At 59.2% G+C, this 57,671-nt stretch carries 54 protein-coding genes and 2 pseudogenes (1 of these 56 running past the window's edge); 23 read left to right on the top strand and 33 right to left on the bottom strand.

What is annotated here, in order from left to right:
- From JQK15_RS23245 to JQK15_RS23215, 8 genes and pseudogenes are all read right to left on the bottom strand, one after another.
- Window positions 1-1,653 carry the 5' portion of a mechanosensitive ion channel domain-containing protein gene (locus JQK15_RS23245; RefSeq protein WP_251007997.1) on the bottom strand. The gene continues 30 nt to the left of window position 1, outside the view, so 1,653 of the gene's 1,683 nt are visible here — the first part of the coding sequence; its start codon is at window positions 1,651-1,653; its stop codon lies beyond the left edge, outside the window.
- Window positions 1,654-1,842: 189 nt separating this feature from the next.
- Window positions 1,843-2,064, bottom strand: a pseudogene (locus tag JQK15_RS27090) (DUF3772 domain-containing protein); the annotation flags it as partial.
- Between the two features lie 1,864 nt (window positions 2,065-3,928).
- The gene (locus JQK15_RS23240; protein ID WP_214868451.1) at window positions 3,929-4,852 is read right to left on the bottom strand and encodes an NAD(P)/FAD-dependent oxidoreductase; all 924 of its coding nucleotides are present in this window, start codon (window positions 4,850-4,852) and stop codon (window positions 3,929-3,931) included.
- A 3-nt stretch (window positions 4,853-4,855) separates the two neighbouring features.
- The gene (locus JQK15_RS23235; RefSeq protein ID WP_251007996.1) at window positions 4,856-7,942 is read right to left on the bottom strand and encodes a DEAD/DEAH box helicase; all 3,087 of its coding nucleotides are present in this window, start codon (window positions 7,940-7,942) and stop codon (window positions 4,856-4,858) included.
- A gap of 32 nt (window positions 7,943-7,974) precedes the next feature.
- The gene (locus JQK15_RS23230) at window positions 7,975-8,571 is read right to left on the bottom strand and encodes a PRC-barrel domain-containing protein (RefSeq protein ID WP_502956870.1); all 597 of its coding nucleotides are present in this window, start codon (window positions 8,569-8,571) and stop codon (window positions 7,975-7,977) included.
- Between the two features lie 1,254 nt (window positions 8,572-9,825).
- Window positions 9,826-10,272, bottom strand: a complete 447-nt coding sequence (locus tag JQK15_RS23225; RefSeq protein ID WP_214868447.1) for a ferritin-like domain-containing protein — start codon at window positions 10,270-10,272, stop codon at window positions 9,826-9,828.
- 141 nt (window positions 10,273-10,413) lie between these two features.
- Window positions 10,414-10,896, bottom strand: coding sequence for a pyridoxamine 5'-phosphate oxidase family protein (locus JQK15_RS23220; protein WP_214868445.1), 483 nt, complete (start codon window positions 10,894-10,896; stop codon window positions 10,414-10,416).
- 542 nt (window positions 10,897-11,438) lie between these two features.
- Entirely contained in the window at window positions 11,439-11,609 is a 171-nt protein-coding gene (locus tag JQK15_RS23215) for a hypothetical protein (RefSeq protein ID WP_214868443.1), read from the bottom strand.
- Window positions 11,610-11,793: 184 nt separating this feature from the next.
- Between JQK15_RS23215 and JQK15_RS23210 the strand changes: the two genes are divergently transcribed.
- Both JQK15_RS23210 and JQK15_RS23205 read left to right on the top strand, forming a co-directional pair.
- Complete coding sequence (locus tag JQK15_RS23210) at window positions 11,794-12,231, top strand: BLUF domain-containing protein (RefSeq protein ID WP_214868441.1); 438 nt, start codon at window positions 11,794-11,796, stop codon at window positions 12,229-12,231.
- Between the two features lie 181 nt (window positions 12,232-12,412).
- A complete protein-coding gene (locus JQK15_RS23205; RefSeq protein ID WP_214868439.1) occupies window positions 12,413-12,778 on the top strand; it encodes a hypothetical protein in 366 nt (121 codons plus the stop codon).
- Between the two features lie 420 nt (window positions 12,779-13,198).
- Here JQK15_RS23205 and JQK15_RS23200 read toward each other — a convergent pair whose 3' ends face one another.
- Together JQK15_RS23200 and JQK15_RS23195 are read right to left on the bottom strand one after the other, a co-directional pair.
- Window positions 13,199-13,552 carry a PilZ domain-containing protein gene (locus JQK15_RS23200; RefSeq protein WP_214868437.1) on the bottom strand — a complete coding sequence of 118 codons (354 nt, stop codon included), beginning with the start codon at window positions 13,550-13,552 and terminating at the stop codon, window positions 13,199-13,201.
- A 275-nt stretch (window positions 13,553-13,827) separates the two neighbouring features.
- A pseudogene (locus JQK15_RS23195) lies at window positions 13,828-14,710 on the bottom strand (IS5 family transposase).
- Window positions 14,711-14,918: 208 nt separating this feature from the next.
- Between JQK15_RS23195 and JQK15_RS23190 the strand changes: the two are divergent.
- From JQK15_RS23190 to htpG, 8 genes are all read left to right on the top strand, one after another.
- Window positions 14,919-15,197, top strand: coding sequence for a hypothetical protein (locus JQK15_RS23190; protein ID WP_214868435.1), 279 nt, complete (start codon window positions 14,919-14,921; stop codon window positions 15,195-15,197).
- A 400-nt stretch (window positions 15,198-15,597) separates the two neighbouring features.
- Window positions 15,598-16,152 carry a gluconate 2-dehydrogenase subunit 3 family protein gene (locus JQK15_RS23185; RefSeq protein ID WP_214868433.1) on the top strand — a complete coding sequence of 185 codons (555 nt, stop codon included), beginning with the start codon at window positions 15,598-15,600 and terminating at the stop codon, window positions 16,150-16,152.
- A gap of 65 nt (window positions 16,153-16,217) precedes the next feature.
- Window positions 16,218-17,894: a GMC oxidoreductase gene (locus tag JQK15_RS23180; RefSeq protein WP_214868431.1), complete on the top strand. Its 1,677-nt coding sequence runs from the start codon at window positions 16,218-16,220 to the stop codon at window positions 17,892-17,894.
- Between the two features lie 43 nt (window positions 17,895-17,937).
- Window positions 17,938-18,738: a ThuA domain-containing protein gene (locus JQK15_RS23175; protein WP_214868429.1), complete on the top strand. Its 801-nt coding sequence runs from the start codon at window positions 17,938-17,940 to the stop codon at window positions 18,736-18,738.
- Window positions 18,739-19,041: 303 nt separating this feature from the next.
- Window positions 19,042-19,590, top strand: a complete 549-nt coding sequence (locus JQK15_RS23170; protein WP_214868427.1) for an opacity protein — start codon at window positions 19,042-19,044, stop codon at window positions 19,588-19,590.
- Between the two features lie 166 nt (window positions 19,591-19,756).
- On the top strand, window positions 19,757-19,885 hold the full coding sequence (locus JQK15_RS23165) for an entericidin A/B family lipoprotein (protein WP_214868425.1): 129 nt from the start codon (window positions 19,757-19,759) through the stop codon (window positions 19,883-19,885).
- Window positions 19,886-20,265: 380 nt separating this feature from the next.
- Window positions 20,266-20,448, top strand: coding sequence for a TraR/DksA C4-type zinc finger protein (locus JQK15_RS27570; protein WP_353047263.1), 183 nt, complete (start codon window positions 20,266-20,268; stop codon window positions 20,446-20,448).
- Between the two features lie 766 nt (window positions 20,449-21,214).
- A complete protein-coding gene (gene htpG / locus JQK15_RS23155) occupies window positions 21,215-23,101 on the top strand; it encodes a molecular chaperone HtpG (RefSeq protein ID WP_214868424.1) in 1,887 nt (628 codons plus the stop codon).
- 693 nt (window positions 23,102-23,794) lie between these two features.
- Here htpG and JQK15_RS23150 read toward each other — a convergent pair.
- The gene (locus JQK15_RS23150) at window positions 23,795-24,529 is read right to left on the bottom strand and encodes an SDR family NAD(P)-dependent oxidoreductase (protein ID WP_214868459.1); all 735 of its coding nucleotides are present in this window, start codon (window positions 24,527-24,529) and stop codon (window positions 23,795-23,797) included.
- 83 nt (window positions 24,530-24,612) lie between these two features.
- Here JQK15_RS23150 and JQK15_RS23145 point away from each other — a divergent pair, with 83 nt between their 5' ends.
- Window positions 24,613-25,032 carry a winged helix-turn-helix transcriptional regulator gene (locus tag JQK15_RS23145; protein WP_214868422.1) on the top strand — a complete coding sequence of 140 codons (420 nt, stop codon included), beginning with the start codon at window positions 24,613-24,615 and terminating at the stop codon, window positions 25,030-25,032.
- Window positions 25,001-25,693, top strand: coding sequence for an SDR family NAD(P)-dependent oxidoreductase (locus JQK15_RS23140; RefSeq protein ID WP_214868420.1), 693 nt, complete (start codon window positions 25,001-25,003; stop codon window positions 25,691-25,693). Before JQK15_RS23145 ends, JQK15_RS23140 begins: the two co-directional genes overlap by 32 nt.
- 212 nt (window positions 25,694-25,905) lie before the next feature.
- Here the strand turns inward: JQK15_RS23140 and JQK15_RS23135 are convergent, their stop codons facing one another.
- Entirely contained in the window at window positions 25,906-26,547 is a 642-nt protein-coding gene (locus tag JQK15_RS23135) for a LuxR C-terminal-related transcriptional regulator (protein ID WP_214868418.1), read from the bottom strand.
- Between the two features lie 365 nt (window positions 26,548-26,912).
- On the opposite strand from JQK15_RS23135, the gene JQK15_RS23130 reads away from it, so the two are divergent.
- Window positions 26,913-27,251, top strand: coding sequence for an HIRAN domain-containing protein (locus JQK15_RS23130; protein WP_214868416.1), 339 nt, complete (start codon window positions 26,913-26,915; stop codon window positions 27,249-27,251).
- Between the two features lie 537 nt (window positions 27,252-27,788).
- Here the strand turns inward: JQK15_RS23130 and JQK15_RS27565 are convergent.
- From JQK15_RS27565 to JQK15_RS23080, 11 genes are all read right to left on the bottom strand, one after another.
- Complete coding sequence (locus JQK15_RS27565; RefSeq protein WP_353047262.1) at window positions 27,789-28,088, bottom strand: RES domain-containing protein; 300 nt, start codon at window positions 28,086-28,088, stop codon at window positions 27,789-27,791.
- Window positions 28,048-28,776: a lytic transglycosylase domain-containing protein gene (locus JQK15_RS27080; RefSeq protein ID WP_251007991.1), complete on the bottom strand. Its 729-nt coding sequence runs from the start codon at window positions 28,774-28,776 to the stop codon at window positions 28,048-28,050. The genes JQK15_RS27565 and JQK15_RS27080 overlap by 41 nt, the downstream gene beginning before the upstream one ends.
- Entirely contained in the window at window positions 28,760-31,693 is a 2,934-nt protein-coding gene (gene mobF, locus JQK15_RS23120) for a MobF family relaxase (protein WP_214868414.1), read from the bottom strand. The genes JQK15_RS27080 and mobF overlap by 17 nt, the downstream gene beginning before the upstream one ends.
- Complete coding sequence (locus JQK15_RS23115) at window positions 31,690-33,693, bottom strand: type IV secretion system DNA-binding domain-containing protein (protein ID WP_214868412.1); 2,004 nt, start codon at window positions 33,691-33,693, stop codon at window positions 31,690-31,692. The genes mobF and JQK15_RS23115 overlap by 4 nt, the downstream gene beginning before the upstream one ends.
- A complete protein-coding gene (locus tag JQK15_RS23110; protein ID WP_251007990.1) occupies window positions 33,690-33,971 on the bottom strand; it encodes a hypothetical protein in 282 nt (93 codons plus the stop codon). The genes JQK15_RS23115 and JQK15_RS23110 overlap by 4 nt, the downstream gene beginning before the upstream one ends.
- A 442-nt stretch (window positions 33,972-34,413) precedes the next feature.
- The gene (locus JQK15_RS23105) at window positions 34,414-34,641 is read right to left on the bottom strand and encodes a hypothetical protein (protein WP_214868410.1); all 228 of its coding nucleotides are present in this window, start codon (window positions 34,639-34,641) and stop codon (window positions 34,414-34,416) included.
- A 343-nt stretch (window positions 34,642-34,984) separates the two neighbouring features.
- Window positions 34,985-35,125 (bottom strand): hypothetical protein, encoded by a 141-nt coding sequence (locus JQK15_RS23100; RefSeq protein ID WP_214868408.1) that lies wholly within the window; start codon window positions 35,123-35,125, stop codon window positions 34,985-34,987.
- A 303-nt stretch (window positions 35,126-35,428) separates the two neighbouring features.
- Window positions 35,429-36,370, bottom strand: a complete 942-nt coding sequence (locus tag JQK15_RS23095; protein ID WP_353047261.1) for a DUF2493 domain-containing protein — start codon at window positions 36,368-36,370, stop codon at window positions 35,429-35,431.
- A 392-nt stretch (window positions 36,371-36,762) separates the two neighbouring features.
- Window positions 36,763-36,999, bottom strand: coding sequence for a DUF6117 family protein (locus JQK15_RS23090; RefSeq protein WP_214868404.1), 237 nt, complete (start codon window positions 36,997-36,999; stop codon window positions 36,763-36,765).
- 11 nt (window positions 37,000-37,010) lie between these two features.
- Complete coding sequence (locus tag JQK15_RS23085; RefSeq protein WP_214868402.1) at window positions 37,011-38,021, bottom strand: DUF2493 domain-containing protein; 1,011 nt, start codon at window positions 38,019-38,021, stop codon at window positions 37,011-37,013.
- A gap of 83 nt (window positions 38,022-38,104) precedes the next feature.
- On the bottom strand, window positions 38,105-38,563 hold the full coding sequence (locus JQK15_RS23080) for a DUF736 domain-containing protein (protein ID WP_099232352.1): 459 nt from the start codon (window positions 38,561-38,563) through the stop codon (window positions 38,105-38,107).
- 209 nt (window positions 38,564-38,772) lie between these two features.
- Between JQK15_RS23080 and JQK15_RS23075 the strand changes: the two genes are divergently transcribed.
- Both JQK15_RS23075 and JQK15_RS23070 read left to right on the top strand, forming a co-directional pair.
- On the top strand, window positions 38,773-39,075 hold the full coding sequence (locus JQK15_RS23075) for a hypothetical protein (protein WP_214868401.1): 303 nt from the start codon (window positions 38,773-38,775) through the stop codon (window positions 39,073-39,075).
- A 141-nt stretch (window positions 39,076-39,216) separates the two neighbouring features.
- The gene (locus JQK15_RS23070) at window positions 39,217-39,492 is read left to right on the top strand and encodes an HU family DNA-binding protein (protein ID WP_214868399.1); all 276 of its coding nucleotides are present in this window, start codon (window positions 39,217-39,219) and stop codon (window positions 39,490-39,492) included.
- 765 nt (window positions 39,493-40,257) lie between these two features.
- Here the strand turns inward: JQK15_RS23070 and JQK15_RS23065 are convergent.
- From JQK15_RS23065 to JQK15_RS27705, 7 genes are all read right to left on the bottom strand, one after another.
- Complete coding sequence (locus JQK15_RS23065) at window positions 40,258-41,502, bottom strand: type II toxin-antitoxin system HipA family toxin (protein ID WP_214868397.1); 1,245 nt, start codon at window positions 41,500-41,502, stop codon at window positions 40,258-40,260.
- A complete protein-coding gene (locus tag JQK15_RS23060; RefSeq protein WP_251007989.1) occupies window positions 41,495-41,785 on the bottom strand; it encodes a hypothetical protein in 291 nt (96 codons plus the stop codon). The genes JQK15_RS23065 and JQK15_RS23060 overlap by 8 nt, the downstream gene beginning before the upstream one ends.
- Before the next feature lie 935 nt (window positions 41,786-42,720).
- Entirely contained in the window at window positions 42,721-43,029 is a 309-nt protein-coding gene (locus JQK15_RS23055; RefSeq protein WP_214868393.1) for a hypothetical protein, read from the bottom strand.
- A 42-nt stretch (window positions 43,030-43,071) separates the two neighbouring features.
- Window positions 43,072-44,262 (bottom strand): DUF932 domain-containing protein, encoded by a 1,191-nt coding sequence (locus tag JQK15_RS23050; protein ID WP_214868391.1) that lies wholly within the window; start codon window positions 44,260-44,262, stop codon window positions 43,072-43,074.
- Window positions 44,263-44,372: 110 nt separating this feature from the next.
- On the bottom strand, window positions 44,373-44,663 hold the full coding sequence (locus JQK15_RS23045) for a hypothetical protein (RefSeq protein WP_214868389.1): 291 nt from the start codon (window positions 44,661-44,663) through the stop codon (window positions 44,373-44,375).
- A 364-nt stretch (window positions 44,664-45,027) separates the two neighbouring features.
- Entirely contained in the window at window positions 45,028-47,034 is a 2,007-nt protein-coding gene (locus JQK15_RS23040) for a ParB/RepB/Spo0J family partition protein (protein WP_214868387.1), read from the bottom strand.
- A 32-nt stretch (window positions 47,035-47,066) separates the two neighbouring features.
- Complete coding sequence (locus tag JQK15_RS27705) at window positions 47,067-47,690, bottom strand: DUF7146 domain-containing protein (RefSeq protein ID WP_502956871.1); 624 nt, start codon at window positions 47,688-47,690, stop codon at window positions 47,067-47,069.
- A 627-nt stretch (window positions 47,691-48,317) separates the two neighbouring features.
- Here JQK15_RS27705 and JQK15_RS23030 point away from each other — a divergent pair.
- The 6 genes from JQK15_RS23030 (at window position 48,318) to JQK15_RS23005 (ending at window position 51,370) form a co-directional block, all read left to right on the top strand.
- Window positions 48,318-48,935 (top strand): helix-turn-helix transcriptional regulator, encoded by a 618-nt coding sequence (locus tag JQK15_RS23030; RefSeq protein WP_214868383.1) that lies wholly within the window; start codon window positions 48,318-48,320, stop codon window positions 48,933-48,935.
- Window positions 48,936-48,998: 63 nt separating this feature from the next.
- Window positions 48,999-49,349, top strand: coding sequence for a hypothetical protein (locus JQK15_RS23025; protein ID WP_214868381.1), 351 nt, complete (start codon window positions 48,999-49,001; stop codon window positions 49,347-49,349).
- A 65-nt stretch (window positions 49,350-49,414) separates the two neighbouring features.
- Window positions 49,415-49,843 carry a hypothetical protein gene (locus JQK15_RS23020; protein WP_251007988.1) on the top strand — a complete coding sequence of 143 codons (429 nt, stop codon included), beginning with the start codon at window positions 49,415-49,417 and terminating at the stop codon, window positions 49,841-49,843.
- Between the two features lie 197 nt (window positions 49,844-50,040).
- Complete coding sequence (locus JQK15_RS23015; RefSeq protein WP_214868377.1) at window positions 50,041-50,412, top strand: JAB domain-containing protein; 372 nt, start codon at window positions 50,041-50,043, stop codon at window positions 50,410-50,412.
- Window positions 50,413-50,477: 65 nt separating this feature from the next.
- Entirely contained in the window at window positions 50,478-50,900 is a 423-nt protein-coding gene (locus JQK15_RS23010) for a helix-turn-helix domain-containing protein (RefSeq protein ID WP_214868375.1), read from the top strand.
- Window positions 50,901-50,998: 98 nt separating this feature from the next.
- Complete coding sequence (locus JQK15_RS23005; RefSeq protein WP_214868373.1) at window positions 50,999-51,370, top strand: alpha-ketoglutarate-dependent dioxygenase AlkB family protein; 372 nt, start codon at window positions 50,999-51,001, stop codon at window positions 51,368-51,370.
- A 546-nt stretch (window positions 51,371-51,916) separates the two neighbouring features.
- On the opposite strand, the gene JQK15_RS23000 is transcribed toward JQK15_RS23005, so the two are convergent.
- Both JQK15_RS23000 and JQK15_RS22995 read right to left on the bottom strand, forming a co-directional pair.
- Window positions 51,917-52,414, bottom strand: coding sequence for a hypothetical protein (locus JQK15_RS23000; protein WP_214868371.1), 498 nt, complete (start codon window positions 52,412-52,414; stop codon window positions 51,917-51,919).
- A gap of 34 nt (window positions 52,415-52,448) precedes the next feature.
- Complete coding sequence (locus JQK15_RS22995; protein WP_214868369.1) at window positions 52,449-53,090, bottom strand: DUF4142 domain-containing protein; 642 nt, start codon at window positions 53,088-53,090, stop codon at window positions 52,449-52,451.
- A gap of 664 nt (window positions 53,091-53,754) precedes the next feature.
- Between JQK15_RS22995 and JQK15_RS22990 the strand changes: the two genes are divergently transcribed.
- On the top strand, window positions 53,755-54,237 hold the full coding sequence (locus JQK15_RS22990) for a DUF4142 domain-containing protein (RefSeq protein ID WP_214868367.1): 483 nt from the start codon (window positions 53,755-53,757) through the stop codon (window positions 54,235-54,237).
- A complete protein-coding gene (locus JQK15_RS22985; RefSeq protein WP_214868365.1) occupies window positions 54,224-55,003 on the top strand; it encodes a DUF2243 domain-containing protein in 780 nt (259 codons plus the stop codon). The genes JQK15_RS22990 and JQK15_RS22985 overlap by 14 nt, the downstream gene beginning before the upstream one ends.
- Window positions 55,004-55,512: 509 nt before the next feature.
- Here JQK15_RS22985 and JQK15_RS22980 read toward each other — a convergent pair.
- A complete protein-coding gene (locus JQK15_RS22980; protein ID WP_214868363.1) occupies window positions 55,513-56,817 on the bottom strand; it encodes an NAD(P)/FAD-dependent oxidoreductase in 1,305 nt (434 codons plus the stop codon).
- Window positions 56,818-57,671 lie beyond the last annotated feature (854 nt).

The raw sequence follows: 57,671 nt of genomic DNA, 5'->3' as shown, positions 1-57,671 counted from the left end.
CATGCGCTGGGGCACCGTGCCGATCTCGATTCCTTCCTCACGGAACCGGCGCAGCAGGACGGTGAAGACATTGCTGCGGGCGCCATAGGCCGCCCGCGGACTGACGACATGGGCGAAGCTGTTGAAGAAGATGCGGCCGTCCGCGATCGAATCGATGAATAGGGAATAGGCAGGCTCGGTCAGCACCGCCGGCTCGTCGGCATATGTAGCCAGCACGATTTCCCTCACCTTGTCCGCATCCGTTTCGATCGGAACCGAAAACTGAATCTGCATCCGGCCGAGTGGGCTTGCCAGCGTCTTGTTGAGTACCGTCTTGGTGATGAGTTCTGAATTGGGTACGATCAGGGTCGAATGGTCGGGTAGCTCGATTTCGGTCGATCGCACGCTAATCCGCTTCACATCGCCCTCATCCTGGCCAACCCGAACCAGATCGCCGATCTTGATCGGCCGTTCGGCAAGCAGGATCAGCCCGGACACGAAATTCTGCGTGATCGCCTGAAGACCAAAGCCGATGCCAACGGACAAGGCCGACAGCAGGATTGCGATGCGTTCTATCCCGATCCCGAGTGAGGCCAGCCCCCAGATCACCGCCAATGCAATGCCGACATAGCGCGCGACCAGACTGACGGAATTGCGACCACTGCCATCAAGGTCGGTGACCGGCAGATAGCGTCGCTCCAGCCAGCGCATGAAGCCCCGCACCAGGGCCAGGCCGATCAGCAGCACTAATATGCCGCGCAGGATGGCGCCGGGCGAGACCGCGACGCCGCCGACCTCGAAGCCCTCCGCTAGCGCGCCGAGCCGGCTGAACAGGCTGGCGACGTTGCCGGCGCCAAATGGCGACAATAGCAACGAGAAGCCCATTAACAGCACAGCTAGCCGCAACAGCCCCGACAACAGGACGCCGAACTGCTCGACCGCGCTCCCGCGCAGGCCAAGGCTGCGGACCAACGCTATGCCAAAGCGGCTGGACCGGTCGAATATCGTCGTCGCCAGATCGTCGATCGCCGCCATCAGTAGATAAACCGCCGATCCCAGCACTGTCGCCCAACTCACCATCTGCAAGAGGAAGAGGCTAAGGCTGAAATAGCCGAGCAGCAGGGCAATCGCGGCCACCGCGACGACGATCCACGCGATCAGGCTCATAAGGCCGCTGACGCTCTCGTTGCGATCGGGGTCGTCGGCCTCCATCTTGGCTGCCCGCAGACGCGCCACGGTGACGAGGACCGCGCTCACCAGCAGGATGTGGAGCAGGGCGAAGACCGCCTGCGTTGCTTCCTGCGCCGCCTTGCTCACGCCGACGGACGCATTGAATTGCGCATAGATCACGCCGAGGAAGGCGAGCAGCGCCAGCAGAAAAGTATAGGGTCGCAGTCTGGTCGCGCCATTGTCGCTGATTGACGCGATCCGCCAGGATGGCCGGCTACGCATCAACAGCGCACCGAGCACAGAGAAGGTGAAGCCGCTAAAGGCGCATCCGCCCACGAACGCGCTGAGCAAAGACTCCCACCGATCCGCAACCAGTCGGGACCAGCGCAATCCCTGCGCGATCGAAAGCGCCGCCAGCAACGGCGCAAAAGTACCGACCGCCACCCGCCACAGCGCATAGGTGGAGCGCCGCACCCGCCGCCCCGGCACGCCCTCGGTCAGCATGCGCTGCCCCATATGCCGCGCGACGACCTGACCTGGCCCAATGATCAGCAGACCCAGCAGCAGGCCCGCCAGCGCATGCCATGGCCGCTGACCGCGCAGCGCTTCTGCGGCCTGTACCTGGCCTATCTCCAGAAAAGCGGTAACGCGCCGCAAGTCGCGGGAAAAGGCATGACCAAGCCCGGTCCAGAAGCCGGGCGATACAGGCGATGGCGAGCGCGTCGTGATTTTCTCGCTAAACTGCTCTGCTTCGCTTCGTTCGATCTCGTCAGCGAGTTGCTGCGCCTCGACACCGATCAGATTACCGCGCTTGATCGCGGAATCGATCACGGACCGCTGCCGCCCCAGCGCCGCACGCTGCCGCTTGATATCGGGCGCTTCGCTGCTGCTGGCCGCGACAGTTCCCAACCCCATTAGCTTAGCATCAATCAGAGCCAATTGATCCTGCAAGTCGCCTGCCGCGTCTGCTGCAGCAGTTTTTGCCGCCAGCACTTTTGTCAAAAGCAGCTTGCGATCATCTGCGTCCATGCGCGTGTCGAGACTCTGGTCAACCAACCGCACATCCTTTTCGGCCTGTGCTAGTCGTGCCGCCGGATTAGTCGCCGGCTCCGCCTGTGCTTGCAAAGGCCCGGCCAGGCAAAGGCTCAACACCAGCAGCATTGCCATTATCATCGCGTGCTTGTGACAGCTCGGATCAATTTTCTGAGCGTATCGGAACAAGGAACACCTATTTTCTATGCGACGTTGCCGCCCTCTCTATGGTCAGCTGCGATTGAGGTCCACATCGGGCAAACGGAAATCTGGTCGAGCGCGACGTCCCGCAAAGCCGGCTCCGTCGGGGTATGACGCCGTCAATTGAGAGCAGTCGGTCATTATCTCCGCCAGCGTTCATGACATCCGCCTGGCTTTATGGTTCTTTCTATCATCAATCACGACTTCCTTTGACCTGACGACCAGGCCTGCAGAGAAGATTGCCTGCGCGCTTAATGTTTTGCGCAATGCGGCGACGTCGAGGAAACAGAGCCGAACGCGCACGTTTGTGCTGACTCTATGGGTGTTGCGCGGCCGTCGCCGAACGAGTGGCTTGTCGCCTTCTAGGATGCAGCAGGATCGGGTTATGAAATCGGCCCAAGCCAGAAGACCTTGTGGGATTGTTCGTCAAGGAGGAATCCGAGACAGTTTGTAGCAAAAAATGGTTCCCGCTCTGTAATCGGTCACCATCGATCCCATGTGTCGATAAGGGTCATGTAACCGATCGCCCCCCCCCCACAGCCAAGCGATGGCGTGAATGAACATGAGGTCCGATCTGTTCGACATTCCCGTCACTGCCCGGCTTGCCTTACGTGACGATATACTGATCAAAGCGGATGAAATGGCGCCTATAAGGAATATTGACCGAAGCGCCTCGCCCCTGTCTGCGTCCAAAGGACGGCGAGCGCCTGACCCGTTGCTACGGCTAGAGCTATGACCTCAAGCATCTCCGCTCTGCACCGGCCGAGCCAATGCCGGACCGGCTCCTCCACGTGCGAAGCCGCGCGGCCCCTTTTGCCGGGCTGGCCGTAGACGATCTCCTTCAGGCGCTGCTGGTCCACTACGATCCGGTACCGGCCTCCAGTCGAGAATCAAGACAATCCGGGACGCTTGGACCTCATTGAAGCCATTTCCGGCAAGGTGCTTGGCGCGGGAGTACTGATCGGCACCTATTTGCGCGAAAAGGTGGCTTCATCGATAGCGAGTGCGCACGTGTTGGTTTGCAAATAACGCAGGCTCAGTCGTCCTGAATGAACGGCGAGGTGCCGCTCGACAGCCTGATCTTGGGATATGGGTTGATGCTATCCTTCGCAGCTACTGTGGTTGCAGCATGGTTGATGCCGCCGCCCCGGTCGGACATCGTGCAAGACATGGTCATTTTCTGGCGGGCGCTCATACCCGCGTATGTAGGGTGGGTCCGGCGCGGCTTTGGGCTTGGCGCACCAGGAGCAGTCAGGCTTTGGCAATCGCAACAATGCCGCTAGATGTGGTGCCAGCGGTCATTGCGTCGCTACTGCCATCGGCGGACCGACCTGGTGGGGCATCACCATCCTGATTACCGGCCGTGTCTGGTCGCTATTTCGATCCTCGCACTGTTAAGCGCGATACGGCGCCGGTCCGTTTTTCGCCGATGACGCCAATCCAGATGACGAGCGCTATCGTCATTCAGGCTGCGATTCTCGCGCGTTCGCTCACTTAGGGTATGTCCACCTTCCATTCCACCGCCTCGCTGCGACAAGTGGGAACATTAGCGCAACAGTAGCCTTTTGCCGGAAAGATCGTTGCGTATCGTGCTGGCAGCAACACTCGCTTCCCCCATCGCATGGCTAATCTGATCGAGGCCCCTCACCACATCGCCCGCAGCGTAAAGACCAGCCACACTTGTGCGTTGATGAGTGTCCACTATGATGCAGCCGTCGTCGGTCGTTTGCGCGCCGAGCATGACGGCGAGCTCAGAGCGAATGACCGATCCAAGCGCGGGGTAAAGGGTGTCAAAGCGCAATATGTCTCCTTTCAAAGGAACGATTATGCTATCTCCGTCGATTTTTAAAGATCCGCATGGGCCGTCCTGCACGATAATGCCTGCTTTCACGAGGCGGGCCTTCTCCTTTCTGCTCAGGGCATGACCGCCATCGGGTGCGATGAGGGTGACGTCCCTGGAATACATGCGCAGGAACAGGGCCTCATTGTGGCCATGAGTGCGCGAGCCGATAATTCCGATTCGCTTGTCGGTAACTTCGTAACCGTCGCAAATCGGGCAATAGCGAAGCAATCCACGCGCGAGCGCTTCGTCGTGAACCTCGGGTGTGACATCGGGCGGATTGTTCAGAACGCCAGTGGCAAGAAGGACGCTATGCGTCCGCACCATCTTGTCTCCAATGCGGGCCACAAAAAGGTCCCCGTCCCGCTCAATAGTCTCGACTAGCCCGGGACGTACCGTTACCCCAAATTCGGCTGCCTGTTGGCTCATGAGGCGCAACAATTCTTTACCGCAAATACCTCCAGGATAGCCGGCATGATTACGCGTAAGAGGGATCAGCGAGGCCCGGCTTTTACCAGCGTCAACAATTTCTACGATTAAATGGAAGCGCGCGAGATAGAGCGCCGCGGTGAGGCCAGCGGGTCCCGCACCAATAACCAGACAATCGAGGTTTTTGGCTTGATTGGGCATGATTCAATCCCCGGTTGTGACCAGCGCTTCCAGAACCGCCATGACGCGTTGCAGCCGATCCCCGGTCTCGTTCGGCTCTTTCAGCAGCCAGCGCCCCTTCTTTTGTATAAGTTGAAGGCCCTCTGGTACCTTGAGCGCGCCGCCATAGGGTGTAAGAGCAATAGCAGCCGGGCCCGCATCGACGCGCGCGATCCCAGCGGATCGGGCAAGGATGCCGATGCGGGCTGCCGCCAGCAATCGCTCAACGGGGACCGGATGGGGCCCGAATCGGTCCGTCAATTCCGCCTCGAAAAGGTCAAGGTCTCGTTCTTCGAGAACACGCGCGAGCCGGACATAGAGTCCGATCCGGATATCAGGATCAGGGATCCATTCTGCGGGCAGTGCGCCTGCCTCACCCAAGTTGAGCTCGGGTTGCCACCGGCTGGCGCCTTCTTCCTCCGCTTCCCTCAATGCGCCTTCAAACAGATGCTGATAAAGGTCGACGCCGATTAGCTTCATGTGGCCTGCCTGCGTGTCGGCTAGGGGATCGCCCGCGCCACGTTGGTCAAGGTCGGCCGCGCTAATCTCAAAGCCTGCACCAAGCTGATCATATGTTGCCAGGGCTCGAAGTCGCTTCATCGTACGTTCCGCAACTCGCTTGCCTTCCGTCAGTAGGATGACTTGGCCTCTGCGGTTCCCGCGCCCGACTCGTCCGCGCAATTGGTGAAGCTGAGCAAGCCCAAAGCGATCTGCACGCCAGATAATCATGCTATTGGCGCGCGGTAGGTCGAGACCCGCCTCGATGATGTTCGTCGCCAGAAGAACATCGCCGTCGCCATCTGCAAAGCGCATCATGGCCTCGTCTATCCCTGAAGCCGGCATCTTGCCATGCGCTTGGATGAACGTGAAATCCGGCGCAATCTGCGAGAGACGTTCCGCGAGCGGCCCCATGTCGTTGATCCGTGGAACGACAACGGAGCTCTGACCGCCTCGAGAGCGCTCGCGAAGCAATGTCGTCCTTACCAAAGCATCGTCAAAGGTGGCAAGGCTGGTTCGGATCGGCTGGCGGCGCGCTGGAGGCGTACCAATGACCGAGACCTGCTGAAGACCAATCATTGCGCGATGCAAGGTGCGAGGTATCGGCGTAGCACTCATTGCGAGCAGATGAATGTCCGGCCTGCCGCGCAGCCTGGCCTTGTCGGCAGCGCCAAAGCGCTGCTCTTCGTCGATGATAACAAGGCCGAGCTTTGCGTAGCTTACATTCTCGGCCACAACCCCAGCCGTCCCGATGACGATGTCGATCGAGCCGTCGGCAAGACCGGCCTTGACGGCTTTTTTCTCGCCTGCGCTCGAGAGACGCGAGAGACCTGTGACAGTCACAGCTGTTCCGGCAAATCGCCGCGCAAAGGTTTCTATATGCTGTCGCACCAGCACCGTGGTGGGCGCTGCCAGGACGACCTGATAGCCCGCGAGAGCCGCAAGAGCCGCGGCGCGAAGCGCGATCTCGGTTTTTCCATAACCTACATCACCGATGATAAGCCGATCCATCGGCCGCCCGGCAGCCAGGTCATCCCGCATAGCCTGTATGGCGCTGGCCTGGTCCGGGGTTTCGTTGAAAGGAAAAGTGGCGACGAACTGCTCGTAACTGGCGGGGATTGGGTCGATTATCGGAGCCGTAAGCCCCTTGCGCTCCTGAGCCAAGCGCAACAATTCGCGTGCACTCTGCGCGACCGCTTCGTCGATAGATCCCTTACGCTTCCGCCAGCTAGATCCGTCAAGCTTATCAAGCTTAACAGCATCGCCGTCCCCGCCGTAACGCCAGATGCGGCCCGCATCATGAACAGTGACCAGCCTGTCTCCGCCCGAATATGCAAGCGAAAGGACCTCCTCACCGCTACCGCCAGGAGAAGGGGCCAGCCCGACGACCCGCCCAATGCCATGCTCTTCATGGACCACCAGGTCGCCGACACGAATGTCACCGCACGCCATCGAGCGACCTGCAAGGTTCGCCGGCACAACGTCAATAGTAGCGCGGCTTCCTAGAATATCTGCAGCAGCCACCATGACAATTTTGCCGTCCATAGCGCCGCGGTCGATTGGCGCCACGAGCACCGCCACTCCCGCTGGTGGGATCTTCGCCATGTCACTCAGGGACTGAACGGTTTCAACCTCGGCGACGAAGATCTTGGCCAATCTTGGCCGCAAAAAGCGGATATCGCGCTCGCTACCGACAAGGAGCAGCTTAAGGCCGTCCTGCAGCATGGGCGCAACGAAGCGTTTGAGAGCGGATAGGGGAGACTTTTTTTCGATGAATCGCGGGATCGACGATAAGCTCGGCTCAGCCTTCCCTTCTGTCCAGAGCGTAAGATCCTTCTTCCATAGCTCTTGGGAAACAGCGTCGACTGCACCGCGTTGGTTGGCCGAGTCGCGGGCGAGACGAATAAAACGCCGCCGACGCTCATCGGCATTGGGCGCCAGATAGATGTGTCCGGGCGCAAGATGGGCAAGGATGGATACATGGGCTGAAGCATCAGGCTCTGCCGCGCGCCCAATCTCGACTACGTCGCATGATTTTTGTGTCAGTTGGGTTGCAGGGTCATAGCGACGAATGCCGACAATTTGCCCATTTGAGACGTGGATCCGCGCGGGAAGTCCGGCGTCGGCCGGAAAAATGTCGATGACGTCGCCACGCACCGCGACTTCGCCCGGTTCGTCGACGCGGTCGTCAGAGATGTAGCCAATAGACTCCATGTGCGCTGCGAATCCCTCGAGGTCAATTGCATCGCCATTGCGCAAAACAGGAGGGGCGGGATCAAAAGCTGCTGGGTCCGCATAGAATCTTGCCGCCGCTTCGCCAGTCATAATAGTAGCATGCCGCGGTCGCTTGGCGGTAATGGCAAGCTGGCGGAGCGCACGTAGGGCTGCGACACGCCGCCCGATATTAGCAGGCGAAGCCGGAGCACGGTCGCCTGGCAGGGTGTCACTCGAAGGGACGTGCACGACGTGGTCGCTGGGGAGAAGGGCGGCAAGTCCACCCGCAATTACTTCGGCATCCTGCTCATTGTCAGCCAGGTATAAGACGTCGCCTGCGCACAGACCTTCGGAGAGCATCAGCACGATCTCTCCAGTTCCCCGAGTAAGGCTCATGACGCATGGTTCCCGCCACGTTCTTCCGGTGCCGCCGGCCAGTGTCCATCGACAAGCAGCGGCAGACTTTCGAACCAGACTCGCGGTCGCAGCAGCGTCAGTCGATCACAGGCAAAAGCAATGTGCTCGCGGTCCACAGCGCGGAGCTCTTCATCGACGCCCGCCAGACCGCCAGAGGCGACCACCACGTACATAACGCTTCCGCTCTCGCAAGCCACGAGGGCTTCGACAGCTTTACCCAAAGTTGCACCCTCCAGGTCAATGACTGGCATGTTGGCGATGCCAGTTGCAGTGAAGAGCGTCGGGAACATGGACATCTGGCTAGCGCGGGTGGCCGACTTACCGCCATCCTCGTAAGCGCGCTGCCTTCCCAGCCATCGCCAGACTCCGATGAGATTTACCAGGGTCAGGAACCCGTTGGTCGCAAGCAGGTTGCTCTGCCCCGACGAGAAGCCGACGGCCGACCAGGCGATCGAACCCACAGTAAAGATCACAAAACCCCAGCCTGTGACGCGCGCTCCCAGATTAGCAGCGGTCATGATGGCCGCGATCATTGTGGCGGCAGGGGCAATCCAGCCAGCAACCGTTTCCAAAAAGGGGCTCCATCATCAAAGGGGGGCAAGGTTGAACGCGACACAAGCCTGTTGGTGCCGAGCGAGGACAGAATTTACCAGTTTTCGCACATCCTGCCGCAGAGGCACTATCGCTGGAAGCGCTGCACTGCTGCAATTCCTCCATAACGCGCCGTAGCGACCTTCTGCCCAGGTCGAGGCAGCTTCCTGGTCACAATCAACTTTTCAACACCTTCTCTCGGGCAGCGCGCGTTATGAGGAATGGCTCGAGGGCTTATCATTGTCGGTAGACACGGTTACGAGGCCGCCCATAAAACAGATGTTCGCCTCTATCAGAGTCAAGCAAGCAGAACGCCATTCCCAGATTGGATCTAGCTTTGGTGGGTGCCGCGCAGAACTTTGGCGGGGCCCTGAAAGAGCATCGGCGCTACTCAGTTGACAGCGGATGCGAGGGCCCACTCTGCAGAGATCTTCGGTCGACATCCCCATGATAGTTGGTCCGAGTTTGCCTATATAGCTGCTGGCTTACGGCTAAGGCCTACATTGTTAGCGAGCTCGCTACACTGGGCGGCATAATGCTGCACAATCATCGGGACATCTACAAAGCTAGCTCCTCTTTGCGCGGTAACTTCCAAGCCAACTTATAATGGTTATCGGGTTATGCGTGCGCGTCTTGGGACTTGTCTTTGAAGCAGGCTAAATAGTCCAAACCGGCCGACGCGCACAACGAGAAATCCTCGCACATCCTTGGGGCTGTTGCGATCAAAGCTACCGGTCGATTCTCTACAGCCTCTCACCGGCCTGTCCAACATGGCCAAACTGGGATTATAGTAAGGCGCAAGTCGCAGGGCGGCGCCGATCGAACGCGTCAACGGAAAGAGGTGACATGATGGGCAGCGAACTTTCTGGCATCGCCTGCGCACTTTGCCCGTCCCTGAACGGCTGGAGGGCGCCCTCCCGGCTCGCGATTGAACTGCTTGAACAAGTAACTGGAGAAAGAATTGGGGTCATTTCGATACCGATTTGTTTAAGCATTACGCCCCGAAACCACCAGTTCGGCTAGAACCTCTCGCAAAACCTGCTAGGACCCTTTACCCATATGCTCTGCCATAAGCACTTGAAGCGATAGCCACCAAAAGTTTCAAACTTGGAACGATATACAGCTTACTCCTCGTCGGCATGTTCGTCTCTAGCCCATAGTATTAGGAAACATGATGGCCCAACGCCGTCCACTGTATGTGGGGCCGATCACTAAGAACGGCCCCTCGCTACCAATCAAGTGATGCTGTGCTTGAGTTGGCTCATCTTGTCATGACCTTCCCGCACGGAATGGAAAGCGCGTTCGACGACCTGCCGCGAAGCAGGGTCAAGGTCGGCACTTCCCAGCACCTCTTCATATTTGGCTTTGATGTGATCTTCGCCCCGTTCAACCTCCTGGATGATCGCCTTGTCATCCTTGCCAGTTAAGGCCTGTTTGAGATCCATGAAGGTGCGATGGGCGGCGGCCAAAAAGCTGCTATCGGTCTCCGGTTCGCCTCCAAGGCGACGCACCTCAGCCTGCAGTTCTGTCGCAGATGCACTGCGATCGCGGGCGAATTCGGCGAACATGGTAGCGAATTGCGCATTATCCGCGTCCTTCGCAGCATCCTGATAACCCTTCATACTGTCGAGGGTTACCTGGATAAGACTGTTAAGTGTCGCAACGCCGCTTTCTGTGCTCATGATATTCTCCTTATTGGGTACCTCTCAACCTTCAGGCAGACAACCCGATCCTTTATCAATCAGGCCTGTTCCGATCAGTTGCCGTTAGATTGTGACGAATGGAATTTGCAATGACGGACTGCGGTGCTTTGGCAGATGAGGCTAGACAATGGTGTTCTGGACGACGGCGTGGCTGCCCTCCTCACCGCTCTCGATCTTGCCGCCGATCAGCATCTTAAGCTTACCTGTGAATGACATATCCGCTTCCCACAATTCGGCATCGTCGATATCGAAGCGAAGCAGCGCGAGATTGGGGTCACTTTTTCCTTCTGGAAACCACGCCTCGACGGGTTTGCACCAGAGCTTGTCTATCATGGTCGGATCATTGTCGATGGCGACATTGCCAGACAAGCAGGCAAAGAAATCCTGTCCCTTGGATACGAAGTGCGCCATCGCCGGACCGCCAGTCGCCAACCGATTATCCTTGCCGATAAAGAACCAGATCGTGTCGACCTGATCCTTATCGAGTTGCGCGGTCAAGGGTTCCGAATGGCTTTGGCCGTCCGCCAGACCGACCATGAGAAATGGTCCTTTCTCGAGTTTGTCCCACATATGCTGTTTCAACTTGTGCGTGTCGGCCGCCATGTCACTCTCCTTGTGTCGGGCCTCCTACAACGCGAGCAAGGTCGCTAAGTTTCGCAAGGAACATTGCAGAGATATGGTGGGAAACTGCTAACGACGACGCGCGGCGTCTGCTTTCCGCATTTAAAAAAAACAGACGTGTAGAGCATCATGCCGCGCTTTTCTGCAGCCCCCACTCTCCGCGTGCTCTGATCATTGCAGCACCTAACGCTGAAATTTGGGGGTCACCTTGCGCAGATTTTCGTCCGCTTATTGACCCAGCAGCCTTCTTCGAAAGTCACGGCTCCCAGCGTGTCCATAGCTTTGCTATCGTCCGGGTCAGCGTTCCAGCTCGCTTCTCCTTTTCCCTCAGACCGAACTATGACGACGGCAAAAAGAGAATTCTCCGGCTTGCCCGAACTCCAAGCGTTCAAAGTATACCCACCGTCGCCCATCGGGAAGACCTCGCACTTCTTATTCATTTGCACTTCACCATCGACTTCGAGCCGACATTGTCGGGTTTGGGAACGAGGAACATTGATTGCTCAACCGTTGCCAGCTTCTGCCTATTGATTAGATGAGGCATCCGCACCCATCGGCAGCGCATTGTTCAGGCCGCCCTTGCTGACATTTGCTGTCACGTCGCCAAGTTCGTTCTTCTGGGCAGTGGAAGCGTCGCATCCGCTCAAAAGGCTCATGCCCCATATGGTGAAAAAAACCGATAACTGCTTTTCCATCTATCCAGCCTCCATCTCGCTTTTATCGTGACATAACCAGCGCAGCGATCGGCATAATCCATTGATGAAAACCGTATTGGCACCCACAAAGCGAGAAATTCCGCCGAAACAAACATAGGTTAAACGACCCGTTAATCTTCTCTTTGGTCCTTTTACCTAGAACCAAGCCAAAATTGGAGCCACAATGAAACGCCTTCTCTACATCAGCACGGCCCGGGCAATTTTGCCGGCGACCGAACTCGACGAACTTTTGCTCAAATCGCGGGAAGCAAATTCCCGCGCTGGGATTACGGGGCTGCTGATTGTCGGAGGCCGGCGCTTCCTTCAAGTTCTCGAAGGTGCCGACGAAGCAGTCTTCGCGACATACGAGCGCATAATGCGCGATCCTCGGCATTTTGCGCTCGTTAAGCTGCATGATAAGCAGGTCGAGTCCAGATCCTTCGGAACGTGGGATATGGGATTTGAACAGTTGGGAATTGCGCCGGAATCTACTGGCGGTTCGCTCGAGGATCAGGTCAGCGCGATGGTTGCCCCTATCTCGGATCCGACATTACGCGCATATTTTACGGGCTTTGCAAAAACGCATGTCCGAACATGTCGCACGAAAGCCCCTGAAAAATAGGGCTTCATTATTGCCAATGGGGAACGATGAACGCGTTCACGCTCATCGCTACAGTCGAGTATGATCGCTAGCCATTTCGTCTCGCTCAATTCCCCATCATGGCATGTAAGCATGCACAGTGCCTTTCGAAGCTATTGATCGTGTCTCTGGAACGACCTGCGCTACCGAAGGTTGTTGCCGCATGAAAATGACAACATCGATAATGATAACCGCTTCTTTACTGTGCATGGTCACTGCATGTGATGGGCCTAAAGAGAAAGCCGGTGCGGCCAGAGACGAAGCGGCGGCAAACGCTACGGGCATCCCATATGACGGTAATGGCCCTGCTGAGCGCGCTGGGCGGGCGGCAGACAGGGTCGATCGCGCGAACGCCAGGGCACGCGATTCGCAGGCTGATGCGCTTGAAGATCAGGGGCGTGCTATCGAAGCCCAAGCGGATGCTCAAGCCGACAGGCTTGAACAGCAGGCAAAAGGGCTGAGGGAGGCAGCGAAAAGCAAAGCCGAAAGGCTAGAGGAGCAAGCAATGGCTGTCAGGGAACAAAAGTGACTGACCTTGCTGGGCGTATCGCCTGGCCGGAGCCTGCGGCGCTCCATCCCGGAATGAAGCCAAGCGAGGATTATTGAAATGAGCCACTCAGGAGTTGCACCGAATTCGACCCGCGTTTTTTTCCTAGATCAAGCTCAACTACATCAAGACAGCGCAAATAATACTGACCATTCCAATGTGCAGACAGTTAAAGTGGCGGCCACTCGCCGTTCGCGCAAAGAGGCCGACAAGGTGGAACAGTCGATAACGCAGAGGGATCGCCAAGGCGCAGCCGCAACGCTGCTTTACTGAAGGAGGGTTATCGGCCGCCGGGCAGCTACTCTTCCTCGCGGGCACCTGTCCAGTTGAAGAAATTCGTTCGTAACTAAGACCGTGAACGACTAATCGCCCTTCAGCCGTAAGAAATGTCGCGCCGCGCGCTCAGACTGCATTCACCTGAACGATTGCACCGGGAGCCGGCGCTTGGTGGCCTAAGGGTCGAATCGAATGCTTCCGAATGAAGTCTACGGGATCGACATCATGCTCCAGCAGCACGCCGCACTTCTCGCCGTTCACCCAGATGATCGAGGCGCAAATTTCCACACTGCCTACGACGATCGTTACAGATGTCCCGGCCGGAGGAAACTCGAACCCCTCAAGCTGGGCTCCGTAAATCGACATGTTCTTGATGGTCGCAAATTCGTATAGGCCAGACCAATTGACCACACATCGAACGACAGAAGGCTGGCGTGGGCTGCGGCGACGTTCAGGAGGGTAGGCAAAGGCGTTCAGCATCACATCGTCCTGTCATTCTCAAGGTGGAGACCGACAGCTGGATCGAAAGTTCCCTTAAATATGGCGCCCCCACTTGCCTCGAGGCGGCGGCGGCCAGACAAATGCTTCATGTCCCAAGCCGAAGCGCTTCAGCTCGAGCAATGGCAGCCATGCCAACATGCAGCTCGAAATCGCACATGAAATGAAGGATCGCCAATTCAATAGGGCATCGATCACATTTGTGATCGAACATTGGCCGAAACAAAAGCAAAGCGCCGTTCCAGAAGCTACAAGCTTTAGGTGTCCCATCCAAAATTATCTGTCATGATTTGGTGATCTTGCGTCGTGGCGGCGAGGAGCTGGATCGAGGCGATGAAGGACCATGCGGCTCTCGATTTGATGATCTGTTCAAACTTCCTGGCAAGCCGCCGGCTTTGGGTCCAGCTATGCCAGCGTTCGCCCGACGCCCCAGGGGCAACATCTCGGGTCCATTTGCTCTGTCGGACCTCTTCACGATCTCGATGGTCCATTTGCCAAGGCGGTGCGGAGCGTGCTTGAGTTCGGCTCGGGCGTAGCCGCCATCGGTGAAGGCATGGCGCAGCGAAGGGAAGCGCCGGATGATTTCAGCCAGCACCAGCGGCGCGCCGTTATGATATTTTATGTCGGCCGTGTGGATTTTGGCATGGACGAAATGCCCCTCGGTATCGGTAAGGATGTGACGCCTGCGCCCCTTGGCCTTCGTGACCGCGTCATAGCCGCAAGGCCCGCCACTTTGCCAGGTTTTTACGCTCTGGCCGTTGATCACGCCAGCGCTGGATGAAGGCTCTTAGCTTTGCGCCTCGCGTATGACCATCAGCGGGGTTTGTTTGATCGTCAGCTACAGTCCATTGTCGCGCCATAGGTTGAGCCAGAGGCGCACGGTCTAAACGGCTGGAAGCAAGGTAGCGGCATCCGCCAAGGCAAGCCGCCGCGCAGCAGGTAAAGGATCGCTCCGACAATGCTCTGCGGCGGCCATTTGAAAGGTCGCCGACCGGCCGAACCTGGTGGCAGCAGTGATTCCATAACCGCTCACCTGGCATCGGTGACATCCCTTGGCAAAGCCGGCCCGCTGTCCGCATGAACGGCGCGAGTGGTATAGGTCTCATCGTGGAAACCACGGTAGCTTTTGGCAAAACCCATGAATTAGCGACAGGCCACGCCATCAGACTAAACTGCTGTTACCACTCGGCTCAATTGCCAATCCGACGTTATGGGTTCGCCTTCCCAATATCATTGCCTGCCATCTCAGTCTCAAAAAAATGGGCATCCTTGGTTGAGAATGATTTTCAAAACGGAACAGATTATTTCTCGCCTCGTTCCCAATGCTACTAGCACATAGGAGGACGGGATGGTTGACCATAGATATGAAGATCGAGTGGTAGTCGAACGCAAGGGTCCAGGCCGTACGATCGCTATAGTAGCTTTAGTTGCTTTGGCGATCGTAGCGGTGCTGTTCGCTACCGGTTTCTGGTCTGCAGACGTCAAGGAAGGCGATATGCCTGAAGTTAGCGTGAAGGGGGGCGCACTTCCAAAGGTCGACGTGGATTCGAAAGAAGTTGTGGTAGGCACGAAGAAAGAAGAGATCGAGGTTCCCACGGTCGGCGTGAAAGATAACGGAGAAAAATAAAACTCGCGTGAGTGCTACCTTGAGGCCCGAGGCGACCAGCACTTATCGGGTTTGAATATGGATTTCTGGCGGGCGAACAATCGCTAGCCAGGCAAGCCCTGCCAGCGATGGCAGGGCTTTTTATTGCATAAAATAGCTCCGTGCGCTGCAAAAAATGTGTTTTCTGATAGCGCTAACCATTTCCTGCGCCCATTCGGTTGGTAGCATTGACTGACATGTCATTCCATGCTTATTTACAGGATAGATAATATGAATAGGTGAGGAAAATGACCAAGGGATATTCTTCCGCCACTGTAAATTGCGTTAAAATGGTAGCGCTACCTCTTTTTACATCTGCAGTTTCAATATCCCACCTTGAGAGATCCCGCCCGGCCGGCCACCTTCATGATGGTGGGCATTAATGGACCGCAGAGCGGCGCTCGCGTCCATCGTCGGCGTGCTGGGCGCGAACATCTTCGCCCCGCTTGCACGGGCCATCGCCTACCAGCCGAACCCGGTCATCAATACCGGCGCGCCCGAGATCATATTCACGCCCGCACAACGAGCGCTGGTCACGGCGCTGAGCGAACGCATCCTGCCGACATCCGATACGCCCGGCGCCATTGCTGCAGGCGTGCCCGAATATATCGAACATATGCTGGGCGACTGGGCGATCACCGATGAACGGGCAACGATCTTCGACGGCCTAGTCGCGATCGATGCCCGCAGCATGGCCGATTATAAAAAGCCGGCCGTACAAGCCTCGGCCGGGCAGCAGGACGCATTGCTGACCCTTGCGATGAACGGCGAACTGCCAGGTGGAACTCCCTTTTTCGAGGCGTTCCGCCAGCTTGTCATCACCGGCTATTACACGTCCGAAATCGGCATCACGCAGGAACGCGAATATCTGCCCGTCCCCGGCGAATATGACGGGGCCTACCCCTATGCCAAGGTCAAGCGGATCTTCTCCTCATAGGGCGGGCAATCGCCTTCGATCCTGGATCCATTCATTTCCGACACGCTTATCGGAAGGGCAAAATCATGGCAGCAACAGATCGTTTCGACGCTATCGTCATTGGTTCGGGCGTCAGCGGCGGCTGGGCCGCAAAGGAGCTTACGGAAAAGGGGCTGCGCGTCCTTATGGTCGATCGCGGTCGCATGGTCGAACATGGGGAAGATTATCCCTTCGACGGCAAGTCGGCCTATGACATTCCAGCACGTGGCAGGATGCCGGCTGCCCTTGCCAAGAGCGATTATTTTGCGCTCAACGGCTGGGTCTCGCCCGCCACCCAGCCCTTCTTCATCAACGACCGGCTCAACCCCTACGACTATGACGCGCCCAACAAGTTCAACTGGGTTCGCCCGTCAGTGGTCGGTGGCAAGTCGCTGACCTGGGGGCGCTGGAGCTTCCGCTGGAGCCAGGCCGATTTCGAGGCCAACAAGAAGGAGGGCGTGGGGACCGACTGGCCCATCCGCTATGACGATGTCGCGCCCTGGTACAGCTATGTCGAAAATTATATCGGCGTTTCGGGTGCTCGGGAAAATCTGCCTTATCTTCCCGACAGTGAATTCATGCCGCCCTTTCCGATGAACGTCGCCGAAAAATGGCTGAAGGAACGGCTGGAAAACGAATTTCCCGGACGCAAGCTGATCAACGCCCGCCTCAGCAACATCACAGAAGATAAGCCCGAGCAGAATCGCACCCGCTGTCAGAAGCGGGCACAATGCGACCGCGGCTGCAGTTTCGGCGCCTATTTCTCGACACAGGCCGTCACACTACCCGCCGCCCGCGCCACGGGTCGGCTGACGCTGCGTTCGGACAATTGGGTCACGAACCTGGAATATGACCCGACCCGAAAGCGCGTCACCGGCGTCCGGATGGTCGACGCCAATACTGGCCAGGTGGAAGTCGTTCAGGCCCGCATGGTCTTTCTGTGCGCATCGGCGATGAGTTCGCTCCACATCCTGCTCAACTCCCGTCCGGCAGGCAGCGAACGCAGCTATTTCCATTCCAACGGTGCGCTCGGCAGCGCGGTGATGGATCATATCTTCCGTGTCGGCGTGTCGGGCGACATTCCGGGCATGAGCGAATTTGTCGAATATGGCCGACGGCCCGGCGGCGTCTATGTGCCGCGCTTCCGCAATCTGGAAGCGGAGGATCTGCCCTTCAAGCGCGGCTACGGCTTCCAGGGTGGCGCCGGCCGTCAGGCGTCCGCGCCTGAAGGCTTTGGCCTGTCCATGAAGCACGGGATGCGTGAATATGGGCCGTGGCGCTTTACCATGGGCGCCTTTGGGGAATGCCTGCCCTATGAGGATAATCGCGTCATGCTGAACCACAGCAAGACCGATCGCTTCGGCACGCCGCTTTTGCGCTTCGACGTCCGCTTCCGCGACAATGAAATCAGGATGATGGACGATGCGCTGGAACAGGGCATGCTGATGCTGCGCAAGGCGGGGCTTAGGAACGTGACCGGCGGTCGCGGCAAGCATGTGCCAGGTGAGGCGATCCATGAAATGGGCGGCGCCCGAATGGGGCATGATCCCGCCACGTCGGTGCTCAACAAATGGAATCAGGCGCATGATGCCGCCAATTTGTTCATCACCGATGGGGCGCAAATGGCCTCTGTGTCCTGCGTCAATCCATCGCTGACTTTCATGGCGATGACCGCCCGAGCCGCCGATCAGGCGGTCAAGCAGATGCAGGCTGGGGTAATCTGACCCGATAAGCAGCGTCATGGGCCAGCGCGCCAAAGGAGAGACGATGTACAGAATGTTCGCGACCATCGCGCTATTGACCATGGCACAGGCGGCGCCCAACCCTCATCTGCCTGCGCCCACCTATGACACTGCCGCCCCGACTCTTCCGAAAAACCTGAAGCATGCGGTGCTCATCCTGTCCAAGACCAATGGCTGGCGGCATATTGAGCATATACCTCATTCCAACATGGTCCTGGCTGATATTGCCGCCAATCTCGGACATGCCAGCTACACCACCGAAAATGCGGCAATCTTCAACGACGAACAACTGCGGCATTTTTCCGTCATCATTCTCAACAGTGCGAGCGGTGATTTCCTGACCGAGGCGCAGCGATCAGCCTTTGCGCGCTTCGTCGCGCGCGGCGGTGGCGTGGTGGCGCTGCACGCCGCAGGAGACAATAGCCACAAGGCGCCCTGGTATACCGAGACGATCATCGGCACCAAATTCATCGGGCATCCCGGAGGCACGGATCAGTTTCAATCCGCGCAAGTCATCGTCGACCAACCACGGCATCCCGTCATGGCTGGCGTGACCATGCCTTGGGCGCCCGTCGATGAATGGTATTCCTTCGATGCGAACCCGAAAATGCAGGGCATGACGATACTCGCCCGGATCGACGAGGCGAGCTATCACCCCGGCGCCAAGCTGACGATGGGATCGCATCCGGTGATTTGGACCAATCCAGCCACCAAGGGGCGTGTCGTCTACTCGGCGCTCGGACATTTGCCGGAAAGCTACGACGATCCAAATTATCGCCGCATCCTGACGAACGCGATCCATTGGGCTGGAAAATTCGGTCGGTAAAACGAGAATATTGAGGGGACGTGCATTCATATACCGCTGCAAGGTCCATCGCTTGAATAGGGCGGGGAGGGAAAAGCGTATATTTTGACCCTAACGCGTTTGCCTATAGCATCATCCACAACCGATGCATCCGCGCGCCAGGGGTTGAGGGCGTCGCCACCCTTTTCACTGTCGCTCTCGCCGCCTAGTGTGCTGTTTAGGCAACATTTTCAAAATTTACCTTCGACGGTGCAACTAGCTTGCTGAACATCCGTTTGATCCGCCGTCGTAAGAAAGCGGCAATAAAGATTTCAAGGAATTGATATGAAAAGATTTATGCTGGCGGCAGCAGCACTGTGCGCGTTCCCCGCAATCGCGTCGGCCCAAGATGTCGCTCCCGACGGCACGGATGCATTTGGAGTGGAGCCTTATGTTGGTATTCTGGGCGGCTACCATTCTTTTGACAAGGACAGCGAATTCGGATCGCCCCGTGGTGGTCGTATGAACGGCGCCCTCATCAGCGGAATTGCCGGCGTTAATATTCCTCTGGGACCGGTATTCGTTGGCGCCGAAGGCAACGCAACCAAGGGTTTTAGCGATATTGATTGGGAATATGGCGTTCGCGGCCGCGTAGGCGCGCGCGCCGGTGAAAGCGGCATGGTTTTTGCTTCTGCCGGATATCAGTGGGTCAATGGGAAGCGCGGATATAGCGACCAGAAGGACTGGATCTATGGCGTGGGCGTTGAAGTCGGGCCCAAAGATATCGGCCTGGGGGGAGTCACCGGCAAGAGCGGTGTTCGCATCCGCCTGCAGATGGAAACCTACGATTTCGACAGCCTACGTCCAATGGGGGGCGTGGTCTTCCATTTCTGACAGTCTTGGGCCTGTTGAGGCAACAGTGGGGGACCTTAGCATTTTCCAGGCCGGGATATGGAAGAACGATCGAATTTTAGCCGCTTGAGTGGCTAGGAAATCAGCCGCGGCCAATAGCGCGCTTAAATAATATTTGCCCATTTCGAAAATTGAGAAGGAAATATCTATGGCTAAAAAGGTGATCGCAGCTCTGTTGTTGACGGGATCGCTGCTGGTGAGCGCGTGCAATACCGTTGAAGGGGCTGGTCGAGATGTTCAGAGCGCAGGTGAAGCGGTAGAAAAATCTGCAAATTAAGTTTGCGCGGATATCGATTGGGTGAGTAATGGCCCGTCCAGCAATGGACGGGCCATTTTGGCATTCCCGCGAAAAACAGCACCGTAGATCAGATTTTGGTGTTTTCGGATCGCAAGCCGCTAGGGCGACTGGAGCTCTTGCGAACGGCTCACGTTGGACCGGTGAAATTTATACATGAGCTATGGCAGCCATCGTCTTCGATCACATAAAAGTACGAGCGATTTGTAAATTTGTGCGCACGCACGATTAGTCAGTCATGAGTAGGCCAAAGACAGCAATAGCGCCACCACTCGACCAGTCCATGCAGTGCCAACCTGATGGAAATGACGACAGTCGCGCCTATATTATGACATAGTGGTCCTGTTCCGCGAGGTAGTTATATGGCAAATAGATGGACGCCTGACTGCGGTGTACAGGAACAGATCGAAGACAGCGTGAAGGGCGCGCTGGTGAGCGCGCGTTCGCAAATGCTCTCCGGCCCGAGGCTCGCGGAGTGCGGCGATCCGATACCTCAGGCCCGTCGGAAAGCGCTTCGTGGCGTGCGGACTTGTGTTGCCTGTTAGTCTATATTGAACAAGCGCCCGTCCTTTTTGGGTCTCAATCAGCGCGGCGGCAAGCATAGGCAACTCCGCTGAACGAAAGCTTTTGAAACTTCGCTCGACGCCTCCTGTTTCCGTAGTTCTCCCACTGACATAATCGCAGCGCTTGCGTAGCGCTCGGTGGCACAAAAGCGACCCATCGTGGCGCCGGCCCTGGCCTTAACGCAATAGTTGATATTCTCGGACAGGGACCGCGGGCGCTGGCAGCGCGCGGTCGATTATGCCGATCGACGAAGCGTCTTTTTCCACTCTTGCGTGCCGGGAAAACCATTGCGCATGACAGGTCGATCAACGCTCCCAGATCAACATGAGAGCCCCCTTCCCTATCCACATTTAGCCGTCAATCGCCAGCTTGCGAATTAGCCACCACCTTGGCTCAAATACAGCGATCAGCGCAAGCAGTTATAAACTGTCTATTTTGCTATCTTCTATACTCAAGGGTCACGTTAGTATGAATAACCTCCGGCCGATCGTCTTCATCGTTCCTGAGGTTCTGCTTGGACCTACCGATCATTTGGACTGATCGACGGCCTTGGTGTCGATGCGGTCATATTCGCTATGCGCCCCAATCAGCTTAAAAAGACGATCCCCAGCCGAAAGCGGAACGCGACAATCGCTGCGTGATACCCATCCGTCTCGCTAGCCAAATAGGCAGCTGCCGCCTCTTGAACGGCAAAAGCTTTCGATCCATCTGTCGCGCTCAGATTTAGGCATACGAGTCAGAAAGACGATGACAATGGCCACTGTTACCGTACCCGAAACACGGGCCTTCGAGGCAGATGTTTCCAAGCTTCTGCACATGATGGTCCATTCGGTCTATTCAGACCGTGACGTTTTCCTGCGCGAACTTATATCCAATGCAGCCGACGCTTGCGAAAAGCTGCGTTATGAGGCGATCTCCAAACCGGCTCTGTTGGGCGACGATCCCCAATTGCGCATCAGTCTCACACTGGACAAGGAAGCAGGCACACTTGCAATCGAGGATAACGGGATCGGCATGACCGCCGTCGATATGGGTGAAACACTCGGCACCATTGCGCGATCGGGCACAAAGGCGTTCATGGACAAGCTTGCGGCGGACAAGAATGGCGAAGGGCAGCAGCTTATTGGCCAGTTCGGCGTCGGCTTCTATTCCGCATTCATGGCGGCCGGTAAAGTGGAGGTTGCTTCTCGCCGTGCCGGAGAGTGTGATGCAGCCATTTGGTCCTCCGATGGACTGGGAACTTACACCATTGCAACGGCCGATTCTGCCGCAGCACCTGCACGCGGTACGCGCGTCACGTTACACCTGCTCAACGATGCCAAAATCTATGCCGAGCGCTTAACCGTGGAGCGGATTGTCAAAGCACAATCTGGCCATGTCCCGGTGCCCATATTTCTTCAGGAAGTCGGCAGCGAGGATGAGCCAAAGCAGGTCGCTGACGGCATGGCACTGTGGACCAAGGCGAAGTCCGACATAAGCGAGCAAGATTATGCCGATTTCTATCGAAGTGTTGCAGGGCAGTTCGACAGACCAGCGCTCACGTTACATTATCGTGCGGAAGGCCGGCACGAATATTCCGTCCTGATCTTCATCCCCGAAACCAAGCCATTTGACCTGTTCGACCCGGACCGCAAGGGGCGCATCAAACTTTATGTGCGCCGCGTATTCATAACGGACGAGGCGGAAATCCTGCCGCGCTATCTGCGCTTCGTGCGCGGCCTGGTCGATTCCGCCGACCTACCGCTCAACATGTCGCGCGAGATGATCCAGGCCAGCCCGGTCCTTTCTGCCATTCAAAAGGGCGTAAGCAACCGCATTCTCTCCGAGTTGGACAAGCTTTCAACCAGCGAACCTGAGCGATATGCCGCGGTCTGGGAAAATTTCGGATCGGTGTTAAAGGAAGGCCTTTACGAAGATTTCGAGCGCCGCGAAGCGTTATTGGGCCTCGCACGGTTCAAAAGCACGATGTCCGATGGCACATGGCGTTCGCTCAAGGACTATGTCAGCGCGCTGAAAGAAAATCAGACAGCGATCTACTATGCAACCGGCCACGACCTGGATCGGCTCGTACAGTCCCCGCAGATCGAAGGCTTCAAGGCGCGTGGCATCGAAGTTCTGCTCCTCCCCGATCAGGTCGATAGTTTCTGGACGACGATAGGCGTCGATTATGAGGGCAAACCCTTCAAATCTGTCACGCAGGGTGCTGCTGATCTGAGTCTCATCCCCTTGGCCGACGGAAACAGCAACGCCGCAGCGCCGAGCGAGCACGCCAATAGCTTTATCGCTTTTGCAAAAGAGGCTCTGGCAGATCAGGTCTCAGATGTTCGCATCTCGGACCGATTGACTAGAAGCGCGGTCTGCATCGTTGCGGCAGACAATGCCATGGATCTTCAACTGGAAAAGATGCTGGCCTCCGCCGGCCGTGCGCCGGAGCGAGCGAAGCCCATTCTGGAGGTGAATGCTGGCCATGCTCTCATCGAGAAGCTGGGGCAGGCAGGCGATAATGAGGAAGACCGACGGGATTTGGCGTTTCTTTTGCTAGATGAGGCCCGAATTGCTGAAGGCGAAGCACCGTCAGATCCGCGTGCGTTCGCCGAAAGACTGGAGCGTTTGATGGCAAAAGCCATAGGGTAATTTTCATGGGGAGCCCCAGGGCTCCCCTTTTTTACGGATCAACCCGGCAGATTGTCGAACTGATCTTTTACACGGCGGCCAAGGATCTTGCATCCTCATATGCAGGGAATTCGCACTGCTTTCCTTCATGCTCAGCGTCACAAGATATGGCGATTCGCGCGAAGCTTACCGTGTAAGGCTTGAAAGGCTCCATCAGCGCCTGATAAATTTCAAAAACTAAATCACCGGTTTTTGGTACGTCTTTAACAACCTCTGGCGGCCGGTTAAGATCGGCGTTTGTAGGCCAGGGAAATACCAGAGGCGACAAGTTCGGTTCAGTCAAAATTTCGCGCTCGGTTATAGCTTGCCAGATATCAGCCTAATCTACCATCTGCACTTTCAGGGAAAGGACGGCGCCACGCTGGACACTCCTCTGGTAAGCTGATCTCTTTGCTTTAAAGGTGGTCGCGCAACAATCCCGATGCGCTCGATCAGCTTGGTATCCCACCAACCAGCAGACCAGACTGACATCCTCAGATGGGATTTGCCGAGGCGAGGCCGAGAAAAATATCTTAATGCAGCAGATCGGCTCTTTAGCGTGAGTTCCCTCTTATATCTCCAGGTTCCAAAGCCAGCTATGCAATATGAACAGCCAAATGGACCAGCTCGCCAGCTTGCCCTATAGCAAGCCGGCGGGAAAAGAACGGTGTTGGCTTAGATTTGCGCCAGCCCGCCATCGGTGAACAGTTCGCTTCCGGTCATGAAGCTGCTGTCGGATGAGGCTAGGAAGGCAGCAGCGGCTGCCACTTCAGACGGATCACCGACATGACCGATCGGTGTGGTCGCTCCCATCTCGATCATTGCCTCCTTGCCGACGACCTCGGCCGCCAGTTCGGTCAGCGTTGGTCCGGGTGAAAGCACATTCACCCGGATTCCCGTGCCACGCAGATCCTGCGCCCAACTGCGAGCAAGATTGCGTACGGCGGCCTTGGATGCGCTGTAGATGCTGAAGGCCGGTGTTCCCATCACGCCAGTGGTTGACCCGGTCAGAATGATCGAACCGCCGCTACCCATAAGCTTCACCCCCTTCTGCACGGTGAGGATTGTGCCCTTCACATTCACGTCGAAGGTTTCGGCATAATGGTCGGCGGTGATGTCCGTCAGCGGCACCAGCGCGCCGGTTCCTGCATTGGCAAAGAGGATGTCTATTGATCCGCGCTCTGCCTTCACTGTCTCGAACAAGCGGTCGAGATTGGCAGGATCGGCAACCGAACCCGCCACTGCGCGGGCGTTTGCCCCAAGTTCGCTTAAGGCAGCATCGAGTTTTTCCTGTCGACGCCCGAAAATATAGACGAACGCGCCCTCCGCGATGAAGCGCTTAGCCGATGCCAGGCCAATGCCCGTACCGCCGCCTGTTATGATCGCGGTCTTGCCTTCCAATCTGTTCATAAGTGCCTCCAAATCTATGGTTGCACGTAGCTGGAGGCACACCTACCTAACGACAAGTATGCACCTTTTGGTAAGTATGAAAAATGTCCGAAGAGCCTAAATCCCTGCCTGTCTCTTCAAAGCCCGGAGACGACTGTTCGCCCGGAACCGTCGCTCCCAATTTCACTTGCGGCCTGGACGCAACGCTCAAGGTCATTGCCGGCAAATGGAAGCCATTAATCCTCTATTTCCTGCTCCAGGGCCCTAATCGCTACGGCGCGCTCAAACGCGCGATTCGCGACGTGAGCGACAAAGTGCTAATTCAGCAGTTAAAGGAACTGGAGGCAGATGGGATTCTGCTGCGCACTGATTACAAGGAAGTGCCGCCGCGCGTCGACTATACGCTGACGCCCCTCGGCCAGAGCCTCGCTCAGGCGCTCGAACCTTTGTGCAGCTGGGGCACCGAGAATATGTTGGAAATGCAGAGGATCTTTGCCGAACGCGACATTTGGCAGCGCAAATAGAGCTGGTGCGTTTCGGCCCTTCGGCCGCTGGCACTGTGTCGAGCAAGGAGTCGATATGGCGAGAGTTTTTATCACCGGCAGTTCTACCGGTCTCGGCCTGGCCGCCGCGCAGTCGTTGCTTGCCGCCGGACATGATGTCGTTCTCCATGCCCGAAATGTCGAACGCACTGCGGCGCTGGCAGCGCAAGTGCCGCAAGCTTTGGCAATAGTGACCGGCGATCTCAGCCTGCTGTCGGAAACACGAGATCTGGCCGATGCGGTGAATGCAATCGGTCGCATGGACGCAGTGATCCACAATGCCGGGCTATATGGCGCGAGCGGCCGCGGTCGGACAGCGGAAGGCCACAGCGTCATGACCGCGGTCAATCTGCTGGCGCCCTATGTCCTGACCGCTTGCATCGAACGGCCCGGTCGCCTTGTCTACATGAGTAGCAGGCTGCATCGGGGCGGCACTTCCGCGCCAGTCGACATCGCCACCGGCCAGGCGACACAGAGCTGGCTCGCCGCGAGCGATGACGAGGCGGCGCAGACCAGCGGCGGCTATTGGCATGCGATGCGGCGCGAAGAGCCCGCATTTCCCGCGGCCAGTGCCGATTACGGAGATCGCCTGCTTACGGCATTGCAGGCAATTACGGGCGCGTCGATCGGCATTGGAAGCTGACGCATCTGTGCAGAGGCAGAAGCCATTCTGCATAGCGCCGATGATCTATTCTTCAAGCACTTCGGTGTACGGACTGGCAGCACCTTACCTCCCTCCAGAAAGGCGGTTTGGTCGAACGGATAAGAGAGCGGCTCATCGTTCAACTCCGGTGTCTGCAGGCTTGGCGCAATCAGCAATCTATTGGTTTTGAAGGGGGACGTTGACAGCGTTGATCACGGCTCGATTATACAATGACGAATGGCATATCGAACAAGTTCTGCCACATTCCGCAACCCGAGGCGCTGCATCGCTTCCAAGCGATGCGCCTCAACGGTTTTGACGCTCATGCCCAGAACTTCAGCAATTTCCGTGTTCCTGCGCCCCTCAGCAATCTGCTGAACGACCTGGCGCTGCCGAGGGCTGAGACGGCGTAACGGAATTTCACTTTCATCAAGCATGCGCTCAACGAGGAAACTACTCGCATCGCCTGGAAAGAACGGCTCGCCTTTAAGTGCGTGATCCATCGCCTGACTCCAAACTGCCGGTCCATCTATCTTCGAGATATAGGCTCTACAGCCTGCGCTCAGTGCACTGGCGATCGCAGGTTTGCCAAGCTGCAACGTGAACATCGCGATGTAGACAGATGGAACGACCTGCCTTAGTTGCGACCCATAATGCGGCTCGGTATCCACGGGTGGAGCGCAGTCGACGATGGCGATGTCGGGCGCGTAATAGCGCGCCATTGCGATACCATGTGCGCATTCTGCTCCTTCTTCCACGACCTCGAAGCGTTGATCTTTCCGCAGAAGTCCGCACAGAACGTTTCGCATCTCCAGGCTATCGTCGATAATCAAAATCTTAGCGCGGTCCTTCATGACGGTTAGCCCTCCTAGACAGGCCGATCACTCGCTCCCGAACAGCCGTCCTTGTGGCTAAGTTAAATTTGCTCACCTCTCTCTGCAATCGTCCAAACGCGCAGAACGATTGTATATGGTTTTTTGCCCTGGTCTGCGCGAGCAGAATGTGAGCTACGATAGAAACTTGAACCTAGGTTTGATGCGATGATGCATGTAACCCGTCTGGCCAAGGATGAAGCGAAGCACCTCCAACAGTCGCCTTATATGCATGGCGTTTGGGTTCGCATCGAGCTGTGTACATGATAAGCGGTTGAACCTGGCGCTTGTCACCTCGCGCAGCTAGTGAGGCGGGAAAAATATCTGCGCTCGGAGGGAGATAGGGATTGAAAAGCGTTCATAATGTCCGCAGTGCCCACAGCCTGCGGTCGATAGGCATAGTGGGTGAAAGCTATTTCCAAGATGCAATCGCGCGTTGTGTGATCGGACAGAGCGTTGCGCTAATCACTGAGCCTGGCAACCCGATCAATCCCTGTGCGATCATGGTCTGGAACGATGAAGGCCATCAGATAGGCTACTTGCCGCTAGGGAGCTGGGTGGCCGGAGCGATGCCGCCGAGAGGCGCTACTCTATATGCTCGGATCACGTCCATTCATGGCGAACCGCCGAAGCGTACCGTCATCCTGGACTGGTTCCATCAGCAGACAGGAAAGCTGTTTGAATGAGGATGCTGGAAGTATCTTTAACTGAAGTGGAATGGCAAAAAATGCGAGAACCCATCAGTAGGCGCTAGCTAGGATTGCATTCTGAAGGTCAGCCTTCCCATTGCCGCGCCCCAAGGGCGATCAGCAAAAAAGACACCAACTTCGACACTGTCGGGAAAGGTGAGCCCGACGCGGCCGAAAATTTTGCGGACTTTCGGGAGTGCGCGCCGGGCTCAATATCTGAGTAGCAGCGTAGCATGATTCGCGCCACACACATTTCGAGAAAGCGGCCCCAAGCGGAATCATGCTTAGGCCAGAACGCATCAAGGACGATCAGACTGTCTGGCTGCGTTGGTAGCTGAACAGGCTAAACCCCATCCGCACTAGAGGTCGTTTTATACAGGACATGCGGGGGCTTGAGACGACGACGCTCTGAAACCTGCATTATGGAGTGGGCGCGCCCCTTCGATGACGTCGTTACCAGTCTCCAGAAAGGTGTCGCCGCCGATAGGGCTAAAATGAGCCCTTGAACCGAGCCGCTGTCGGGAACTTCGATCGTCAGACGGCGCAGATTATCGCGGATATTTGGAATGGCAGATCGAGGTGAATGAGTGCCTCCAAAACAGCAAGACTGAGTACCGCTTCAGTATAGACCGTTGGCCTTTCGACCAAGTTCCAGCGCCCGCCCGAAAAACGTGCGCCTTCGCCAGCGAGAGCATGGGCGGCTTTGCACAGCCATAAAAGATCACGCAGCGATACCGTGCCCGATCCGACCGGCGGGCGCCTCGATAAGTATCGGCCTTGCCCAAGGCTCTCGTCAAATGCGCGACGTTGGCGATTGAGCCATTCGTGCGCCATGTCCGGGGTGCAAAAAGCCGCCTCCGCGGCCGCGCCATTGCCTCTTCGCAGAAAAGCTGCTGCATCCATTCCACCGACATATGCAATTCACAAAACGGGGAAGTCGCCAGCCACCCCATCTGGCAAAACCAGACCGCTTCGCGCATGAGGGTCGCGAGTGGTATCCAGCGCCGCCCGCGTTGAAAGGCGAGAAAATCGCCTTACCAAACCGTCGCTTCAGATGGTCCGCAACACTGGCTGCATATCGCTTTTGCCGATCAGAACTCGGACTGTGATAGATGCCTACCGCCTTCCAATAGCTGCCAGTCGATGCCAGAGCAGCAACGAATATCCACCGGGCTGCGTTGGCATTAAAGCACGGATCGTAACGCAACCAATGACGAACATCCTCTGGTGAACGATCAAGCGTTTCGGCAATTTTGGGAACCCACCAGCTGTTGATCTGGAGAGGTCCCAGATCATGGCTCCCATTGCGGTTCGGCACCGCCGCGCCGATCCATCCTCCTTCCTGGTCGCGCAGCCCCCACAGGGTTACTTCGAGCCATTTCTGTCCGCCTGTGGCTTGCCGGATGCAATTAGCGATCCTACGTTCATCGGCCACATCATGACTAGGCGTCGCTGTAAGATCATCCGATTGCCAGATGATTAGCACCATCAGGGCGCCTATCCGCTTACCGATTCTGACCATGCGATCGCTCCTCAATGTTCCGGCCTGTGGTACGGTCCTCCGCCTTGTGCTCATTGGCTTGCCGATTCGCCGCAAGTGCCTGGAGATGACGATCGAGCGTCTCGAACAGCGATCGAGCATTGCCTGCAAGACGTCCGGCAATTCCGCGGTCCGGCTCTCGCTGATCAAGTTTGCGCGCGAGCGCCCTGCCCTCTGCCTTCCGCCGCTCCTCAACCTGTTCGAGCCTTAGGCCCTTCAGCCGCGCCTCATTCCTTGCGGCAAAGCGCTTGCTGTGATCGCGCTCCAGACGGCCTAATCCCTCGAGCGCCGATGTCTTCTCGCCCGACCGCTCTTCGAGTTTCGCGGCGAGCTTCCTGGGGTCTTCCGTCCAGAGTTTGACGCCGTAGCGGGCGCGCGTGATGGCGGTATAAAAGTTCTGCCCATTGACCAACGGGGACGCCACAGGCGCCAGCACATAGACGCGGTCATAGGTCTTTGACTGAGCGGAATACACCGTCTCCGCATAGCCGTGATCCCAAGTGGTGTGGCGTCCAAGATCGATCTGCTGGACCCTATTGCCTCGATCCCAGCGAACAGTCGCCACCATGCCATCGAGCCGCTCCACCGTCCCGCGTTCGGCGTTCTTGAGATCAAGCTCCTTAGTCGCGAGGCGCCACTGGATGCGGTCACCAGCGGCGAGGTTGCGATGCTCGGAGAGGAATATATTCACCTGCGCCGCCTTGCTTGTGCGGGGATCCCAGTTGTGGATGCGCCCCTGCTCATCCGCCAATCGCACACGCTGCCGGCCCTTCGCATCGCGCACCACGGAAACGACCCGATACTCGCCATCACGCGCCAAGCCAGGTCTCACCTGATCGCGATTGAACTTCAGCACCTGACCGCCGGAATAGAACCGGGCCATCTGCTTCTCCTGGTCGCTGAGACCGGCCGGGGTAAGCACCGCAAGTCGGGTGTCCTCGACCGCGACGACCCCTTCCCGTTGCAATGCCTCGCGGATCTGACTGTTGACGATGAGGCGCGTTGCATTCTCCAAAACGAGGATATTCGTTGTTGCCCGGCTTTCAGGCTTCAGGCGCGTCCATTCTCTCACCAGCCCCTTGGCCAGCTCCTCCGCATCGCTGCCGCTTGCCACCTTATCAAGATGGTCTAGCGAACCGGCATAATCACCGGCGCGGGCCTGGGTGACGGCAAGCTTCATCGCCCTGGTTTCCTGCCGCCGCGATTCAACCAGCTCGGCGGTCGCGAGCCCAAGCTTCTGCATCAGCCAGAATGCCTTTCCCTGTTCGATCGCGCCGGTCTGCCGATTGTCACCGAGCAGGATAAGCCTCGCGCCAGTTGCCCGGCTGATCTCCAGCACTCGCAGCGCCTGGCGGTTTCCAAGCTGCCCCGCTTCATCGAGGATCAGGACATCGTTGGCGCTGAGGCCATGCCCGCCACTCGCCAACAGGCTGGCAACGGTCCGGGATGCAATCTCCGCGCGATCACCCAGTTCAGCCGCAGCAGAGGACGTCGGCGCAAGCGCCGTCAACACCATCCCCGGATGCGCCGCGTCCTTGAGGGAGCGAATCAGCATCGACTTACCGGCCCCAGCCACGCCATGCACTGCCGTAATCCGGTCTCCCGACAATGCCATGTGCACGAGAGCCTGCTCCTGCGCCGGGGATAGACCAGCGCTTTCCAGAACGGGCAGCAGCCGGTCTGCGCTGGCGACCTGTCTGCCGTCTCCAAGGGATAGTGCGAGGTGCTGGGTCAGCGCCTGTTCCAGCCTCACGGTCCTGCGGCTGGTTCGCCCTCGCGTGAGGACTGCGTCGCCGGTCTGCCCCCGCGTTGCCAAGAGTTTGCGGCGACTTTCATGATCTATCAGGAGCGGTCGCAGGTCTTCGAACCGAACCTCTCCCACATGGGAGGCAAGGCCGACCGCAATGACGTGACCAAGTGGATTGACCGCCTCGCGCCCTTCCGATTGCCTGATCCCAAACAGGGCCGCCCGGGCTGCGTCGACGGGTTCCACCGGGACTGTGCGTAAACCAACCTCGATGGCCTGGGCAAGGACAGCTGAAAGTTTCGGTTCATATGGTGCGACGCGCGCATCCCAACGATCGTGCAACTCGTTCAGCCCGACCTTCACCTTTGGGCCGCGCGTCTCATAGAAGCTCTGCCTACGCGCGGCCTGCCCCGACAGGCCATGCTCAGCGGCATGGGCGTTGATCTGCTCGGCACGCTGCGACATCTCGTTAATCAGCGCCTTGGGCACACCCCTGATTTCGAACAATCCCCGGCGCGGATCAAAGTCGATCTCAAATCCATATTCCCTCAGATTGTGGGCAAGGGCGTTGCGGTAGATCTGGCCGCTGGCCATCTGCTCGGCATACATGGCCCGCGTTTCGAGACTGGCCATCGGGTTGCCCGGATCGCAGTTCGTCATGTTGAGGATCACGACATGGGTATGGAGATGGGGGTCGAGTTCGCGGCTGGCATGCTCGGTAAAGCGTGCCCACAGGAGCCGCCCCGTCGTCTCATGAACGATTTTCCCTTCTTCTCGGCGCCGCAGCTGGGCATGTTCTTCAAGATAGGAAAGTGCTACGTCGACGGCCTTCTCATGTGCCGCGACTATCCTCTCATCGCGAAGGGCGAGCGCCATGATCGATACGGATTTGGGGGCGCTGATTGCAAAGTCCCACCCAGGATGGTGATCAATTCCGCCTGCCCGCCGACGTCCTAACTGCTGGTCTGCGACGGCGCCGCTGAGCAGTGCATTGAACTGCGCGGTATCCACCTCTCCGTCCAAACCAAGTTCATTGGCGAGCGTACCGCCCCAGGAAGAGGTCTCCGCATCTCCCTTCGTATAATAGTCCCCGACAGTGTAATAGCGGGCGATGTTGCCCGGAGAACCTTTGAGGCGGCGCGGATGCATCATGCCGGCCTCGCATCGTCACGCTCACCGTTGGAGCGGCTATGCTTGTGGAGGTTGAAGCCACTCCTCGGCCCAAGGAGCTTGGGCGGTTCGGCGTTCGGCGAGTCCCCTTTCTGCTTCGGAACTTCGGCGCCCTTGTGCGCAGGCGGCTCACCCGCAGTTGCTGCTTCGGGTGAGCCGCCGTCCAAGGGGAGCTGCGGCTCGGGCTTCGCATCCTTCCCAGAGCGCCGAGGTTTTCTCTGCGGTGCCTTTTCTTGAGGAGGGGGAGCGTTGCCCTCCTCGAACCGCTTGGCAGGCTCCGTTCGCTCGACGAATGCCGGCTCGATCGTTGGCACCCCATTGTACCGATCCCGGAAATGGACGACCGGCAGATTTCTTCCGAACCGGAGAAAGCCCGACAGGTTGGGGAGGTTCGTGACCTCGGTGTGCATGACGAGCGGACGGGTGACCTGCATGCGGGAGAGATTGACGCCGTCTCGCATGTCGTTGACCCCATAGGACATGCCCTCATTGGCCTCGACCTGTTCGACCTGGCCCAAATTCTCCGACACATGCTTTGCCGTGGGAGTATCGTTCGCTCGTAGCGCCACCCAGGTCGAGCAGTAACCGGTGATCGCGGCCGCATCCTGGATGCCATAGGTTGCCTCCAGTTGCGGGTAGGACTGAAACCCCAATATGCCGCATCCGCCATATTTGCGGGCGCGCGCCAGGAAATCGCTGAGTGACGGCAGACGCTGTAGCGTAGGCAGCTCATCGATAACGCAATAGAGGCGGCGCTTCTGGTCCGGCGGAAGGCTCATGATCGCGCTGATCGCGATGTCGAGCCAGACGGTGACGAGCGGCCGCAGAGAAGGAAGCTGGTCGGCTTTCACCGTGATGAAGAGCCAGCTGTCATCCTCTTCATTGGCCACCCAGTCGCGCACGGAAAAGCCATCCAGCGTGTCGTCCAGATAGGAGAAGCTGCGCATAACAGAGGCCAGTTCGGCGCGAATGCCCGCGGACGTACGGTCCCCCTCCATCGAGATGAACGCGGCGGCATCCGTCCCTTCCGCGAACGCGGCCAGCGTCTTCAAGGGGCTCCGCAGAAGGGTATCGAGCAAGACCGAGATAAGCATCTGCTTATTCTTCGCAAGCTTGCGGAAGACGGCGACCAGCGTTCCCCTCGCCGCCTTCGCCCAGAAAGGATCACCGCCCTTGTCGGGGATCGTGGATTCCGCGATCTGATCATAATGATAGTCGCGCGGGACATCGACCCAGGGGGACCAGCTATCCGCCCGCGCATCGAGCGGGTTGAGCAATATGTCGTGCCCAGGCCGGTAGAATTTCTCGACGAAGGTACCGGCCGTATCGAACACAATGGCCCGACGGCCCTTCCCACGCATCCCCGCTAGCATCTTGACGATGATGTTGGTCTTGCCTGTTCCTGGCGCCCCGCAGATCAAGATGTGCTCAGGCTCAAACTCTTCAGGAACCGGCACACCGCCGATAGCGAAGCTTCCCCGCTTCGATCGCCACAGCAGGCGGCGGAGCTGCCGGGCTGTCCCGAACTGGGCCCCCCGGATGAACTGATTGGAGCCGAGCCCCTTCCCCGTTCGGGTGAAGTAGAACCAGGCCCACAGAAGCATGAGCGCAGCGAAGGCACCAGATAGCGCCGCGCCATAGATCAGATGCTGCTCCATCGCCTGCATGGTCTTCTTCGCGATGGGAGAGGCCAGCAGCGCGTCCGAGTTCGTCCAATATTGGCGCCCAGCCGGGGTCCTGAACAGGATCGGCGCCCCACCCGGCACGTCGCTTTTCAGCGTCGCTTCCGCGATCTTCATCGCGACAAAGCGCTGATAGTCGCTGGATTTTTCGAGCACATACCAGATGATGCCCCCGACCCAGATCGCGAGGCCCGCAAGCGAGGTCTGGAAGAAGACCTGGGTGGTCATCCTGACATTGTGGACGATGGCCTGACCACCCCGGGTCCAAGAGCCTAGCGTGTCGTTGCGGAAGATGCTCATAGTGCACCATCCTCGGGCGCGAGCAGCCCCCGTTCGAGGAGCAGGGCGCGGGCATCGTCCATGCCCTTCTGGAGAATGTCGGGGCGCCGCGTTCCGACCGAGGCGGCCAATATGGCGAAGACCTGAATGAGGGTCGCCTGCACCTCATCGAAGCGACCATGATAGCCGCCGGCATCGATGCCTTCGAAGCGATCGAGGATGTCGCGGACATATTCGGGGAGGCTGAGCCGCGCCGATCGGGCGCCGGCGACAAGACGCCCGTGTAGAGCGTCTTTCAATCTGATATTGATCCTGGGCAAGCGCCGAACTCCTGTTCGTTGCCTGTCCAGATGGGGTGAAGCCTGGTCGTTGTACGCCGATTTTCAGGCGATCTCAACGCCTTACGATGGGCATGCATGGCACCGGCATGGTGCCAAAGCATATCAATCACTTAGCCCTGAATTGCTTTCAATTGGTGACCATCTGGTGCCAGGTACCAATGAGGAAAACGACAGTGGCACCGGCTGGCACCTCACTGTAACCCGCAGGAAACCTCGCGATTCGCGCCCGCAGCACCCGTGCGTACGGTGCATTACAAAAAGCCTTGGGCGTGAGTACCCCTTCCGCAGCGCCCCGCCGCTGCGCCAGCCTCGTGCCGGAAGGCGCGGGGCTTCCCCGAAGGGGACATTGTTCCGCGCGTCTGAGAGCCGATGCCAAAAAAAAAGAGGGGGCCTGTCCCCCTCAGCGTTTGTCCAATCTCCACCTACTGTGCCGGTCGAGCTGACAATCAATCTCCCAGAGTTGCATCCAGATATGTTCCAGCTGGTCGATCTCGACCCGCTCCCTGTCGTCCTTCGTCATTGCGGTCCAGTCGACCATTTCGATGTAAAAGTCCCGATGACGCAGTATCGTCTCCAGGGCGATACGGCGCCGTTCGAGCTGCGCAATCTTGCGTTCATTGGCGTCCATCGCTCGTCTCCTTCTTGAAATGAGAAGGGCCGCGCAAAGGGCGGAGCAGAGAGGGTCAAGGATCGCGAAGCGACCGCGTAGCGGGCGACGGGGGTGCCGATTTTGCCATGGCCGGAGCGTAAGCGCAGGCCCTGGCGAAATTGGGGGCACCCGCGATCCTTGAGGCTCTCTGCTCCGTCCGTCACACTGGGGTGGCAGAAAGAGGATCTCATCCCTGCCGCAGCAGCCAGAAGGCGCCCTCCATGGGCGTCTTCTGGCTTTTTCTCTAAACCCCGCTTGCACTGCGATCCTCTTTCATAGAGCATCGCTGGTGGCGGGCAGACCATCCGACTTGAAAGGATGATCAATGCCCAAGTTGAATGACCGGGACAGACTTGCCGACCTTGAAGCGCGGCAGTTGAAAATCGCGCAAGATATCCTCGATGCCCGCCGCGCTTTGCGCGGCAGATATGCTGACATCGGCAAGGAATTGCCCGTCGAGCAAGTCCCTGAACGCCTCTTTCGGGATCTTGTCCAGGAAGCCATTCGGGTAGGCGGCGAACCTGCGCTTGCCGCCATCATGGCCCTTGGATCAGAAGACCTTCCCAAGCTGCAAAGCCAAAGCCAATCCCAAAGATTGTCCCTGCAGCGAGCACGGCGTAGCCGCGCGCAGCTGGCCGGGCGCCCCGAAGGCGTGCCCGCATCGCACCGCGACGGGCCCGTTTACGGGTCCCTGAGCGGGGCGACATCTTCCCCTCGACATGAAAAAAGGCGGCATGAGCGTAAAGCCCATGCCGCCCGTTCCGCCTCAGTAGTTCATGGCCCTCGCCCACCCGCTCGTCCGCTGATCTGAGCGCCGCAGGAGATGGGTGACAATGCGGGCCTGCTGCGCCTCGCGGGCGAGATGCTCCTGGATTCCGGACCCCTCGCAGACGATCGCTTCCGCCGGCTTCAATCGCAACATCTGCTCATTGCGCACAAACCCTGCGCGCTGCCCAAGCTTATGATTGAGGGTAAAGGCGATGAGCTTACATCCAGTCCTCGCCGCCCATGCCGCCGCGATGGCATCGCATCCCCTGTCCTGCGCGGTGGTTGCCAGGATCATGCCTGGTATCCGCGCATGCACCCTATCGAGCACATCATAGATTAGCGCGTGATCCTCCCAGACCTGCCCCCCTGAGAAGAGCACGATCGGTCCCTGCGGTGCATGCGCCTGGGCGCGTCGCTGATATCGGGCCTTGAGAAAATCCTGCGCCGCGATCACCGAGGCCGTCCGCTTGCTGGAGGTGAGCGACGCGCGCGGTGTTGACCATGGCCGCCCCGTCTCCACATGATAGGTGGCCGCTGCATGATCGCGCATACAGGCCAGCGCATCCTGTGTCTCATCGAGCGACTGGCAGAGGATTTGTGCGTCCTCGAGCTCCAGGGAATTGACCTCGCTCCCGTCCTGACCCGGAATGAGCTCCTGCACCACGCGCGCCGCCCTGTCCGCCTGACCCTCGATATCCTTCGCGACCTTGTGCAGGCTATAGACCACCCCCCAGGCGATCTTGTCGGCGACGCTCTCCAGCCTTGTATCGCGGAAGATGTCGAAGATGGTACGGACCATCAGCTCGGTCGCCTGTTGCACCTGGCCAGCGTCCGGCATCGGTGCGTCAGTCACCTCCCCGCCAGGCACGATCCGGAAATTCTCCACCGTCTCGGTGAAGGCATGTTCAAAACGATCAGCGGCGTCCAGATAATCAGTCACGTCGGATCTCCTTTTCAATCTTAAAGAGATCCTCTTTTCGGCACGGGCTCCGGCCGGCGGGGTCAAGGATCGCGACGCAGTCGCGACCGCGCAGCGGCGATGGGGGGCACGATTTTTTCTGGCGCCGCGCAGGTCTGGCAGGCGCGCTCCGTCGCCAGCCCGCCAGGAAAAATGGTGGGGCCCCGTCGTCCTTGAGGCCGACGGTGACCCCGTGCCACACTTGGAAGAAGTTGAGGTAGAAGCTGCCATGGCAGGGGCTCGATGCCCCTGCCATGGCAATGGATCTTGCCCCGCCCTCTCCGCCTGGCGCCCTGCAACCCTTGCCATAACAAAGGCGGCTGCGCTTATAGCGCGCAGCCGCCCTGGAAGCTCATTCGATTGTGGATGCGCCCCTATGCCGGCACAAACGGCTTGCTAACGGGCGGCACATAGGCCTCGAAGGGATTACCCTCAGCCATATGCCCGAAAGGCGTCATCACATATCCGTCCTCGTCCCGGCCAACGCCGCAGATGACATAGCGCAGGTCTCCGGAAACCGCGTCCTGGCATTCCATAAGAGCGAGATTTCCATCTTCCGCTGCCCGAAGGAGCGTCTGGAAGTTAGCGCTGAGATAGTCAGGTATTGCCATGCCCCCCTCCCTCAATGGTTGCCGCGGGAAGCGCGCGTCGGGATCTTCACGGCATCAGCCGCCTGGTCCGCCTTGCGCAACGCATGGATCGGAACATTGGCCTGACGGAGCAGCTGGTAGAGATTGGCCTGCACGCCTGAACCCTCGCAAAGCAAAGCCTCGACCGGCTTCAAATCAAGGATCTTTCGATTGCGGGTAAAGGCGGTCTTTCGCCCGGTTCCATATAGGCCATAGCGCACCACGGGCACTTCAACGCCAGTGCGAGCAGCCCATGCCGCAGCGATCTGGTCCACGCCGCGACGCTGCCCGGTCGTCACCAAAGTCATATGGGAAACCCGCGCATGGATCGCGTCAAGCCGCGACCATATCGCCTGCCAGTCGTGCCAGTCGGCAGGACCGGTTACAACCACGATCGGCCCCTGCGGCAGGTGACGTTCTCGCTGTTCCAGCTGTCGGGCGCGCAGGAAATCGACCGCAGCGATCTGGCTGGCGCTCGATGCAGAAGATGCTCGCGTTCCCTTGGCCGGCGACCAGGGCCAGCCTGACTGCGCCCGGTACATTTCCGCGGCATAGTCGCGCATGCATTCAATGGCCTGCCGCTGCTCGGCTACTGACTGACACTGAAGCTGCTTTTCTTCGAGTGATCGGGAATAGATCTCGCTCCCTTCAGGGTCTCGCGCCAGCTCCCCCAGTTCCCTGGCATAGCCGTCCTCGCGCTTTTCGAGTTTCCCCGCGAGATAGTGGAAGCTGTTGACGAAACCCCAGGCGATATCGGGTGCCAGTGCCTCCAGACGGGTGCCGGTGAAGAGGTCGAAGATCGCAGCGATGATCCCGCCGCATTCGGCCTGGGCCGCGATAGGCTCCGGCATCTCATGCTCTGCGGGCGCGTCTCCGGGCTCGGCAATTGTAAGCGGCATCGGGTCGCCAAAGGCCGCCTGATATTCCGGCGTGGCGACCATTTGTGCGTAGAGTGTGGGCAAGTCAGCAAATCGATCGATGCTGTGGCGCAGGGCGGTAGCCATGATGCGCATCCTTTCCAAAATCGGCAGACAGAAAGAAAGGCCGGAGGAGGCTGTGCTCCCCCGGCCCATGAGGCACAAAGACCTCAGTGAGGCACTTCATCGTCGAAATCGCTTCCGCCCATGTAGCTGCCATCCATGCCGGCGGTGCTCGCACCGAACCCGCCCATGGCCTCGCCGCCCATCGCCGGACGTTCCGAACGCTGGCCGCCGCCAAAGCCACTCAGCGCATCCCGTCGCCGCCAAGCGACCCGATAGCCTTCAGCGTCGCTGCCGAAGAGAGCGATCGGCAGCGGCTCGGCCAGGCTGGGATCATCGAGCGATCCCTGGAGGAAGCATTCTCCGGTCTTGTTGGCGGTCGCCTCCCACAGCGCACCGATCTGTACCCAGCGCTGCCCGACATTGAGCGCGACGATCTCGAAGACTGGCGCGCGCTCATTGGTGCTTTCGACAGGCCGGAGCCCCAGGCGCGGCAGGTCGATCGAACGGGTCGCGATATGTCCGATAAGACGACCGTTCACGGGCTTGATTTCACCGATATTCATAACCTCAACTCCTTGGAAATGCCGCTCTCGACCATCCGAAAGCGACACCCTCCAAAATCCTTCTCCACTCTTACACGCGACGTGTCCGTCCAACGCAGCCGCCGTTCCCGGAGGAGCCCTCCTCCCCCAAAACTCCCGCCCGGCCCTCGACCCAAAGAGCCAGACAGATCCCGCACGCCCCTCGCCATTCTGATTACCGGACCAGAAAATTGCCGCCGATCTGGCGCCAATTGCAGGTGCGCAGGCATGGCGCACCCGATATCCTTCAATATGGCGGCATTAATATGGAACATCCCCCCAAACGCGAATTGCCCGACGAGCTTGCAGAGGTTCGAGATACGCTCGTCAGGTGCCTCGAAGTTCTCGACCGATACGAGGAGAATGAAGTCGCCCTGCATGTCTGCACAGGGTATGAGCGAAGGATCGGCGCGTCCTCAACGATGGAACAATGGTACATGATGACCGGCCGTGGCCCCGACGGCGAGGATCTTGAAGATGAGGATCAGCACTGACTGCCGGAAAGCTTCTTATCCATGGGGAAGGCGCTCCGCACGATGGGCAATCGGCGCATGCATCATTCTCCCAACAATCAGGCTTCAAACCCGGGATCGCAGCCACTAAAGTGATCGCCTCCCAATCTATAAGGATGCGACATGAACAATGGCGATCTGGCCGAAGCCCTTGCCGGCGAACACGGCCTGACCAAGGCGGACGCCCGAAAGTACGTTGATGCCGTCTTCGCGCAGATCACCGGAGCCGCTGCCAAGGGCGACGAAGTCTCGCTGAACGGCTTCGGCAAATTCAAGGTCAAGGATAGCCCGGCGCGCGAAGGTCGCAATCCTTCGACTGGCGCCACCATTCAGATCGCCGCGTCGAAGAAGCTCACCTTCACGCCCGCCAAGGCGGTGAAGGATCAGCTTAACGGCTGATGTTCCTAGAGGCGTCCCGGACGCGGGACGCCTCCATTTCCGGAAGATTCCGCAGGAAAGCTTTTCTCGCGTTGGAATTAATAGGCGACTTCCTCGCAAAACCACAGTTTTTGGGACTTTGCTGTCATTCCCGGACTGGCGTCGGAGGGCGGTTTTCAGCCGAACATCGGACGTGCTTGAAGAAAGCAAGCGGCGACAGGGAGCGGAAAAAGTTAGCCGTCAAGAGAATGGCACGTTCCGCATTTCGTACGTGGTGAGCTGACATTGTCGCACGCGCCATGCGAGGTGGGAAGTTATTCGGCCTCTGCAACCGTCAACGCATGCTGGAAAGTAAGGGCGACAATTGAATAACCAGCACGTTGAGGGGGGCGCGACGATAAGTATCAGGGGGGCGTCGCGGAGAGGTCAAGACGACTATCCGCCGATGATCGGTAGACAGCCGGCTCGGCAAGGTCGAGCCCCTGACTGGTGCGGATGACCATCAGATCGAGCTTTGCCGCCAGCTTCTCGGCATTTTTGAAGATTGACGACCAGTCCTCCTTGCTGGTGCGGCTAAGCCCCAGCAGATAGTTGAGCGCGCGCGGGTGCCGATTGCACCGATCATGTAGATCGCGCCGATCCGCGCGTTTGAGTCACTCGTTTCGATCAGATGCTGCAATATTTCTGGCGGCAAGGCCGCCACGTTCCACCATGGCTAGGGTTCCCTCCGCCAGCCGACGAGTCTACTGCCCGCATTCCGGCTCGCTAGGCCGAACCACTCGCAGCTCATAACGCCAGCGCCTTGCTCAGATCGTCATGCTCAAACGCGCTGTTCATACGCTTGATTTCAGCAGCGCGCGCGCCGGCGCGCTCGGCAGCCGCGCTCCAGCCTTTTGTCACACCGGCGACCTGCCTGACGATTTCGGTCGCGCTAGCCTGTTTCAGGCCGAAATACCCCGCCACCGATAGTGCCAGCTCGATGTCGCAGGTTGCATCGTCGAGCGAAATATTGGTCGACAGGATACGTGCCTTTAGATCGACCGGCACAGGATTGAGATCATAGGCGGGAGAGAGCACCCAGCCGGCCTGGTCCTGCCAGAGAAAGCCGTGGTTGCGACCATGATCGTCGACATTCGAGATAAGGATGTTGAAAATCATGCGGCGATAGAGTTCGGCCGCGTCGGCGGCAGCGTTGGCACCGGTACGGGTCAGCACATCGACCAGCTCCGGGTAACTCGCGCGCTCTCCGTCCTTCAGCCCCATCATCGACAGAGCGGAGAGAAAGGGGATGCGCCGTTCGCTGTCGCGATCGAACCTGCGCGAGATCAGGACCGACTTGCCAGCCACCTCGTGCAACGCATGATCGGCGACAGTGATGCCCGCTTGCCGTGCGAGATCGAGCGCAATGGATTCCCACAATTCGATACGATAGTCATCGGTTTCTTTGGCGAATTTGGCGATCGACAATGCCCCATGCTGATCGAGCACCGAGGCTTTGGGGCGGGCGCCGCCGAGCGACGAACCCGGCGCGAAGATCATGCGTAGATCCTCCTCGCTTTCCTCGTCGCGCTCGATCCGTTCGGTCACGGCGAGGAGCTTGCCAAGATCGACCAGTCCGGGAACGCCCGCGCCTTCTTCTGCAAGAAAGGACTCCTCACCCGCCAGGCGGAAGCGCAGGGCGCCGAGGCGCGCGCGGTCGGAGACGCCCAGCAGATAATCGAGTTCGGTCAGCGTGCGCGGCGTTCGTGCCTCGCGCTCGGCGGCGCGGCGTTCGGCGCGCTGCATGAGGCGACGGCCCCATGTGTCGGGTGCCGAATCCCCGATCGAGCCGAACAGCCCTGCGTTCGGCGCGAAGGCGCCGCGTCCAAGCTGCAGTGTGGGTTCGAGCGAGAAAGCGGTGTCGTGGCCGAGCCAGTCGGGATGATACTCGAAGACGACTGGTGCGCGGTCGCCGCCACGTTGGGGCGCGTAGAGCGTCCCGACACGCAGCGTTGCCTCGCCGAGTGCGAGATGGACCTCGACGTCAGCCATTGCTGTCAGGTCGAGTGCTTCCGGAACGCGGTTTGCGCCGCTTGATCCGCGCACGTTCGGGCAGGGCTTCGGCCGAGAGGCGCTGCCCTGTCGGGTCGTTAGTCGGATCGGCGAGTGCGCTAAGGCCGTCGAGCAGTCCCATCGCCTGGAGGACCGCGGCATAAATTCCGATACCCACGCCCGGGTCCCCGGCTTCGATGCGGCGAAGCGTCGGGCGCGTGGTAAAAGCGCGACTGGCAACGACATCCGCGGGTAAGCTGCGCCGCAGCCGGGCGTCGCGCAAGTCGGATCCCAGCTTGGCGAGCGCGCGGCGAACCGCAATTGATGGAAAATGGGGACTCGGCATTGGAAACATCGCTTTCCGTTATAGACGTTTTATGTAATATGATGTTTCCATTTCTGCAAGTTTAAAAGGTCGCGTGGGGCAGTCAAGATGCTACACTTCGCGCAGGATTAGCCAAGATCGCCCTCCCCTCAGCGGCATCGACTACTTTCGACAAAACCGGACGCTCCTCGGCACGGAGAGGAACGGCGTGAGTTGGTCGCAACCAGACAAATATGCCCCCACCTTAAATTGATCACCTATGCCCGACGCCCTGCAATCGAGAATTGCTCATAGGCATCCGCCGCACCGATGAGGTGTCGCAGCTTTGCGAAGGCTGCCTCTTCGCCGCCGCGGACACCGAGGCTAAAGCCACGGGCGTAGAGCCCGAACGCGATCGCAGCCATGTCAGGGGAGGCATAGTCCGGAAGAGATCGAGGAAATTCTCCTCGTTGTCCCTCAGCTCCAGCATCCCGGAGTAAGCATCGAGACGGATCAATGCGACGCGCGCAGGCGAGTTGAGTTCAGCAAGACGCGCGTTGAAGCGATGTACATATGCCGCATCTGGTATCGGTCTAGGCATGATCACCTCCACCATCGGGAAGGTGGTCCACGCCGTTCGTCGATGATCGCCGCGCCACAGCTTCGATCCATTCGACTCGAGCGTCTTCGACCGTGTGAGTAAGCGCGTGATCAACGCAGAACAGGTGGAACATACTATCGACGGCGCGTTCTGGAGAGGACACCGCGTCTGCCAAGGCGGAGGTGAAGCGATCGAAGGGGGCGCGATCACCCGCCGGCACCCACCGAGCCAGGTCATCGCTCTCCGCGTTGCAGAGGTCGCGGGAGGTGCGATCATAGACGCCGGAGATCGCCCAAGCCTGCCGCTGAACGTCCTATCGCGCGCTGGCGTCGCGCGCGAGCATGTCGCAACCGCAGTCCCTGCAGACAGGTTTGAGGCCGCCGGCGGGCGATGTCGGATCGGGATCGTCGGGAAAACTCGGAACGAAACTGAAGCTGTAGGAAAGATCAGGGATCCGCAGGTCGAAATAGGTCGAGGCCTCGGCGGCGAGAAAAGCAGCGGTCCAGACGTCCACTCCGTCCTCAATATGAAAAGAAATTGTGTCGGAGGCGAACAGGTCGCCTCCGCTGAAGAATTCAACATCGATCCGGTAGGCGCGCATCGTCGTGGTCATGTGAGCCATGACAAATCTCCTTGAATTTTTGGTCGGGTGGTGCCGGCTCGCTTAGCGAGCGCGTTCGAGCAGCTTGCGGGCCTTGCCTTCGAGCTCCAGGCGTCCGTCCTGATGCGGGCGGCTGCGTGCAAGCGCGGTGATGCCCTGAACAAAGTCGTAGACCGAGGCTGGAGGATGCCCCTCTTCAGCCAAGACCGTCGCGATGACCTTGGCGGTCTCGGCCTTGGAAAAGCCTTCCTTGCGCAGGAAGCTTTCCCGATCCTCGTCCCTGCGCGCGACGATGGCTGATCGCGCCGCCGATATCCCGTCGATGAACGAGCGAGGCGAACTATCGGCGAAGTGCGCGAGTGCTGGCGCCGCCTCATGCGCGAAGCGGTTCGCGGCGAACTTGGAGTGCCGGATATTCACTTCCTGGAAGTTTTCGACGCCCCACAAATTGCGGTTCTGACAGACTGCCCGGAGGTAGAAAGTGGCTATACCCAGTGACTTGGAGCCGACCTCTGAGTTCCAGCAATAAAATCCGCGAAAATAGAGATCCGGCTCGCCATTGGGCAATCGGCCGGCCTCGATCGGGTTGAGATCGTCAACCAGGAATAGGAACACATCCCTGTCCGAAGCATAAAGCGTTGTCGTGTCGCTCGTCACATCGACACAGGGGTTGTAGGTCATCGAACCCCAATCGAGCACGCCCGGCACCTTCCATCTTGTGTCGCCCGTGCCATTGCCCGCGATCTTCATCACCGCGGCGACCAATTCATGATCCCAGATGCGACCATAGTCCGGTCCGGTGACCGCCCGCAGTTCGGCCCGGCCATCGTGCGTCTGGAGCAGCTTCACATGCTCGGCCGGATGGCGGATGAGGCCATGCTGGAGGTTGATGCCGGCAAGCGCGGCGGGAAGTTGTCGCAGATAGGAGGCCGGGGCGCCCAACAGACTGCACAGCTGCCCGAACGACCAGTTGGTGGGTGCAACCGGCGCGCCGTCACCGGGAACAACGAGCGAAAGCCGTTCGGGCTCGTCGCTACGGGCCTCGACCCGCACCGTCCTGCTCTCGATGATCCGCGTCGTCGCCCGCTCGGCGCGCGAGCGCACGCTGGCATAAAGATCGTCTAGCGAGAGATAGCGTTCATCCTGGGGGCGATTGAACCATTCGGACGAGACGCGAGAAACATTGGTCCCGCGAGATATATCGACGCGATAGGGCTGCGCCTGCGGGCGCGAGGCAGGAGATAGTGCGTTCATGGAAGCCTCCGAAGGTGGGAGATTTGGCGATCCAGCGCAGCTTCCAACCGCGCTTCGCCGCCGCCCTCCCCCCTCCTTTCCTTCTGATCGCCTGACGGGTCGGCGATGCCTCAGCCGGCAAGCCGGCTCCATTGCTCGCCCGTGCGCACGGTCTGGTCGAGGATGGGCTCCGCTCGGTCCGTCGGTACAAAGAGCCTCGTCTTGTAGTTGATGATCTCGGTGAAACAACCGATCGACTTCAGCCAATCCCGTCGTGCGGCGGGAAAATCGCGAATTTCGAGCCGTCGCGCATCGTTCACATGGACCTGCATCAGTCGTGCAGCATCCATGCCGACGATCGGGACCCCTTCCCGCTCTCTGGCGCCAGCGATCATCTCCGCTGGGCTCAGCACAGCGGACATGTCCAAGCGCCAAGGCCTGAGCCGTCTCCAGCGCGTCAAACGCTTCGCGCAGCGACCAGGCGCCCGTCGCGTCGCCAGCACCAAAATGGGAAGTCATCAGACGAGTGAGACGGTGACGGTTGATGGGCTGGCCGCTCGCTATGAGTTCGTAAAGGTCCTTGGCGACCGACGCGAGAGTCCAGATTTTTTTTGATCGTGCGGCCCTGTGCCGGCGGTAATGGCGGCAAAGAGATCAGAGGTCATGGCAAGCTCCAGATGCCTGCAGCCAAGCGGCTGAGGGGGAGGTCGTCGGGCGCCTGAGTCTACCTGACTTCAACGGTTGGAAATTTGGGCGAGGTGCGCATGCAGCCCCGCCCCGTGTCGTTCAGGCCGCTTCGGGCAAGTCGCTCTGCTGATCAGCAGACACCGGCTCGCCGCTGGGGGACTGCGCCTCGCCATCCAGGGATGCGGGATCCTCAGGCGGACCAAAGCGCATCGCGTCCGGTAGCCACTGCATCGCCCGATCCTTGATATCGGCCTCGACGATGATCTGGCCGCTAAAGAGCTTTTCGGCAGAAAGCGCGAGATCATGCTTCTTCGAACCGCTGTACCTGCTGCGCAGTTCGGCTCCGCCAACCTCGTGGAAATGGTCCAGGATCGTTGGCTTGGCTACGCGATCGAAATAGCGTCGCGCGGTCGGACGCCACCATTGCGCAACATCGATGTCGAGCTTGGTCCCGAGGTGGTCGATGAGCATGGCCGAACGCTCACCTGCGGGCACCACGTGGAGGGTTCTGGCGACCGCCCAGCCAAGCCAGGCCGCCCGCGCCGTATCAGCGAGGGCGCAGAAGGCATCGTAGCGTTCGCAGATCCGGCCTGCATCGATCCAGCTGCGGTCGAGGCCCGCCTGCAATTCGTCCCAGCTTTCCGCTGCGGGCGTGTCGCTCTCGAAATTGCCGACGCGCGAACTGGGCACGGTGGCGCGCAGATCGCTCGGCATGTCGTAGCGATAAGCGACCGCCGCGTCAGCCATGATAAACGCGCCAAGGTCAAGGGCAAAATGGGGATCGCTTGCGACATGGACCCGGAGAATTTCCGTCTTCATGAGAGCCAGTTCTTCCGCAAGCTTCTGGCTTATCGGCGACCGTCCGAAAGCCTCATCGACGGGCGCATCGGCGCTTTCATCCCCCTCTTGGGATTCGGTATCGGCTTCTTCATCGAACTCGGGTTCAGGCTGCGGGATCGCATAGATCTGTTCGTGAAGCCGCGGAGTGCCGTCATCGCCGATCAAGAGATAGGCCAGGGACGTAGCCTTCTGGTCGGCACCCAGAACCGACGGGCGCTCGGTCAGACCCTGATATTCTGCTTCGAGCGCCTCGACCCGCTCGACCTCTTCGTCGGAATAGCCGTTTTCATCGGCATTTTTGGCAAGTGTCTCCAACTCAACCTTGATCGCGCGCTGCCGCTCTTCCTCCTCGGGGGTCAGTTCCGCCGGTTCGCCTTCGACTGGATCGAGGCCGATGGTTTCCATATAGGGGACACGGCTGTGGCAGATGACCCGCAACTCGCCGAAGCCCTCGCGTGATCTGAGCTCCGCGGCCGCCGCTTCCAGGCGTTCCTGCGCTAGCGTTTCGACTATGTCGCTGTCGATCCAGTTCTCGCTCGCATTGTCGGAGAAAAGATCGCCATCGATCCGACCGCCGGCGGCGAGATAGGCGTCGCGCCCGATGAGCAGGGCCTTGGGATCATTGCCCCGATAGAAGCCGGAGATCAGGCGGCGCCGGATTTCCGCGCAGTTCGTGGCATAGTAGCCGCCGGCAAGTTCTTCGAAGACAGCCGCTTGGCGGGCAGTGTCGGTGATGCTGCCATAAGCCTTCGCCACATCGAGCGTAATGGTCCCATCAGCGAGGGCGTCAAAGACTGGGTCAGCCAGGCCAGCGAGCCGCAGACGCCCCAGCACGAAACGCTCGGTGAGGCCAAATCTTGTGGCAACGTCCGCCGGGCTCTTCTTCTCGGTCTCGATGATCGTCTGGAATGCCCGGCATTCCTCGGCCGGCGACATGTTGAGCCGATTGAAATTTTCGACAAGGCTGATTTCTGCCGCGTCGTTTCGATTGCTCAGCAGCTTCACCGTCACCGGGTAATCGGCCGGCAGCTTGCCTTCACCGATCAGTGCCTTGAGCTGGGTTAGACGGCGACCACCGGCGGTGATCTGATATTCGCCCTTCTTGCGCGCCACCGGCAGGCCAATCAGGTTCTGGATGATCCCGCGCGCGAGGATGCTGGCCTTGAGCTCGCTATCGGCCACGGGGTCAGTTCGCCTGCGGACATTGGAAGGAGCGATCGAGAGCTTGGAAGCGGGAACCTGGATGTCGGACAGTGCCTGGGACATGAGCTTTCTCCTGTTCGCGGGCGCCCTGACCATCAGGCCGCATTCCGCTCCCATCCCAACCTCGCCTTCCCTCCTGCCCGAAGCATGTCGTTCCAGTCGTTGAACGGCGCTGCCGGCCAAAGGAAAATTATATCGCGTTCCGGAAGCACGTAGCTCTGCAAAGCCTTGTTCACGGCCCGCCTGCCTGCATGGTCGTTATCGGCGAGGAGGATTAGGCGCTTGATGCGCGAGGGGATGTCGATCCGATCAAACCGCTCGGCGCCGAGGCTCGCCCAGACCGGGACGGAGAGAAGCAAGGACGCCGAGAGGGCATTTTCCACGCCTTCTGCCAGTCCCAACGTCTCCATCGGTTCGAACAGTTGCACGGCATCTCGATATAGAGGCCCCAGCGCGCGCTTTGTCCGGCGGAGCAAAGCCGGCCGACCATTGGGCTGCAGGAATATCCGTTGAACAGCTGCCAGACGACGCGGTTGCCCGACAGCGATAAGCAACGCGGGCAACCGTCGAACCGATCGACCTCGCCCCAAGGGTGTGGCCGGATGGTAGCGCATGAGATCATGGATCGCTGGAATTGCTCGATTGCGCAGATAGCGCTCCGCTGGGGTACCCCTGACAGGTCGTCCTTCGCGCCAGAGACGAGCGGCATATCGCCGCATGTCAGCGGCAGGCGGGAACCCCTCGACCTTTCGGCGCGCCCCGTCAGGCACATCGAGCTTCTCGCGCCTGAGCGCCGACAGAATCTCGACAATCGTGCAGCCGGCAAAGCATTTGAACAGAAGGGCACTCCGACCGCACCGCACAGACAGGCTCGGCGTGCGATCCTCATGGGCCGGGCATCGGCACATGCCCCGCCCGTTGGACCAGACGCCCCCGAGCCGCCGGACAATGTGCTCTCCGGCTGCTGTCATGTGGGCGCTCATGGCAAACTCCGAGCGTCAGCTGTCAGAATGTTTGAGCGAGCGTGATCGAGATGCCGAGGGATATGCCCCCGAGCGCGTGATTGCTGCGAGATCACGAAGTGCTTTCGCCCGAGCCAGTCCGCCTGCGAGAGGGGGGCTTGGGGGCAGTTCGAGAGGCCAGCAGCCAAAAGGTGGCACGACATCTTGGATATCCTGATACTAAATGAAGCCGACCTCTTCCTCCCCCTTCTCTCCTGCTCGCCCTCAAGCGGTACGCGGTCGCCACAATATCATTTGATATATGAGCGTTGATTTTGTGTTGCAGTTTGATGACACTCGTGGCTCATCGAAACGGATCGGCCACCTCGCCTGGCTCACCCGGCTATGGTCGCCGACGCATGGCAGGGGTCGGGTCGCACCGTGACAAGCAACATTTTGCCTCCTGAGCTGGAGAAATATCGCGCAGCCGTCGAGTCGCTGACTCAGCGTCAACGACAATGCATGGCGCATGTCGCCCGAGGGCTGACATCGAAACGCATCGGAGGAAAACTCGGTATACGGTCCGGAACAGTCGACAAGCATATCGAGAACGCCCGGAATATCCTTGGGGAAATGGACCGGTTTGATGCGGCGCAGATTATCCTCGCGTTCGAGGAACCCGGCCTGAATATTCCCGCTGACACCCAATTTTTAGTACCCCCCCAATCGTTGGGAATAGATTGTGGAAGCACGATCGCGGCAACTGTCCCTGCTGATCACGAAGTCGACGGACATCCAGACGATGATGGGGAGCTTGTTGAGGAACAAGGAAGCTACACGCTCGAACGCCTTACAATCTCCCTCATCGACTGGGTTCCGCTCCGCTCAGGCAGGAGACCGAGCAATGACCTGAACCAATCAAAGGCCATCGTTACCGCAGCGGCATTGGGCGCCTTGGCGCTCCTGCTTGCCGGCTCGGCCATATCGCTTCTTACGGTCATGGACAGTATAGCCCACCCGTAAGGCCACCATCCGACAATCAATTTTATGAACCATGCATTCTTGTGGAATGCGGGAGGAGGCATCATGCCCAGACAACGTCAGATTATCGCCCATTCGATCGCCCAGCGACTGCACGCAGCTGAAGAAGCTATCGACCTTGCGGCGGCTCGTATCGCCGAACTCAATGCTGCCCTTCCCCTCGCCCGACTTGAGGGGCGCCTTGGAGCGGCGATCGGGCAGGACGCATTTGCCTCCTCCGCCTCGGCCATCATGCTGGTCGCCAAGACGCGGGCAGAGCTCGTAGCGACCCATGACCAGCTCAAGCGCGTGAGTGACGACATCGGTCTTGGCGAGCAGGCCTATGGCGATGTCTTCAAGGTCGCAGCCGGCCAAAGCCAGCAGCCGGCGGTACCGGACCATCTCCGCGCCGCCTGAGCGACGATCGTCAAGCGCTTGACTGGGAACGACACTTCCGTTTCGAAGTCGATATGACTAGACAAATGATGTTCATCGGACTTTTGGTCCTGAGCTCGATTTATGGGTTCGCAAAGGGTGGCCGGCCCGAGCAGATTGGGGCGGCAACCTTTGTGAGCGGCGTCATCGCCAGCATTGCGCTCGCTCATCCCGTTGGCTTCCGGTTCCAGGGTGTCGAGCACGGCATGCTCTTGGTCGACACGGCCATGCTGGGTGTTTTCCTATGGCTTTCTTTCAAAAGCACGCGATTTTGGCCGCTTTGGGTTTCGGGAATGCTGGTAGCCGAACTTTCGATCCACACCATGCGCGTGGCTGTGCCGACTGTGGTGCCAAAAGCCTATATGGATGCCGTGGCGCTCTGGAGCTGGATTGCCCAGATCATTCTGATTGCCGCGACCTGGCGACACCAGCAGCGGCTGGCCCGGCTGGGTGTCGACAAATCCTGGAAGACCTGATCGGTCTGGGAGCGCCCGATCGCGCGCGAGAATTGTCTGACCGGCTTCTCGAACGATTTGGGTCCTTTCCCGAGGCCCTCAACGCTACGGAGGGGGAGCGCGTCAAAGCTGTTGGTGGCGATGATCTGGAGGGGCTGTTTTCATCGGTTCGAACGGCTATCCACCACGTCCTGCGAGATCGCCTTCCACGTGGAGCCGTGCTGGCCGATGAGCCCGCCGTCCTTGACTATCTGAGGGGCGCGATGGCGTTCGCCCCGCAAGAGCAGTTTCGGGTACTGTATCTCAACGCAGGCAATGAGCCTCTATGCGACGAGGTTGCCAGCATCGGCTCCGTTTCCGCTGTCCATATCTACCCGCGCGAAGTGCTCAAGCGCTGTCTTGAGCTCGGCGCGACCGCCATCATCGTTGCGCATAATCATCCATCTGGTCGTCTTGTGGCCTCCCGGAGAGACAGGATCATGACCCGCAAGCTCGTCGAGGCCGCCACAGCGCTGGGTATCGCGGTGCACGATCATATTCTTATCGCCCGGGAGGGCAGCCTGAGCTTTCGTAGAAAAGGATTTTTGTAGGCAGGCGCCCGCAGCGATCGGCCCGGCCGAGCACGCGCAGCGCCCTTAGCAAAGGGAGAAAGACAATGCCGCATCAAGTCGTTGCTCGCATGGACGCCTGTCGCAGGCTGGTGACGATGCGTAAAGCTCTTGGTGACACGCTGGGCTATCGCTATTGCGCCAGTCCCGTCTGGGACATGCTTCTGGAACTCTATATCGCCGAGAGAGAGGAGAGGGTCGTCTATCTCTGGTCGCTCTGCAGTTTCGCAAATGTCCCGTTCCCCACAGCATGTCGCAAGGTGTACGAAATGGAGAAGATCGGTCTGGTCCTTTGCAATGCGACCGACCGGGACCGACGCGGAATAAAGGTCAGCCTGACCAAGAAGGGGCAAGGAATCGTCGAGTCGCTTCTCGACCGGCTCGCCGAGATCTACAAAACCAACACGGGAATGCGCGCCGACATTCCCGCGCTTGTCAGCGCGGACAAGCGCGCCAAAAATGCCAATTGAGGAAGTCTTAGCAACGGTTGCGTCCGCCCGTTGGCATCTGGCTTGAGCAGTCCACTTCGGCTAGATCCAACGAGTTCCAGGAGACTGGCGCTGCTCTGATGTCCGCCAACGGGCAGATCGATCTTTTTACGCCGCCTCTCCTGCCGGGTCTTCGCTATGGACCTGGTCTGGTGAGCGCTGGGGAAGAGGTGAGGCTTATTGAAAGCATCAATCGCGCGCCACTCACGCCCTTTCGCTTTCAGCAGTGGACCGGCAAGCGGCTTACCTGCAGCTACGGCTGGAGCTATGATTTTGAACATGGCCGGTTCGTGCCGACCGATCCCCTGCCCGACTGGTTGGTTCCGCTACGCAACCGCGCTGCGCGCTTCGCAGGTCTTGACGCGGACAGCCTCGCCCAGGCATTGCTCATCCGCTACGATCCTGGCGCCGGCATTGGCTGGCACAAGGATCGGCCAGCATTCGAGGCATGACGACGATCGGCGCACGCGGCCAAGCTAGCGGACGACGATCACGGACGGTGCATTTCGTCTGAAAGGCCCGTGCGGGATAGACCGCTCCTGCTTTCTTGGTGGCAGCATTCAGGCTGGCCGCTGAGCTCGCTCCCTCAAGCGCCGCCGATGCCAGTGCGTCGAAAATCTCCTCTTATCAACTTGGGACGGTGGGACGCTGTCCCCGAAATACCGTCACTGCATGCACGTCCATCATTCTTTGGGCGAATGACGGGTAGGCAGAGCCATATCATCATCGCCTTCTGCCTTGTTGGGCTGTCGCAGGTCCCGCGTCGCCGCCGCCAAGAGGATCGCTATCGAGATCTTCCGGCTTACCACCCCGCGGGCGCCGGCACCCGAGCTTTCCACTCCACCGCTCCCGCGCCCGGTGGTCCCGGTTTGGGCACTTTCGTCTCTTTGGTTGATCGTCTGCTTTCCTTCCTGAATCGGGTGGCCCGATGCGCGCCGACGTCACGCTATAGGGAGATCGCTCGACATCCTGTTCGGGGGAATCGACCGTCCCTTTCCTCAATCGGACTCCGCCACGCCGTTGCGATCGTCGCCATCGTCGACGATCTGGTCGCCCAGATGTCCTGGCCCATGATAGGCTATTTCGCTCTGGCCGCCATGCCCCATGGCCGTTCCGAACTGGGGGTCTTTTTTATCGCCATGATGGGGATTGGGATAGGGGGCGCCAGCGCTCTGGCCGCCGGGGCTGTCGCGGCTCTCATTTAGATCGTGTACGCTGTCGGGATGCTCGTCGCCCGTCGATTTCTTGATGGTGGCTGACGCGGCCGGCCTGTCGTCAGAGGCGTCCGTCGGCGATTGCAGCCCTCGAGATTCAACATAGGCTTCACCAGATATGATTTCGGCCTGTGCCTTCGTCCCTGGAATGGGCAGGCGCTGGCCCTTTCTGCTCATCTGGTCATTGACGGATTTTTCGCCGCGCCAGCCCTGCGTAGGAGGCGGCTCATCATCCTTGATAGGAGACCCTTGTCCTTGCAGGAAGGCGTTACGATCATTCATGATCAATCCTCTTCTATAATGGCGCCAAGGCGCGCTACGTGCCGGTCGACGGCGTGGACCCGGATTGAGGGCCGATTGCGCGATCGAGCGCTTTGGCCTGCTCGCGATGGTGGGCGACCATTGAGACGCTTTTGCGCGCGAGTTGCTTAAGAGCGGGATTGTCGCCGCGGCGCGCATAGCTGCTGTGCCGGTTGAAGGCCTCGTCATGCGCGGCTGCTTGCTGGCCGGCATAGACGGCATCGAATTCGGCAGGGCCAGCGCCTTGTAGATTGGCCAGCATGGCCGACCGGCGCGGATCGATATTCTTGGGCGCCGCAACGTTAACGGGGTGATCGGCGATGAACCGGCGAAGCGCCTTGCTACTTTTGCGATGATCCTTGATCATCATGTGAGCGAAAGCCTTCACTTCCGGTGCGTGGGCACGAACCAGCGCGAGTTCGGCGGCTTCGATTTCATACATGTCGCTAATAGCGGCCTGGGGGATATAGAAAGTAGTGGTGACGGCATAGTTGGGCCCGGAGACGCCTTCGGGCTTGGGACCCCCATAATATTTAGCCACCGTCGCGGATCCGTTCGACGGCCCGTCCCCCGCCCGTCCGCCGCGCGTCTGATCGCAGCTGCTGAGCATCAGCAGCAAAACATTGCCCGGCGCCAAGGCAAAGATGACCGGCTTCATTGCGTGCCGTTCCCCCCGGTGCCCGGCGCGCCAACGCCGGGCATCATGTTGGACGGCCCGGCGTCACCAGCCTGATTGATTGCCTCCTGCTGATTGGTGCCGCCTGGGACCCGACCGTTCTCGCGGCGGGCCTCCGGGCTGCAGCCGCTTGCCAGCAGGGCAAGGGAGACGGGCCCTATCCATTGAAGGGCTAATAATCGACACGATGCAGCCATGATCCTCTCCCACCAGTGATGCGGATAGGTAAAATGCCTGACCGGGCCAGACGGGTTGCAGCGGCCTATAACTTTGGTTAGCGGGCGGTCCGATTTTGGCGCACTAATCGCGCGGCAGCGGTCGACCTATTCACCTGTGTTAGCGCCATGGCGCTAAAGGGATTTGGGGTGGAACGGGCGATCGACGCCGCCGTTCGATGCGGTGATGAACAAGGGAGAGACGACTTGGCTTTAAAAGGGGCGCGCGCTCGCCGAGCTAGCAGGTCATCGACAGGCATCACGCGGCACGGACTATCACTTTGAGACCAGGGGATCGCACCCTGCGGAAGCGCTCAGTGAAAACGGCGATCCCGGTCGTTTCTCCAATTGGGCATCCAGCCGGACGGTCGTGCTGGAAGGAACGCCATGATGAGCTATCAAGAAATAGGCGGCCTCAAGCAGGTCGCGAATTGCTGGACACTGCGGGCGGCGTGTTCGGCCAGATCGGCGCTGCCACGACCGTCGCGGATGACGCTCTCGTCAACATCGCCGCGCTGGGCGGCCAGTATGAGATACGATCGGTCAGGATCGCGCTCGAACGCAGTTGGGGGGAACCGGTCCGGACGACCGCTCTGCAGACGATTGCCGATCGTACGGCCTGCACGCGTTATTTGCAGGCGGCGACCGAGATGAACGAAATCGGCGATATCGCGATGTCGCCTGTCGTATTGGACCAGCGCCGTCCGTCCATGCGGACGCATCTTGAAGCATCACACTACGCCGTCGACAAGATCTATCTCAATCAGGTGATGGGGCATCAGGAAAGCGTCACGCTCATGCTCGGCAATATTCGGACACACACGAACCTGCAGCGATGCTCTGCCGCGCTGTCAGGAGGTCCTGTCTTCGAACGCTATCTGAAGCAAATGAAGACATTGCATGCAGCGCTCTGAGCCTCTGGAATCTTCCGTTCTCGGAACGCGGCGGGCCAGCTGGCCATGGGCGCTGCTGCTCGGTTTCGCGGTCGGTGGCTTTTTCGATGGTATCCTGCTGCATCAGATTCTGCAATGGCACCATTTGTTTAGTCTCGTGCCCGGGGTTGCAAGCCTTCGCGCACAGGTGGTCTGGGACGGCTACTTTCACGCGCTCATGTATGTGTTCGCGCTGCTCGCCATCGGCGGACTTTGGCGCTCGCGGGGAGACAAGGCCCAAACGGGCGGCCCAGTCCTGCCTTCTCTTCTTGCCGGCTTCGGACTTTGGCACGTTGTAGACGCCGTCCTCTCCCACTGGGTGCTAGGCATTCACCGTATCCGGATCGACAGTCCGAACCCTCTGCTGTGGGATTTAAGTTGGCTTTTTGCCTTTGGCCTGGCGCCCCTACTTTTGGCCTGGTGGTCGCGTCGGCGCGAAGGCGCGATCGGGCGGCCGGGACCATTGCTTTTGCTGTTTGCGGCAGTTGGCCTGATGGGAATATGGGCGGGGCGACCTCCGCAGGATCAGCCTTTTACGACTGTGGTGTTTGTCCCCGGCGTGACGCCCGCTCAGATATGGGATGCATTCAACATGACCGATGCCCGGGTTGCCTGGGTAAATCCCGAGATGAGCGTGTTTGTCATCGACGTTGCTCCAAACGAGCGGCTGTCGTTCTACCGCCGCGGCGCAATGCTGGTGAGCAGCGCCGGGTTGCCAAGCGGCTGCTTCGATTGGACCCGGCGTTGATTTCGTTATTCGCCAGCGGGAGCCTGCTCACCGCTTTTCCATCTGCTCGCATTGCTGGGCAACTTCTAGGCGATGGCATATTTAACGCCAGTGCGCCCTTGGAGCCGCTCCTCGCATCGGACCGCAATTGCAAAGCGCCGCCGCCGTGCTTTATGCGGGTGTTTCCAGCAACGGCGCAGGCGCCGGAGGGCCTGGAAAAGTGGGCCGAACGTGCCGACCTTAAGGACACCTGCCTGACGGCGATGCGCACTCACGGCCTTCAGCGCGAACGCGCACTCGAGGTACGACTGGCGAGACGCCGGTCTTTCCGGGACGCACCTGTTCTGGCCGGCCTCGGAGAGGGGCGAGGAAGAGCCGTCGGATTTTTCTCGCCGTGCACTAGCGGAGCCACGCAAGGCTACAGGGTTCATGCATTGGTAGCCCTGGGTGCTCGCCTCTGGTAGCGAGCAGTCCCAGCCTGCGGGACCACAAAACATTGATCTCATATATCCAATGCGATGGAGCGGTATCTACGGATCTTGGCCGGCAGGATCGTTCCAAGAAATGAGCCGCGCACCGCGCTCATAAGTCAAATACCTCCAGAGCCATTGGATGCTGACGAGCAGGCGCTTTTGGAAGCCGACTAGCAGATAGACGTGCACGATCGCCCAAAGAAGCCACGCCAGCCTGCCTTTCAGCTGCCATTTCCCGAAATCGAAGACGGCTGCGTTCCTGCCCACGATTGCGGTATTCCCGCGATCCTGGAAGCTGAACGGCGGGATGGCCGTCCCGCTTTCGAAGTGGCGGGCAAGCGCGTGACCGAGATGCTCGCCCTGCTGTTTCGCGACCTGTGCGAGGCCTGGCAAGGCTTTGCCTGTTCGCGGATCGACGAGGTGGGCGCTGTCGCCGATGACATACACGCCGTCCCTGCCCTCCACCGACATATCGCCTTTCACTTTGACCCGTCCGATCCGATCGGCCTCAACGCCAAGCCACTGCGCAGCCGGTGAAGCCTTGATCCCAGCTCCCCAGATGACTGTTCCTACCCCTACCTCCTCGCCAGCGATCCTGACCCGGCCTGCGGTAATGTTCTCGACCGCTTTATTGCAGATCACTTCCACGCCAAGGTGCTCCAGGCGATCATGGGCATATCGGCTGAGCTTCTCCGGGAAAGCGCTAAGGATTCGGGGACCCGCCTCGACCAGGATGGTGCGTGCCGCCGCGGGATCAATATGCCGGAAGTCACGCGCCAGGGTGTAGCGCGCCAACTCGGCGATTGCTCCGGCCATTTCCACGCCGGTCGGCCCTCCGCCGACGATGATGCTCGTCATGAGTGCGCGTTGTTCAATAGGGTCTCGCTTGCGTTCCGCCAGCTCGAAGCCGCGAAGCAGCCGGCTGCGCAATTGCCGCGCGTCAGAAATCGATTTCAGCCCCGGAGCGAAGGCCTCCCATTCAGGATGGCCAAAATAGTTGTAACTGCTGCCTGCGGCCAAGATGAGAATATCGTAGGGAAGTGGGGCGCCGCCAGCCACTGTGATCACACGGGATGCCAAGTCGACGCCGTTTACCTCCCCAAGAACCACCTCGATGTTGCGGTGCCGGCGAAGAACCTTGCGGACGGGTTCTGCGATGTCCGCGGGAGATAGTGCTGCCGTTGCGACTTGATAGAGTAGGGGCACAAACAGATGATAGTTGCGGCGGTCAACTATCGTCACATGCGCGGCCGAGGATCCCAGTGCCTTGGCGCATTCCAGACCGGCAAAGCCGGCACCGACGATGACGACCTTCGGCGCCTTTGACTCCGATGCAGTCAGCCGCTCGCGAGCATTCGCCATTTTTCCAGGCTCCTTCGTGTCTTCCAATAGACCGGCGGGGTGTGCGTTCCGTCATGTCACCTTGTTTGGCACCCGCTTCATCATAAGATTGCCCCGTGCTATATTTAGTAATCTGTTGTTTGGACCTCTCGCTCAGAGAGAAAACACTTCGTAAAGTTGCAATCTACCCAATCCGCGCCTTGTCGCCGACGGCCGCGTGGCTTGTTGTGATCGTCGAGGATTCGGCCGGCGACATCCTCAGCAAGAACCTGACGGCTCGATCATTAGCGGGAACAGGCGCCAAAGTGCCTCTCCGGCTATTCGCCTGAGAGGCTGTCCGCCAGCCGACCAGATTGCTCATGCCGTCGGAGTGTTTGCATGAGGAGGCGGATATCGTCGCCCCTGTGCCCTGACCAACGATGCGTCCTCCTCAATGATAATGCGCTAGAAGAAAGGTGGAAAAAAGCTTGGGGCTTTCCGCCGATTTAGAGAGGAATGCTCGACTGCAAGCTGGTCGCATAGCGCTAGATAACTGGTGGGGGATGCGACTTCCTCGATGCGTAAAAGCGTGTTGGACCTTTTGTACGGTCGTTGCCGTTGCTACCATTCGATCAGTTTTGTGCGTCAACGAGGAAGGCGCTCAGTGTCGTCATGGATAACAGTTCCCTGCAACCCTCCACGGCGAATACCTCTCCCCATCGCGACGATTGCCCCAAGTTCCGCCGATCTCGCCCCTTTGGCGCCATTCAGCGGCCCATTTCTCAGTCCTAGGTGCGGTCGGTCCTCTGTGGATGGCTCCCGCGTTGCAAGCATAAAGTGATGATCTGGCGTCTGGTCGGGTGCAGTCGTCTGTCCGGCCTGTTGATGCAGTCGGT

The sequence above is a fragment of the Sphingobium sp. BHU LFT2 genome (assembly GCF_018604485.1).
Classification (GTDB): Bacteria; Pseudomonadota; Alphaproteobacteria; order Sphingomonadales; family Sphingomonadaceae; genus Sphingobium; species Sphingobium yanoikuyae_A.
This window is presented reverse-complemented; position numbering and strand designations above follow the sequence as displayed.

Coding starts and splice junctions, on each gene's coding strand:
- mobF (WP_214868414.1), bottom strand. CDS start 31,693: ATGATGCATCCGCGCCGCCTCAAAGGTTCTCCGGGCAACATCGCCCGC.
- JQK15_RS23175 (WP_214868429.1), top strand. CDS start 17,938: ATGTACAGAATGTTCGCGACCATCGCGCTATTGACCATGGCACAGGCG.
- JQK15_RS23185 (WP_214868433.1), top strand. CDS start 15,598: ATGGACCGCAGAGCGGCGCTCGCGTCCATCGTCGGCGTGCTGGGCGCG.
- JQK15_RS23045 (WP_214868389.1), bottom strand. CDS start 44,663: ATGTCCGCTGTGCTGAGCCCAGCGGAGATGATCGCTGGCGCCAGAGAG.
- JQK15_RS23065 (WP_214868397.1), bottom strand. CDS start 41,502: ATGGCTGACGTCGAGGTCCATCTCGCACTCGGCGAGGCAACGCTGCGT.
- JQK15_RS23020 (WP_251007988.1), top strand. CDS start 49,415: ATGATGTTCATCGGACTTTTGGTCCTGAGCTCGATTTATGGGTTCGCA.
- JQK15_RS27080 (WP_251007991.1), bottom strand. CDS start 28,776: ATGGTCAGAATCGGTAAGCGGATAGGCGCCCTGATGGTGCTAATCATC.
- JQK15_RS23215 (WP_214868443.1), bottom strand. CDS start 11,609: ATGGAAAAGCAGTTATCGGTTTTTTTCACCATATGGGGCATGAGCCTT.
- JQK15_RS23085 (WP_214868402.1), bottom strand. CDS start 38,021: ATGGCTACCGCCCTGCGCCACAGCATCGATCGATTTGCTGACTTGCCC.
- JQK15_RS22980 (WP_214868363.1), bottom strand. CDS start 56,817: ATGGCGAATGCTCGCGAGCGGCTGACTGCATCGGAGTCAAAGGCGCCG.
- JQK15_RS27570 (WP_353047263.1), top strand. CDS start 20,266: ATGGCAAATAGATGGACGCCTGACTGCGGTGTACAGGAACAGATCGAA.
- JQK15_RS23005 (WP_214868373.1), top strand. CDS start 50,999: ATGTCCGCCAACGGGCAGATCGATCTTTTTACGCCGCCTCTCCTGCCG.
- JQK15_RS23210 (WP_214868441.1), top strand. CDS start 11,794: ATGAAACGCCTTCTCTACATCAGCACGGCCCGGGCAATTTTGCCGGCG.
- JQK15_RS27705 (WP_502956871.1), bottom strand. CDS start 47,690: ATGCGGCGATATGCCGCTCGTCTCTGGCGCGAAGGACGACCTGTCAGG.
- JQK15_RS23180 (WP_214868431.1), top strand. CDS start 16,218: ATGGCAGCAACAGATCGTTTCGACGCTATCGTCATTGGTTCGGGCGTC.
- JQK15_RS23070 (WP_214868399.1), top strand. CDS start 39,217: ATGAACAATGGCGATCTGGCCGAAGCCCTTGCCGGCGAACACGGCCTG.
- JQK15_RS23090 (WP_214868404.1), bottom strand. CDS start 36,999: ATGGCAATACCTGACTATCTCAGCGCTAACTTCCAGACGCTCCTTCGG.
- JQK15_RS23170 (WP_214868427.1), top strand. CDS start 19,042: ATGAAAAGATTTATGCTGGCGGCAGCAGCACTGTGCGCGTTCCCCGCA.
- JQK15_RS23240 (WP_214868451.1), bottom strand. CDS start 4,852: ATGCCCAATCAAGCCAAAAACCTCGATTGTCTGGTTATTGGTGCGGGA.
- JQK15_RS22995 (WP_214868369.1), bottom strand. CDS start 53,090: ATGAAGCCGGTCATCTTTGCCTTGGCGCCGGGCAATGTTTTGCTGCTG.
- htpG (WP_214868424.1), top strand. CDS start 21,215: ATGACAATGGCCACTGTTACCGTACCCGAAACACGGGCCTTCGAGGCA.
- JQK15_RS23225 (WP_214868447.1), bottom strand. CDS start 10,272: ATGAGCACAGAAAGCGGCGTTGCGACACTTAACAGTCTTATCCAGGTA.
- JQK15_RS23025 (WP_214868381.1), top strand. CDS start 48,999: ATGCCCAGACAACGTCAGATTATCGCCCATTCGATCGCCCAGCGACTG.
- JQK15_RS23220 (WP_214868445.1), bottom strand. CDS start 10,896: ATGGCGGCCGACACGCACAAGTTGAAACAGCATATGTGGGACAAACTC.
- JQK15_RS23000 (WP_214868371.1), bottom strand. CDS start 52,414: ATGAATGATCGTAACGCCTTCCTGCAAGGACAAGGGTCTCCTATCAAG.
- JQK15_RS23190 (WP_214868435.1), top strand. CDS start 14,919: ATGGTTGACCATAGATATGAAGATCGAGTGGTAGTCGAACGCAAGGGT.
- JQK15_RS23040 (WP_214868387.1), bottom strand. CDS start 47,034: ATGTCCCAGGCACTGTCCGACATCCAGGTTCCCGCTTCCAAGCTCTCG.
- JQK15_RS22985 (WP_214868365.1), top strand. CDS start 54,224: ATGCAGCGCTCTGAGCCTCTGGAATCTTCCGTTCTCGGAACGCGGCGG.
- JQK15_RS23235 (WP_251007996.1), bottom strand. CDS start 7,942: ATGCTCTCCGAAGGTCTGTGCGCAGGCGACGTCTTATACCTGGCTGAC.
- JQK15_RS23165 (WP_214868425.1), top strand. CDS start 19,757: ATGGCTAAAAAGGTGATCGCAGCTCTGTTGTTGACGGGATCGCTGCTG.
- JQK15_RS23205 (WP_214868439.1), top strand. CDS start 12,413: ATGAAAATGACAACATCGATAATGATAACCGCTTCTTTACTGTGCATG.
- JQK15_RS27565 (WP_353047262.1), bottom strand. CDS start 28,088: ATGGCGCACGAATGGCTCAATCGCCAACGTCGCGCATTTGACGAGAGC.
- JQK15_RS23145 (WP_214868422.1), top strand. CDS start 24,613: ATGTCCGAAGAGCCTAAATCCCTGCCTGTCTCTTCAAAGCCCGGAGAC.
- JQK15_RS23030 (WP_214868383.1), top strand. CDS start 48,318: ATGGTCGCCGACGCATGGCAGGGGTCGGGTCGCACCGTGACAAGCAAC.
- JQK15_RS23135 (WP_214868418.1), bottom strand. CDS start 26,547: ATGAAGGACCGCGCTAAGATTTTGATTATCGACGATAGCCTGGAGATG.
- JQK15_RS23105 (WP_214868410.1), bottom strand. CDS start 34,641: ATGGACGCCAATGAACGCAAGATTGCGCAGCTCGAACGGCGCCGTATC.
- JQK15_RS23115 (WP_214868412.1), bottom strand. CDS start 33,693: ATGAGCATCTTCCGCAACGACACGCTAGGCTCTTGGACCCGGGGTGGT.
- JQK15_RS23150 (WP_214868459.1), bottom strand. CDS start 24,529: ATGAACAGATTGGAAGGCAAGACCGCGATCATAACAGGCGGCGGTACG.
- JQK15_RS23050 (WP_214868391.1), bottom strand. CDS start 44,262: ATGAACGCACTATCTCCTGCCTCGCGCCCGCAGGCGCAGCCCTATCGC.
- JQK15_RS23010 (WP_214868375.1), top strand. CDS start 50,478: ATGCCGCATCAAGTCGTTGCTCGCATGGACGCCTGTCGCAGGCTGGTG.
- JQK15_RS23200 (WP_214868437.1), bottom strand. CDS start 13,552: ATGCTGAACGCCTTTGCCTACCCTCCTGAACGTCGCCGCAGCCCACGC.
- JQK15_RS23055 (WP_214868393.1), bottom strand. CDS start 43,029: ATGGCTCACATGACCACGACGATGCGCGCCTACCGGATCGATGTTGAA.
- JQK15_RS23080 (WP_099232352.1), bottom strand. CDS start 38,563: ATGAATATCGGTGAAATCAAGCCCGTGAACGGTCGTCTTATCGGACAT.